Origin of the sequence: Duganella sp. 1224 (assembly GCF_013408245.1) — a bacterium.
In the GTDB taxonomy this organism is placed as follows: domain Bacteria; phylum Pseudomonadota; class Gammaproteobacteria; order Burkholderiales; family Burkholderiaceae_D; genus Rugamonas.
This window is the reverse complement of the sequence record NZ_JACBYS010000001.1, coordinates 970,206-1,025,533: the sequence shown is the minus strand read 5'-3', so window position 1 is coordinate 1,025,533 and position 55,328 is coordinate 970,206. Positions and strand designations below refer to the sequence as shown.

General features: G+C 66.8%; 58 protein-coding genes (2 of these 58 cut by a window edge). 40 read left to right on the top strand and 18 right to left on the bottom strand.

The features are described 5' to 3' along the window. From FHW58_RS04690 to FHW58_RS04670, 5 genes are all read left to right on the top strand, one after another. Positions 1-430, top strand: partial view of an electron transfer flavoprotein-ubiquinone oxidoreductase gene (locus FHW58_RS04690; RefSeq protein WP_179671882.1) — the 3' end only. It extends 1,247 nt beyond the left edge of the window; 430 of the gene's 1,677 nt are visible here — the last part of the coding sequence; its start codon lies beyond the left edge, outside the window; it ends in the stop codon at positions 428-430. A gap of 246 nt (positions 431-676) precedes the next feature. After that, on the top strand, positions 677-1,573 hold the full coding sequence (locus tag FHW58_RS04685) for a flagellin (protein WP_179671881.1): 897 nt from the start codon (positions 677-679) through the stop codon (positions 1,571-1,573). Between the two features lie 165 nt (positions 1,574-1,738). Continuing rightward, the gene (locus tag FHW58_RS04680) at positions 1,739-2,632 is read left to right on the top strand and encodes a hypothetical protein (protein ID WP_373996627.1); all 894 of its coding nucleotides are present in this window, start codon (positions 1,739-1,741) and stop codon (positions 2,630-2,632) included. 89 nt (positions 2,633-2,721) lie between these two features. After that, positions 2,722-4,941 (top strand): tetratricopeptide repeat protein, encoded by a 2,220-nt coding sequence (locus FHW58_RS04675; protein WP_179671879.1) that lies wholly within the window; start codon positions 2,722-2,724, stop codon positions 4,939-4,941. A gap of 32 nt (positions 4,942-4,973) precedes the next feature. Then, entirely contained in the window at positions 4,974-5,765 is a 792-nt protein-coding gene (locus FHW58_RS04670) for a class I SAM-dependent methyltransferase (RefSeq protein WP_179671878.1), read from the top strand. On the opposite strand, the gene FHW58_RS04665 is transcribed toward FHW58_RS04670, so the two are convergent. The 7 genes from FHW58_RS04665 to FHW58_RS04635 are packed head-to-tail and all read right to left on the bottom strand — an operon-like array spanning position 5,762 to position 12,116. Beyond that, entirely contained in the window at positions 5,762-7,849 is a 2,088-nt protein-coding gene (locus FHW58_RS04665; protein ID WP_179671877.1) for a flagellar biosynthesis protein FlhA, read from the bottom strand. The two genes, FHW58_RS04670 and FHW58_RS04665, sit on opposite strands and share 4 nt — an antisense overlap. Before the next feature lie 2 nt (positions 7,850-7,851). After that, positions 7,852-8,982 (bottom strand): flagellar biosynthesis protein FlhB, encoded by a 1,131-nt coding sequence (locus FHW58_RS04660; protein WP_179671876.1) that lies wholly within the window; start codon positions 8,980-8,982, stop codon positions 7,852-7,854. Further along, complete coding sequence (locus FHW58_RS04655) at positions 8,975-9,769, bottom strand: flagellar biosynthetic protein FliR (RefSeq protein ID WP_179671875.1); 795 nt, start codon at positions 9,767-9,769, stop codon at positions 8,975-8,977. The genes FHW58_RS04660 and FHW58_RS04655 overlap by 8 nt, the downstream gene beginning before the upstream one ends. 9 nt (positions 9,770-9,778) lie before the next feature. Then, a complete protein-coding gene (fliQ, locus tag FHW58_RS04650; RefSeq protein ID WP_110849563.1) occupies positions 9,779-10,051 on the bottom strand; it encodes a flagellar biosynthesis protein FliQ in 273 nt (90 codons plus the stop codon). Between the two features lie 18 nt (positions 10,052-10,069). Then, entirely contained in the window at positions 10,070-10,843 is a 774-nt protein-coding gene (gene fliP / locus FHW58_RS04645; RefSeq protein ID WP_179671874.1) for a flagellar type III secretion system pore protein FliP, read from the bottom strand. Beyond that, complete coding sequence (locus FHW58_RS04640) at positions 10,840-11,211, bottom strand: FliM/FliN family flagellar motor switch protein (RefSeq protein ID WP_179671873.1); 372 nt, start codon at positions 11,209-11,211, stop codon at positions 10,840-10,842. Before FHW58_RS04640 ends, fliP begins: the two co-directional genes overlap by 4 nt. 2 nt (positions 11,212-11,213) lie before the next feature. Next, complete coding sequence (locus tag FHW58_RS04635) at positions 11,214-12,116, bottom strand: FliM/FliN family flagellar motor switch protein (RefSeq protein ID WP_179671872.1); 903 nt, start codon at positions 12,114-12,116, stop codon at positions 11,214-11,216. Between the two features lie 595 nt (positions 12,117-12,711). Here FHW58_RS04635 and FHW58_RS04630 point away from each other — a divergent pair. From FHW58_RS04630 to FHW58_RS04550, 17 genes are all read left to right on the top strand, one after another. Further along, positions 12,712-13,059 carry a flagellar hook-basal body complex protein FliE gene (locus FHW58_RS04630; protein ID WP_179671871.1) on the top strand — a complete coding sequence of 116 codons (348 nt, stop codon included), beginning with the start codon at positions 12,712-12,714 and terminating at the stop codon, positions 13,057-13,059. 21 nt (positions 13,060-13,080) lie between these two features. Continuing rightward, positions 13,081-14,859 (top strand): flagellar basal-body MS-ring/collar protein FliF, encoded by a 1,779-nt coding sequence (gene fliF, locus FHW58_RS04625; RefSeq protein ID WP_179671870.1) that lies wholly within the window; start codon positions 13,081-13,083, stop codon positions 14,857-14,859. Continuing rightward, a complete protein-coding gene (locus FHW58_RS04620; RefSeq protein WP_179671869.1) occupies positions 14,843-15,883 on the top strand; it encodes a flagellar motor switch protein FliG in 1,041 nt (346 codons plus the stop codon). Before fliF ends, FHW58_RS04620 begins: the two co-directional genes overlap by 17 nt. Then, positions 15,880-16,596, top strand: coding sequence for a flagellar assembly protein FliH (gene fliH, locus FHW58_RS04615; protein WP_179671868.1), 717 nt, complete (start codon positions 15,880-15,882; stop codon positions 16,594-16,596). The genes FHW58_RS04620 and fliH overlap by 4 nt, the downstream gene beginning before the upstream one ends. After that, positions 16,593-17,906, top strand: a complete 1,314-nt coding sequence (gene fliI, locus FHW58_RS04610; RefSeq protein ID WP_179671867.1) for a flagellar protein export ATPase FliI — start codon at positions 16,593-16,595, stop codon at positions 17,904-17,906. Before fliH ends, fliI begins: the two co-directional genes overlap by 4 nt. Further along, on the top strand, positions 17,903-18,334 hold the full coding sequence (locus FHW58_RS04605) for a flagellar export protein FliJ (protein ID WP_179671866.1): 432 nt from the start codon (positions 17,903-17,905) through the stop codon (positions 18,332-18,334). The genes fliI and FHW58_RS04605 overlap by 4 nt, the downstream gene beginning before the upstream one ends. Before the next feature lie 100 nt (positions 18,335-18,434). Continuing rightward, the gene (gene fliD, locus FHW58_RS04600; protein ID WP_179671865.1) at positions 18,435-19,859 is read left to right on the top strand and encodes a flagellar filament capping protein FliD; all 1,425 of its coding nucleotides are present in this window, start codon (positions 18,435-18,437) and stop codon (positions 19,857-19,859) included. Positions 19,860-19,896: 37 nt separating this feature from the next. Further along, positions 19,897-20,295 (top strand): flagellar export chaperone FliS, encoded by a 399-nt coding sequence (fliS, locus tag FHW58_RS04595; RefSeq protein ID WP_179671864.1) that lies wholly within the window; start codon positions 19,897-19,899, stop codon positions 20,293-20,295. After that, a complete protein-coding gene (locus FHW58_RS04590) occupies positions 20,288-20,605 on the top strand; it encodes a hypothetical protein (protein ID WP_179671863.1) in 318 nt (105 codons plus the stop codon). Before fliS ends, FHW58_RS04590 begins: the two co-directional genes overlap by 8 nt. Further along, positions 20,602-22,125: a flagellar hook-length control protein FliK gene (locus FHW58_RS04585; protein WP_179671862.1), complete on the top strand. Its 1,524-nt coding sequence runs from the start codon at positions 20,602-20,604 to the stop codon at positions 22,123-22,125. Before FHW58_RS04590 ends, FHW58_RS04585 begins: the two co-directional genes overlap by 4 nt. An 8-nt stretch (positions 22,126-22,133) precedes the next feature. Continuing rightward, the gene (locus FHW58_RS04580) at positions 22,134-22,616 is read left to right on the top strand and encodes a flagellar basal body-associated FliL family protein (RefSeq protein WP_179671861.1); all 483 of its coding nucleotides are present in this window, start codon (positions 22,134-22,136) and stop codon (positions 22,614-22,616) included. 31 nt (positions 22,617-22,647) lie between these two features. Continuing rightward, on the top strand, positions 22,648-23,382 hold the full coding sequence (locus FHW58_RS04575; protein ID WP_179671860.1) for a FliA/WhiG family RNA polymerase sigma factor: 735 nt from the start codon (positions 22,648-22,650) through the stop codon (positions 23,380-23,382). A gap of 58 nt (positions 23,383-23,440) precedes the next feature. Next, positions 23,441-24,355 (top strand): flagellar motor stator protein MotA, encoded by a 915-nt coding sequence (motA, locus tag FHW58_RS04570; protein WP_179671859.1) that lies wholly within the window; start codon positions 23,441-23,443, stop codon positions 24,353-24,355. Further along, a complete protein-coding gene (locus FHW58_RS04565) occupies positions 24,339-25,349 on the top strand; it encodes a flagellar motor protein MotB (RefSeq protein ID WP_179671858.1) in 1,011 nt (336 codons plus the stop codon). Before motA ends, FHW58_RS04565 begins: the two co-directional genes overlap by 17 nt. A 39-nt stretch (positions 25,350-25,388) precedes the next feature. Next, positions 25,389-25,664, top strand: coding sequence for a flagellar biosynthesis anti-sigma factor FlgM (locus FHW58_RS04560; RefSeq protein WP_179671857.1), 276 nt, complete (start codon positions 25,389-25,391; stop codon positions 25,662-25,664). After that, a complete protein-coding gene (flgN, locus tag FHW58_RS04555; protein ID WP_373996626.1) occupies positions 25,661-26,095 on the top strand; it encodes a flagellar export chaperone FlgN in 435 nt (144 codons plus the stop codon). Before FHW58_RS04560 ends, flgN begins: the two co-directional genes overlap by 4 nt. Then, on the top strand, positions 26,082-26,852 hold the full coding sequence (locus FHW58_RS04550) for a glycoside hydrolase family 73 protein (protein WP_179671856.1): 771 nt from the start codon (positions 26,082-26,084) through the stop codon (positions 26,850-26,852). Before flgN ends, FHW58_RS04550 begins: the two co-directional genes overlap by 14 nt. Here the strand turns inward: FHW58_RS04550 and flgA are convergent. Further along, complete coding sequence (flgA, locus tag FHW58_RS04545) at positions 26,833-27,519, bottom strand: flagellar basal body P-ring formation chaperone FlgA (RefSeq protein ID WP_229265050.1); 687 nt, start codon at positions 27,517-27,519, stop codon at positions 26,833-26,835. The genes FHW58_RS04550 and flgA overlap by 20 nt on opposite strands. A 191-nt stretch (positions 27,520-27,710) precedes the next feature. Between flgA and flgB the strand changes: the two genes are divergently transcribed. The 12 genes from flgB (at position 27,711) to FHW58_RS04485 (ending at position 37,827) form a co-directional block, all read left to right on the top strand. Further along, positions 27,711-28,073 carry a flagellar basal body rod protein FlgB gene (gene flgB / locus FHW58_RS04540; RefSeq protein ID WP_179671854.1) on the top strand — a complete coding sequence of 121 codons (363 nt, stop codon included), beginning with the start codon at positions 27,711-27,713 and terminating at the stop codon, positions 28,071-28,073. A 30-nt stretch (positions 28,074-28,103) separates the two neighbouring features. Then, positions 28,104-28,526: a flagellar basal body rod protein FlgC gene (gene flgC / locus FHW58_RS04535; RefSeq protein WP_179671853.1), complete on the top strand. Its 423-nt coding sequence runs from the start codon at positions 28,104-28,106 to the stop codon at positions 28,524-28,526. 3 nt (positions 28,527-28,529) lie between these two features. Continuing rightward, positions 28,530-29,222: a flagellar hook capping FlgD N-terminal domain-containing protein gene (locus FHW58_RS04530; RefSeq protein WP_179671852.1), complete on the top strand. Its 693-nt coding sequence runs from the start codon at positions 28,530-28,532 to the stop codon at positions 29,220-29,222. An 11-nt stretch (positions 29,223-29,233) separates the two neighbouring features. Continuing rightward, positions 29,234-30,523: a flagellar hook protein FlgE gene (locus FHW58_RS04525; RefSeq protein ID WP_179671851.1), complete on the top strand. Its 1,290-nt coding sequence runs from the start codon at positions 29,234-29,236 to the stop codon at positions 30,521-30,523. A gap of 19 nt (positions 30,524-30,542) precedes the next feature. Then, complete coding sequence (locus tag FHW58_RS04520; protein ID WP_179671850.1) at positions 30,543-31,274, top strand: flagellar basal body rod protein FlgF; 732 nt, start codon at positions 30,543-30,545, stop codon at positions 31,272-31,274. A gap of 39 nt (positions 31,275-31,313) precedes the next feature. Continuing rightward, positions 31,314-32,105: a flagellar basal-body rod protein FlgG gene (gene flgG / locus FHW58_RS04515; protein WP_179671849.1), complete on the top strand. Its 792-nt coding sequence runs from the start codon at positions 31,314-31,316 to the stop codon at positions 32,103-32,105. Continuing rightward, entirely contained in the window at positions 32,105-32,785 is a 681-nt protein-coding gene (gene flgH / locus FHW58_RS04510) for a flagellar basal body L-ring protein FlgH (protein ID WP_179671848.1), read from the top strand. The genes flgG and flgH overlap by 1 nt, the downstream gene beginning before the upstream one ends. Positions 32,786-32,796: 11 nt before the next feature. After that, a complete protein-coding gene (locus FHW58_RS04505; RefSeq protein ID WP_179671847.1) occupies positions 32,797-33,909 on the top strand; it encodes a flagellar basal body P-ring protein FlgI in 1,113 nt (370 codons plus the stop codon). A 9-nt stretch (positions 33,910-33,918) separates the two neighbouring features. Next, positions 33,919-34,350 carry a rod-binding protein gene (locus tag FHW58_RS04500; protein ID WP_179671846.1) on the top strand — a complete coding sequence of 144 codons (432 nt, stop codon included), beginning with the start codon at positions 33,919-33,921 and terminating at the stop codon, positions 34,348-34,350. 68 nt (positions 34,351-34,418) lie between these two features. Then, entirely contained in the window at positions 34,419-35,834 is a 1,416-nt protein-coding gene (gene flgK, locus FHW58_RS04495; protein ID WP_179671845.1) for a flagellar hook-associated protein FlgK, read from the top strand. Positions 35,835-35,846: 12 nt separating this feature from the next. After that, on the top strand, positions 35,847-36,758 hold the full coding sequence (flgL, locus tag FHW58_RS04490) for a flagellar hook-associated protein FlgL (protein ID WP_179671844.1): 912 nt from the start codon (positions 35,847-35,849) through the stop codon (positions 36,756-36,758). Between the two features lie 19 nt (positions 36,759-36,777). After that, complete coding sequence (locus FHW58_RS04485; protein WP_179671843.1) at positions 36,778-37,827, top strand: hypothetical protein; 1,050 nt, start codon at positions 36,778-36,780, stop codon at positions 37,825-37,827. Between the two features lie 13 nt (positions 37,828-37,840). On the opposite strand, the gene FHW58_RS04480 is transcribed toward FHW58_RS04485, so the two are convergent. The 4 genes from FHW58_RS04480 to FHW58_RS04465 form a co-directional block, all read right to left on the bottom strand. After that, positions 37,841-39,967, bottom strand: a complete 2,127-nt coding sequence (locus FHW58_RS04480; protein WP_179671842.1) for a bifunctional diguanylate cyclase/phosphodiesterase — start codon at positions 39,965-39,967, stop codon at positions 37,841-37,843. 61 nt (positions 39,968-40,028) lie between these two features. Next, positions 40,029-40,691: an amino acid ABC transporter permease gene (locus FHW58_RS04475; protein WP_179671841.1), complete on the bottom strand. Its 663-nt coding sequence runs from the start codon at positions 40,689-40,691 to the stop codon at positions 40,029-40,031. A 3-nt stretch (positions 40,692-40,694) separates the two neighbouring features. Further along, positions 40,695-41,471: a transporter substrate-binding domain-containing protein gene (locus tag FHW58_RS04470; RefSeq protein WP_179671840.1), complete on the bottom strand. Its 777-nt coding sequence runs from the start codon at positions 41,469-41,471 to the stop codon at positions 40,695-40,697. 23 nt (positions 41,472-41,494) lie between these two features. Further along, positions 41,495-41,905, bottom strand: coding sequence for a hypothetical protein (locus FHW58_RS04465; RefSeq protein WP_179671839.1), 411 nt, complete (start codon positions 41,903-41,905; stop codon positions 41,495-41,497). A gap of 53 nt (positions 41,906-41,958) precedes the next feature. Between FHW58_RS04465 and FHW58_RS04460 the strand changes: the two genes are divergently transcribed. Continuing rightward, positions 41,959-42,108, top strand: a complete 150-nt coding sequence (locus tag FHW58_RS04460) for a DUF3460 family protein (protein WP_179671838.1) — start codon at positions 41,959-41,961, stop codon at positions 42,106-42,108. A gap of 35 nt (positions 42,109-42,143) precedes the next feature. Here FHW58_RS04460 and FHW58_RS04455 read toward each other — a convergent pair whose 3' ends face one another. Next, positions 42,144-42,896, bottom strand: coding sequence for a YcbK family protein (locus FHW58_RS04455; protein ID WP_373996625.1), 753 nt, complete (start codon positions 42,894-42,896; stop codon positions 42,144-42,146). A gap of 256 nt (positions 42,897-43,152) precedes the next feature. Here FHW58_RS04455 and FHW58_RS04450 point away from each other — a divergent pair, with 256 nt between their 5' ends. Then, entirely contained in the window at positions 43,153-43,494 is a 342-nt protein-coding gene (locus tag FHW58_RS04450; RefSeq protein WP_179671837.1) for an energy transducer TonB, read from the top strand. Positions 43,495-43,501: 7 nt separating this feature from the next. Here the strand turns inward: FHW58_RS04450 and FHW58_RS04445 are convergent, their stop codons facing one another. Beyond that, positions 43,502-44,323, bottom strand: a complete 822-nt coding sequence (locus FHW58_RS04445; protein ID WP_179671836.1) for an EAL domain-containing protein — start codon at positions 44,321-44,323, stop codon at positions 43,502-43,504. A gap of 155 nt (positions 44,324-44,478) precedes the next feature. On the opposite strand from FHW58_RS04445, the gene FHW58_RS04440 reads away from it, so the two are divergent. Next, the gene (locus FHW58_RS04440) at positions 44,479-45,285 is read left to right on the top strand and encodes a class II glutamine amidotransferase (RefSeq protein ID WP_179671835.1); all 807 of its coding nucleotides are present in this window, start codon (positions 44,479-44,481) and stop codon (positions 45,283-45,285) included. Positions 45,286-45,298: 13 nt separating this feature from the next. Here FHW58_RS04440 and FHW58_RS04435 read toward each other — a convergent pair whose 3' ends face one another. Next, a complete protein-coding gene (locus tag FHW58_RS04435; RefSeq protein WP_229265049.1) occupies positions 45,299-45,772 on the bottom strand; it encodes a GNAT family N-acetyltransferase in 474 nt (157 codons plus the stop codon). 281 nt (positions 45,773-46,053) lie between these two features. Between FHW58_RS04435 and FHW58_RS04430 the strand changes: the two genes are divergently transcribed. From FHW58_RS04430 to FHW58_RS04420, 3 genes are all read left to right on the top strand, one after another. After that, entirely contained in the window at positions 46,054-47,070 is a 1,017-nt protein-coding gene (locus tag FHW58_RS04430; RefSeq protein ID WP_373996662.1) for a sulfate ABC transporter substrate-binding protein, read from the top strand. Between the two features lie 84 nt (positions 47,071-47,154). Continuing rightward, positions 47,155-47,376: a molybdopterin-binding protein gene (locus tag FHW58_RS04425; protein WP_090178885.1), complete on the top strand. Its 222-nt coding sequence runs from the start codon at positions 47,155-47,157 to the stop codon at positions 47,374-47,376. Positions 47,377-47,633: 257 nt separating this feature from the next. Next, the gene (locus tag FHW58_RS04420; protein ID WP_179671832.1) at positions 47,634-48,509 is read left to right on the top strand and encodes a serine hydrolase; all 876 of its coding nucleotides are present in this window, start codon (positions 47,634-47,636) and stop codon (positions 48,507-48,509) included. A gap of 133 nt (positions 48,510-48,642) precedes the next feature. Here FHW58_RS04420 and recD read toward each other — a convergent pair whose 3' ends face one another. The 3 genes in view from recD to recC are tightly spaced (each overlapping or abutting the next) and all read right to left on the bottom strand, a layout consistent with a single transcriptional unit that may run on beyond the window. Continuing rightward, the gene (recD, locus tag FHW58_RS04415) at positions 48,643-50,586 is read right to left on the bottom strand and encodes an exodeoxyribonuclease V subunit alpha (RefSeq protein WP_179671831.1); all 1,944 of its coding nucleotides are present in this window, start codon (positions 50,584-50,586) and stop codon (positions 48,643-48,645) included. Further along, positions 50,579-54,280, bottom strand: coding sequence for an exodeoxyribonuclease V subunit beta (gene recB, locus FHW58_RS04410; RefSeq protein WP_179671830.1), 3,702 nt, complete (start codon positions 54,278-54,280; stop codon positions 50,579-50,581). The genes recD and recB overlap by 8 nt, the downstream gene beginning before the upstream one ends. After that, on the bottom strand, positions 54,277-55,328 hold the 3' portion of the coding sequence (gene recC / locus FHW58_RS04405; protein ID WP_179671829.1) for an exodeoxyribonuclease V subunit gamma. It continues 2,371 nt past the right edge of the window; the window shows 1,052 of its 3,423 coding nt (coding positions 2,372-3,423); the start codon falls outside the window, past its right edge — the gene reads right to left on this strand; it ends in the stop codon at positions 54,277-54,279. Before recC ends, recB begins: the two co-directional genes overlap by 4 nt.

Genomic DNA, 55,328 nt, shown 5'->3' with positions numbered 1-55,328 from the left:
CCAGATCGTGTTCCGCGGCAAGGCGCCGTGGACGCTGCGCCACGCGCACGCCGACCATGAGTGCCTGAAGCCGGCCTCGCAGTTCACGCCGATCAATTATCCCAAGCCGGATGGCAAGCTGACCTTCGACCGCCTGTCGTCGGTGTTCATTTCCAACACCAACCACGCCGAGGACCAGCCGATCCACCTGACGCTGAAGAACCCGAGCGTGCCGGTGGACGTCAACCTGGCCCAGTACGCCGGGCCGGAACAGCGCTACTGCCCGGCCGGCGTGTACGAATTCGTCAAGAATGACGACGGCAGCGACCGCCTGCAGATCAACGCCCAGAACTGCGTCCACTGCAAGACCTGCGACATCAAGGATCCGACCCAGAACATCGTCTGGGTGACGCCGGAGGGCGGCGGCGGACCCAACTATCCGAATATGTAAAAAAGCAACAACCAGAAAACAGCGCGGCCGGCCAGCCGCGCTGTTTTTATTTGATTCCAGCCAGCAATCGGCCCATAATCGGCCGGTGGGAACGACGGTAAACCGCGGCTTCCAGCCCGGTTACAAATTATTTTCAATAAATTTCCGCGAAGCATTTAATGTCCTTCCAGCTACGGTCGTCTTGTACTTGGGAGAGCGCAAAAGATTCGTTGCTCCGAACTGAATCCACCTACCAGGAGTTATTTCATGCTGAGCCTTCACACCAATTCCGCGGCCCTTTCCGCACAGAACTCGATCTCGCGCACCCAGTCGGCGCTGTCGACTTCGCAGACCCGCCTGAGCACCGGCTTCCGTGTCAATTCGGCAATGGACGACGCTGCAGGCCTGCAAATCGCTACCCGTCTGAAATACCAGACCAGCGGCATGACCGTTGCAATGCGTAACACCCAGAACTCGATCTCGCTGATGCAGACCGCCGAAGGCGCGCTGGACGAGACCACCAACATCCTGGTGCGCATGAAGGATCTGGCCACCCAGGCTGCCGACGGCTCGTCGAACGACGCCGACCGCACCTCGATGCAGGCTGAATTCGACGCCCTGACCAACGAACTGACCAACATCGTTGGCAACACCACCTTCGGCGGCCAGAAGCTGTTCAACACCGACACCACCGCCGGCACCTCGACCTTCCAGAACGCCAGCCTGACCTTCCAGATCGGCGCCTCGACCGGCGAAACCCTGAAGTTCGACCTGACCACCCAGGTCAGCGCCATGCAAAGCGCCATCGGTGCCGCCGCCACCAACTTCACCACCACCGGCGTGGCTGGCACCACCCCAGGCAGCGAACTGTCGACCTCGGCAGCTTCGGCCAACTCCTTCATCGACCTGCTGGCCAGCGCGATCGACTCCGTGTCGGTGGTGCGCTCCAACCTGGGTGCGACCTCGAACCGTCTGGACCACGTGTACAACAACCTGGCCAACGTCTCGACCAACACCAAGGCCGCCGAAGGCCGCATCATGGACACCGACTTCGCCGCCGAATCGTCGAACATGACCTCGCAGCAGATGCTGCTGCAGGCCGGCACCGCGATGCTGAAGCAGTCGAACAGCACCTCGTCGCTGGTTATGTCCCTGCTGCAGTAATAATCGTAGTAGTATCCGGATACGCAAGTATCCGGATGACCAAGGGCCAACCGCGTACTTTCCGGTTGGCTTTTTTTATACCCGCAAGACTGGACACCCCGCCTGATGGCCTTAGACCGCATCGGACCAACGCTGCGCCCGCTTGGCGTTCCGGACCGGCAACCCGTGCAGCCGGCAAGCCCGGTCGCGCCCGCGCCCGGCGCGCAGCCGGTCGATCTCGACTTCCCGATCGGCCCGCTGCTGCCCGGCACCGCGGGCCCGGCCGGCGCCGCCCCGGTGGACGCCATACCGGACGGCCACGACAGCCGCGCGCTGCCGCCCGGCGGCCTGGAGGCGCTGGCCGATGCGCTGGCCGACGTGCCCAAGGCCAGCGACCCGGCCGCCATGCGCCCCAACCAGGTCTTCCTGTCGCGCCAGCTGGTCTGGCAGCCGCCCGACATCGCCATGATGGCCGCCTCGTGGCAGGTCATGGTACGCACCTACAGCGAGCAGCGCGCCGCCTGGCTGGAACAGACCACCGGCCGCCACCTGCCCGCCAGCCTGTTCATGAGCGACCAGATTCCGGCCGGCAGCCGCGATGGCCGCCCCGGCCTGCCGCTGCTGACCGAGATGGAGCCGTGGCGCTTTGCCGTCTACGCCTGGGGCGACCGCCGGCTGGTGCTGCGGGTGGTGGTGATTGACGAAGACGAATACGAACGCAACCGCCGCAAGCGCGCGCGCGCCGCGCTGCGGCTGGAGCTGGTGCTGCCGGAAGTGGGCCGCGTGGTGATCCAGCTGGAACCGGCCAGCGGCGCCGGCGTGGTGATGGAGGTCGGCGCCGCCCAGACCGCCGCCATGCAGCACATGCGCGAGATCCTGCCGCAGCTGGCCGCCACCGTCAGCCGCCTCGGCCTGACCATCCTGCGCTGCCGCCTGCGGCGCGAGCTGCCGCCGTCCAGCGGCGAGCATCCCTACCCCAGCCGCATGCAGACGGCCGGCCTGAGCGCGCAGCTGTTCCACGCGATGGCGGCGGTCGCCACGCTGCTGTCGCAACCGGCCGTGCCCGACGACATGCAATGAGGCCGGTTTTCGCGCCGCGCCCTAGCCAGACAGAAGGCCGCTCAGTTATGATCGGCTGAGCCAGATCCACTCTCCAATTTTATCTCTCTATGGCAAACACACCCGACGTTGAGCAGTTGTTCCAGCAAGCGATCCAGTACCATGGCGACGGCCAGCTGCCGCAGGCCTTGCAGGCCTACGAGCAGGTGCTGCGGCTGGAACCCCGGCATTTCGACGCGCTGCACCACACCGGCATCGCCGCCTTCCAGAGCGGCAATTTCGACGCCGCCGCCAGCTTCATCCGCTCGGCGCTGCAGGTCGACCCCGACCACGCCGGCGCCCACAGCAACCTCGGCAACGCGCTGCGCGAACTGCAATACATGGACGAGGCGTTGCAGCACTACGAGCGCGCGCTGGCGCTGGCCGGTGACGACGCCAACACCCTGTTCAACCGCGCCGTCACGCTGCAATCGCTGATGCGCGGCGACGAGGCGCTGGACGCCTACGAGCAGGTGCTGGCGCTGGAACCGAACGACGACCAGGCCTGGGCCAACCGCGCGCTGCTGTTGTGGCAGGCGCGCCAGTACGACCTGGCGCTGGTCAACGCCGAGCAGGCGCTGGCGCTCAACCCGCACCATCCCGAGGCGCACGCGGTGCGCGCCCACATCCTGCGCGACACCGGCCATGCCGACAGCGCCGAGGACAGTTATCGCCAGGCGCTGGCGCTGGCGCCCGACTACGCCGACGCCCACTACAACCTGGGCCGCCTGCTGCTGGCGCAAGGCCGCGCCGAGGAAGCGTTGCCGGCGCAGGAGGCGGCGCTGGCGCTGCAACCGGAGCTGGTGCTGGCGCAGCGCCAGCGCGCGCTGGCGCTGCGCGCGCTGGGCCGCGCCGACGAGGCCGAGCGCGCCGAAGCCGACGCCCAGGCCGCGCAGGCGCGCCTGATCGCCGCCTATCGCCAGCGCGCCGGCCAGCTGGGCCAGGCCACCCAGCACCAGTCGGCCGCCGCGCTGTACGCGGCAGCGCTGGAGCTGGACAGCGACAACGCCGAACTGCGCCAGCTGCACGCGGCCGCGCTCGACAACAGCAAGCTGCACGGTGCCATGCTGGACAGCCTGCGCCACGCGCTGGCGCTGAAGATGGAGCGCGTGGCGCGCCACGCGCCGGCCGAGCTGATCGCCGACACCGACCAGCAGAAAGACTTCGAAAAAGCCCGCGTGGCGCTGGAAAAGCTGATCAAGATGGCGCCGGCCAACCCGCTGGCCTACATCAACCTGGGTAGCATCCTGAACAAGCTTGGCTTCAACGACCAGGCGCTGGCCAGCTACGAACGGGCGCTGGCGCTGCAGCCCGACCTGCCGCTGGCGCACTGGAACCGCTCGCTGCTGCTGCTGGCGCGCGGCGATTACGAGCGCGGCTGGCAAGGCTACGAATACCGCTGGGTGGCCAAGGACCTGGCGCTGTCGCGCCACAAGCGCCACTTCCTCAAGCCGCAATGGAGCGGCCGCGAATCGCTCAAGGGCAAGACCATCCTGCTGCACGCCGAGCAGGGCTTCGGCGACGCCATCCAGTTCTGCCGCTTCGCCCAGCAGGTGCGGGCGCGCGGCGCGCGCGTGGTGCTGGAAGTGTGGCCGCCGCTGATCCCGCTGATGCGCACGCTGGAATGGGTCGACGAGCTGGTGGCCACCGGCAGCCCGCGGCCAGCGTTCGACTACCACATCCCGCTGCTGAGCCTGCCACTGGCGCTCAACATCCGGGTCGATACCATCCCGTCCGCGCCGTTCTACCTGCGCAGCGACCCGGCCAAGCGCGAACAATGGCAGGGTGAACTGGGCCCGACGGACAAGCTGCGCGTCGGCGTGGTGTGGAGCGGCAGCGCTTCCCACGGCAACGACCACAACCGCACGCTGCCGCTGTCGGTGCTGGCGCCGCTGTTTGGCGAGGACTGCGAATTCATCTGCCTGCAAAAGGAAATCCGCGCCGCCGACCAGCCGCTGCTGGACACGCTGCCGATGCGCCAGGTCAGCCATCTGCTGCACGACTTCGGCGACACCGCCGCGCTGTGCGACCTGATGGACGTGGTGCTCACGGTGGACACCAGCGTGGCCCACCTGGCCGGCGCGCTCGGCAAGCCGTTCTGGGTCATGCTGCCGACGCCGTTCGAGTGGCGCTGGCTGGAGCGCGGCAGCACCAGCCCGTGGTATCCGAGCGCCCGGCTGTTCCGCCAGCAGCGCATCGGCGACTGGCAGCCGGTGGTGGACGAGGTGATCGCCGCGCTGCGCGAACTGCCGCCGCCGGCCATGCCGACCCTGCTGCAGATGCACACCTGATCCCAACCGCAACCTGAACCATCCACGTGACCATGTCCAACCACCCCATCAGCGCCCCGGCGGCGCTGGCGGCCGTGCCCTGCCCGGTCTGCGCAACCCAGACCGTGCCGCACGACGTCGTCGATTTCAACAAGAACTGCGAAGAGATGCACCAGCGCTTCCTGCCGCTGGCCGGCTGGCCGATCTACTACCACCGCTGCCCCGAGTGCGGCTTCGTGCTGGCGCCGGAGTTCCAGCGCTGGTCGGAGCAGGACTTCCTGCACCACATCTATAACGAGGAGTATGCTGCGGTCGATCCGGACGGCGCCGCCAGGCGGCCGGCCAAGGACGCCGCCTTTTTGCAGCAGGTGTTCGGCAGCGCCCGCAAGCAGATCCGCCACCTCGATTACGGCGGCGGCGCCGGCGCGCTGTCGGCGGCGCTGGTCAAGCACGGCTGGGACTCGGCCAGTCACGAGCCGTTCCCGCGCGCCGGCCAGCAGCCCGCCGCGCCGGGCAAATACAATCTGATCACCGCGCTCAAGGTGTTCGAGCACGTGCCGGACGTGCAGGCGTTGCTGCGTGCGCTGACCGCGCTGATGGAGGATGAGGCGCTGCTGGTGTTCTCGGCCCTGCTCACCGACGGCAACATCAAGCCCAACACCCGCCTGACCTGGTGGCACGCGGCGCCGCGTAACGGCCATATCAGCCTGTACTCGCGCCATAGCCTGATGCGCCTGGCCGACCAGTACGGCCTGCAGTTCGGCAGCTTCAACAACGGCCTGCACTGCCTGTTCAACCAGCTGCCGGCCTGGGCCGGCCCGCTGCTCAATCCGAAAGCCGACTAGCCGACCGTGCCGATGATGCTGACCTCGCGGTTCTCCGGAATCTCGTTATAGGACAGCACGTGCAGGCCGGGCGCGAACAGGCGCGCGTAGCGCGCCAGCAGCGGCCGGATCTGCGGCAGCACCAGCAGCAGCGGCGGCGTCGCCTGCTGCTTCATCTGCTCGCGCGCCACCGGCATGTTGACCTGCAGCTGGGCCAGCAGGTGCGGGTCGATCGGGTAGTTGTCCAGCACCACCTTGCCGCTCTGGCGCGCCTGGTTCAGCGAGCCGAGCAGCATGTTCTCCAGGTCGCCACCGAGGTTGAACGCCTGCATCTCGGTCTTCTGGCCGAACAGCGCGGTGACGATCTGGCGCCGCAGCGCGCAGCGCACCTCGGCCGCCAGCAGGATCGGATCCTTGGTGGTTTCCGAGCTGTCCACCAGCGTGGTGGCGATCGGCACGATATCCTTCAGCGACACGTTTTCCGCCAGCAGCACGCGGAACACGCGCAGCATCTGCGTGTGGGTCAGCGCCTTGTCCAGCGCCGCCGCCAGCTTGGGCGACACCGCCGCCAGCCGCTCCATCATGGCCGGCACGTCCTCGTGGCGGAACAGCTCCGGCAGGAATTCGCGGATCAGCTTGGACAGGTGGGTGGCGATCGCGCTTGGCGCCTCCACCACCTGGTAGCCCAGCCCCAGCGCGTTGGCCTTCTCCGACGTCTCGATCCACGTCACCGGCATGCCGTAGGCCGGCTCGATGCCGGGGATGCCGTCGATCTGGCCGTACACGTTGGGCGACGGAATCGCCATCAGCCGGTCGGCGAACACCTCGGCCTGGGCCACCACGCTGCCCGACAGGATCACCGAATACTGGGTCGGCTTCAGGCCCAGGTCGTCGCGCACCGAGATCGGCGGCAGCAGCAGGCCCATGGCCTCGGAAATATTCTGCCGCACGCCCTTGATGCGCTTGGTCAGCACCTCGCCGTGGGCCTTGTCGATCAGGCCCACCAGCTTGTAGCCGACCGCCAGCTGCAGCGGCTGCACGGCCGGCAGCGTGCTCCAGTCCAGCTCGGGCGCGCGGTCCTCGCGCAGCGCCGCCTCAATGGCGTCGAGGTTGTTGGTCTCGGGCGGCTTGACCCGGTTCAGCAGCTTCCAGCCGACATAGCCAAGCACCAGCGCGAACAGGCCGAACATCTGCCACGGCATGCCCGGCACCAGCGCCAGCACCAGCATCATCGCGGCCGCGCTGAACATCACCTGCGGCGAGGTCAGCACCTGGCTGCCGACCTGCTGCTCGAAGTCGCCCGAGTCCGAAATGCGGGTCACCAGGATGGCGGCGGCGGCCGACAGCAGCAGCGCCGGGATCTGCGCCACCAGGCCGTCACCGATGGTCAGCAGCGCGTACTGACGGAAGGCGTCGCCGAACGACATGTCCTGCATCAGCGCGCCGATCGCCACGCCGCCGACCATGTTGATGATCAGGATCAGGATCGAGGCCACGGCGTCGCCGCGCACGAACTTGGAGGCGCCGTCCATGGCGCCGTAGAAGTCGGCCTCGGCCGCCACTTCGAGGCGCCGTTGCTGGGCTTTTTCCTGGTTGATCAGGCCGGCGTTGAGGTCGGCGTCGATGGCCATCTGCTTGCCCGGCAGCGCGTCCAGCGTGAAGCGCGCCGACACCTCGGAGATGCGTTCCGCGCCCTTGGTCACCACCATGAAGTTGATGATCATCAGGATCACGAACACCACCATGCCGACCACGTAGTTGCCGCCAACGACGACGTTGCCGAAAGCCTCGATCACGTGACCGGCGGCGGCCGTGCCCTCATGGCCGTGCAGCAGCACCACCCGGGTCGACGCCACGTTCAACGTCAGGCGCAGCATGGTGGTGGCCAGCAGCACCGTCGGGAACACCGAGAAGTCCAGCGGCCGGCGCACCGACACCGAGCCCAGGATGACGATCAGCGCCAGCACGATATTGAAGGTGAACATCACGTCCAGCAACACCGGCGGCAGCGGCAGCATGATCATCGCCAGGATGACCAGCAGGAAGACCGGGGTGGCAAACTTGTGGCGACGGATCTCCGCAATCAGCGTCTTGAAAAAATTCACTGCTAAACCTCGCTCATGGATGGGGGCACGACTACTTCTTCGGGTCGCACCGGCGCGGCGTTACGCCGGCCGGCACGGAATGCTTGCAACTGCAGCACATAGTTCAGCACCTGCGACACCGCCTGGTACAGCTGCACCGGGATCTGCTGGTTGACCTGGCTGGTGTTGTAGATGGCGCGCGCCAGCGGCGGCAGCGCCATCACTTCGATCTGGAATTCGGCGGCCAGCTGCTTGATGTACAGCGCCATCTCGTCGACGCCCTTGGCCACCACGTACGGCGCCTCGGCCTTGTTGCTGTCGTACTTGAGCGCCACCGCGTAGTGCTCCGGGTTGACGATCACCACGTCGGCGGTCGGCACCGTCTTGCGGGCGCTGCGCCGCGCCATGGCGCGCTGCAGCTGGCGGATCCGGCCCTTGACCTCGGGCCGGCCCTCGGTCGACTTGTGCTCCTCCTTCAGGTCCTGCTTGGACATGCGCTGGTTGCGGGCGAAGAACCAGGCCTGGGCCGGCACGTCGATCAGCGCGAAGATGACGAACACCGCCACCAGCGACATCAGACCGTCCAGCATCAGGTTCGAGCCCTTCAGCATCGCCTGCCCCATCGGCATCATCTGCAGGTGGGTGTAGTCGGGCACGGTCGAGCGGGCCACGTGGATCAGCACCGCGATCAGCACGCCGGCCTTGCCGACCGAGATCAGCAGTTCAAACGCGTGCTTGCCGCTGAACAGGCGGCCGATGTTGGCGATCGGGCTCATGCGCGACAGCTTGGGCTCCAGGTGCTTGCCCGACACCACCCAGCCGCCCGGCACCATGGCCCCCAGCACGATGAACAGCGGCACCACGAACAGCGGCAACAGCATCTTGATCAGCAACAGCATCGCGCTGCTGAACACGCTCGACATGGCGTTGTCGATCGCGCCCTCGCTGTCCAGCGGCGCAAAGCTCTGGTGGAAGATCTCGTTGAACTCGGCCATGTAGCCGGGCAGCAGGTAGACGAACAGCTTCAGGCTGACCAGGATGCCGATCGCGGTCGACAGGTCGCGCGAGCGCACCACCTGGCCTTCCTGGCGCGACTTCTTCAGCTTCTGCTGTGACGCCTTCTCGGTCTTATCGCCGGTGCTCTCGTCAGCCATGGCCGGCCACCCGCATCTGCTGGCGTATCATCTCCAGCACCAGATTGGTCATGCGCACATAGTGCTCGGGAATGAAGCGCACCACCTGGGCCAGCATCAGCAGGCCGAAGATGGTGATCACCGAAAAGCCCAGCGCGAACAGGTTGAGCGCCGGCGCCACGCGGTTGAGGAAACCGAAGCCGATCTGCACCACCATGGTGGCGAACACCACCGGCAGCGCCAGCAGCATGGCGGCCGAGAAGATCCAGGCCACGTTGTAGGCCACGGTCTGCATCATCAGCGGGCCGAAGCCGTGGCCCAGCGGCCAGGCGCGGAAGCTCTGGCCGATGACGTTGGCGATCACCAGGTGGCCGTCGATGGCGAAGAAGATCAGGATGGCCAGCGTCGACAGCAGCCCCGAGGTGACGTCCGACGACTGGCCGTTGAGCGGGTCGTTCATCACCGCCATCGACATGCCCATCTGCGACGAGACGATAAAGCCGAGCACGCCGATGACCGACATGGCGAAATGGAAGGCCAGCCCCAGCACGAAGCCGATCAGGCCCTGCTCCAGCGTGGCCACCACGCCGGCCAGCGAAAACGGGTTGATTGCCGCCGGGCCCCAGTCGACGCCCGCGGTCAGCGGCAGCATGATGACTGCCAGCACCAGCGCGATCAGGATGCGCACCGTGGTCGGCGTCACCGCCTCGCCCAGCACCGGGGCGCCGAGGAACATCGCCAGGATGCGGCAGAACGGCCACCACAGGGCGGTCAGCGTCGGCAGCAGCTGGGCGAACAGGGCTTCCATGGCGGGGCGTCAGCCGACCAGCGTGGCGGCGCGGGTGAAGATGGACACGCAGAAGTCCATCAGCAGGGTCGACATCCAGCGCCCGGCCAGGATCACCGCCAGCAGCGTGATCAATAGCCTGGGCAGGAAGCTCAGCGTCTGCTCGTTGATCTGGGTGGCGGCCTGGAACAGCGCCACCAGCAGGCCGGTGATCAGGCCCGGCACCACCAGCACCACCACCAGCAGCATGACGATGTGCAGCGACTCGACCACCAGGTCGACGGCAATTTCGGGTGTCAGCATCGGTCCGCCCTCTTCCTGTCAGTAAGCCTGGATGCTCGTCACGAGCGTGTTCACGGTCAGCGTCCAGCCGTCCACCAGCACGAACAGCAGCAGCTTGAACGGCAGCGAGATGACCAGCGGCGACAGCATCATCATGCCCATCGCCATCAGCACCGACGACACCACCAGGTCGATCACCAGGAACGGGATGAACAGCATGCAGCCGATCTGGAACGCGGTCTTCAGCTCGGACAGCACGAACGCCGCCAGCTTGACGGTGAAGGCGTGCTGCTCCGGCACGGTGATGGCGTCCTCGCCGGCCAGGTGGGCGATCTGCTGCAGCGCCGCCTTGCTGGTCTGCGCCAGCATGAAGCGCGACACCGGCTTCTCGGCGATCTGCAGCGCGGTTTCCAGGCCGATCTTGTCCTGGTCGTAGGGCACGAAGGCCTCGGTCCAGATCTGGTTGCCGATCGGCCGCATCACCAGCAGCGTCAGGATCAGCGCCACGCCGGTGATGACCCGGTTGGGCAGGCCCTGCTGCAGGCCCAGCGCCTGGCGCAGCAGCGACAGCACGATGACGAAGCGGGTAAAGCTGGTCATCATCATGACCATCACCGGGAGCAGGCCCAGCAAGGTCAGGATGATCAGGATCTGCATCTTGACCGTCAGCTCGGTCTTGGCCCCCGGCACCACATTGGCCAGCAGGTCGACCGCCTGCGCCGGCGCGGCCGCCACGGCCAGGCCCAGCAGGGCCGCGGCCGGCGCGGCCAGCGCCAGGCGGCGGCGCCACGGCGCGTTCACAGCCCGGGTCATGGGGCCATCATGTCCAGATTCAGGCCGTCGAGGTCGATCACTTTCAAGCCATAGTTTTCGCCCGCCACCACCACCTCGGCGCGGCCGATGGCGGTGCCGTTGACCTTGATGACCAGCGGCTCGCCGGCCAGCACGTCGAGCTCGACCACGCTGTCCGGGCCGATGTTCATCAGCTCCTCCAGCGAGATGCGGGCCGAGCCCACTTCCAGCGTCAGCGTGACCGGAATCTTGCGCATCATCGCCGGCAGATCGCGGCGCGGCGCGGCCGCCGGGAGGTCGGTCAGCTCGTTGCCGGGCTGGTCGATGATCATCTCCTCGGACAGGTCTTCCAGCAGGGCGTCGCTAGGATTGGCTACGTTCATGTTCATCATTATTCGGCGTCTTCAAAAGAGGTTAAACACAGTTTGCCTTTGTGCTCGGTGACGGCGGCCGTGAACAGGCGCGAGTCTTCAAGCAGCACGTCGGCCCTGGACAGGCTGATCGGGATGACGTCGCCGACCTGCAGGTCGTACAGGCTGCCCAGCGTGACTTCCTTGCTGGCCAGCCGGCCGACCAGGCCGACCTGCAGCCGCTGCGCCAGCGGCGCGGCGCTGCGCGCCTTCTTGCCGTTGTCGCGGTCGCGCAGCAGGCCGCGCAGCACGCAGGCCATCAGCTGCTTGTCGAGCGCGAACCAGAACTGGCCGGTGGCGCCGCTGGCGGCGTCGGCCACGGTGACGGTAATGACCCAGGTACCCTTGGGCGGCGGCGAGCCGGGCATCGGCTTGAATTCGGCGTCGGCCGCCTCGCCCTCCCCTTCGGCCGGGGCCGGCTTATCGCTGGCGGGCAGGTTGAGTTCGATGCGGCCGGCCAGGATGGCGCACAACTGTTGTCCCAGCACCACAGCCAGCCGTTCCTCGGTGGCGGTGACGCGCACCGCGCTCTCGTCCACCGCGGCGGCGTCGGCCTTGGCCTCCGCCTTGGGCTCGGCCTTGGCGGCGCCGCCGTAGCGGTAGTTCAGCACGCTCAGCAGCACCTTGCGTTCCATCGCAAAGGCGATCTGGCCGGCCGGCGCGGCAAAGCTCAGCCAGCGGCTGCGCAGGTCGTTGCCATCCAGGCGGCTGAACGCCACGTCGTCCACCCGGAAGCCGCCCCAGTAGCGGCGGTTCATGTTCAGGCGCATCGATTGCGCCAGATCGTCGCGCAACTGGGCCGCAAAAATATGCAGCAAATGCACCGGACGGCCGAGCAGGCACGGGTCCAGCACTTGATGTTGCGTCTGTTTTGTCGTTGTCATGTATGAGCCATGGCGGTTAATTCTTCCCTACTCTCAATGATCGCACTTCCAGCCAAAAACTGGTTACTTCCGGCGCAATTTTTTCTCAAGTAGGACGATCTCGGTAGCAGCATACCTGAAAATTCACATTATTGCTAATGAACAATATTTGGCCAAATAATTTCCTTGAAGACAAATTCCGCTTTACAAGAATATTGCTAGCCGGTAAGCTTACTTCAGTTTGTCGATGCTTACGCTGCTCTGCAACATACGTGAACAAATGGCGCTTAGTGAATGATTTATAACGAGATTTGCTTCAACATAACTGTTTCGGCCGCCGCCGAATTGTGCCGTAAAGAAATTTCACATTCGGCCGATAACGCCACAACACCGGGGCGGTGCCGGCGGACCACCGCAAGCGGTCCCACCCGTCCGCCGCGTCCGACTTAGTCTGACAGTCCTACACCATCTTTCTGACAACACTGTGACACGCGCAACAGATGTGTCGCACTTTGGTCTAGGTGGCGGGAATATCTCTCACATGGGCTTGCTGCTTGGCGGCAATCTCGCTAAGGTAGTCATCTGGATTTAATGCTGTAAAAACGGGGGTAGCAAGATGAGTAACGGATTCTCCAGCCTGATACAGGCCGACCTGCAGTCGCTGACCAACGCGGCGCACAACCTGGCGAACAGCAGCCCCACCATCGCTGCCGCCAACCACTACGGCGCCCAGGATGGCCAGCCCGCCTCGTTCGCCCAGTCGATGCAGGGCGCCATCGAGCGCGTCAACGCCATGGACGTCGACGCCGGCCAGAAGATGGCCGATGTCGATGCCGGCAAGAGCGACGACCTGGTCGGCGCCATGCTGTCCAGCCAGGACGCCAGCCTGTCGTTCTCCATGCTGATGCAGGTGCGCAACAAGGTGATGGGCGGCCTCGACGAACTGATCAAATTACCGCTGTAAGCCTCCGCGAAAGCCTTCACCGTGATTAACACCTTCAAGTCCGCCTTCGACCGCTGGCGCGCCAACCCGTCGGCGCCGTCGCTGCCGCCCGCCCTGCTGAAAACCCTGTACCCGCTGCTGATCCTGGCCATCGGCCTGACCGCGCTGGTGTTGATGTACATGTGGAGCAACCAGGCCAGCTACAAGCCGGTGTTCGGCGCGCGCGAAAAAGTGTCGGCGCCGGACATGATGACCGTGCTCGACACCGAACACATCCCCTACCGCATCCACCCCGAAAGCGGCCAGGTGCTGGTGCCCGACTCGCTGCTGGGCAAGGTCCGCATGCTGCTGGCCGCCAAGGGCGTGACCGCGCAGCTGCCGGCCGGCCTGGAGCTGATGGACAAGAACGACCCGCTGGGCGTGTCGCAGTTCGTCCAGGACGTGCGCTTCCGCCGCGGCCTGGAGGGCGAGCTGGCGCAGTCGATCATGACGCTGGACGCCATCTCGCACGCGCGCGTGCACCTGTCGATCGCCAAGTCGACCTCGTTCGTATCGGCCGACGGCGACAAGTCGTCGGCCTCGGTGGTGGTCGCGCTCAAACCGGGCGCGACGCTGTCGCCGGAGGCCATCGCCGCCGTGGTCAACATGGTGGCCGGCAGCGTCGCCAGCCTGTCGCCGGCGCGCGTCAGCCTGGTCGACCAGAGCGGCAACCTGCTGTCGGCCCACATCGACCTGGCCGACGGCTTTGACGCCGGCACCAGCGGCAACGACGCCAGCAAGCGCTACCAGGAAGACGTCAAGGCCAACATCAAGGGCCTGCTCGGTCCGGTGATCGGCGACGACAACTACCGCATGTCGGTGGCGGCCGCCGTCGATAACGACCGCGTCGAGGAAACCGTCGAGAAATACGGCGCCGATCCCAAGGTCACCAGCGAGGCCATGCGCGAGGAGCAGGACCGCAACCGCATGGTGATGGGCGTGCCGGGCACGCTGTCGAACCGGCCGCCGCCGGCCGCCGCCAACCCGGCCGCCGCCACCCAGCAGACCGCCGGCGGCGCCGCCGATCCCAACGCCCAGCAGCCGGACGGCAGCGCGCGCAAGAACGCCACCAGCCGCCAGTACGCTTACGACCGCAGCATCACCCAGACCAAGCGCAGCCGCGGCCGCCTGGAAAAACTCAGCGTGGCGGTGGTGCTGGCGCAAGCCGCCGCGCCGACGCCAAAGACCGGCTGGAGCGCCGCCGACATCGCCAACATCGACAAGATCCTGCGCAATGGCCTGGGCATCAACGCCGAGCGCGGCGACCAGCTGGTGGTGTCGGCCATGAACTTCCCGCCCAAGGCCGCGCCAGTGGCGTGGTGGGAGGAGCGCGACAACATCGTCGACATCAGCAAGTACGCGATCTACGCCGTGGCCGCCCTGCTCGGCTACCTGCTGCTGCTGCGCCCGATCATGCGCCTGGTCACGGTGCGCTTCACGCCGGATCCGAAGGAAGCCCAGCGCATCGCCGCCGAGCGCCGCGCCGCCGAGCAGGCCGCCGTGGCCGCCGCCAAGGAAGCCAAGGAAGCGGCCGCCAAGGAACAGGCGGTGCTGGCCGGCACGGCCGCGCCGGGCGGCGCCGGTGGCGCGCCGGCCCTGGGGGGCAGCGCCGCCCAGCCGGGCATGCCGGTGGTGCCGCTGCTGGAAAACTACGATCTGCCGCCGCCAGGATCCGCTGTCGACGTCATGGTCGACCACCTGAAAGTGCTGGCCGCGAAGGAACCGGAACGCGTGGCCGAAGTCGTCAAACAATGGATGCAGAAAAATGGCCGAACTCAATAACATGGATGATGATGGCGGCGAATACGCCATCCCGACCAAGCTGACGCCGGTGGAACAGGCGGCGATCGTGCTGCTCAGCATCGGCGAGGAACCGGCGGCCGCCGTGCTGCGCTGCCTGACGCGCGAGGAATTGCTGGAAGTGACGCAGGTGATGTCGCGCATGAGCGGCATCAAGGTGGAGTCGGTCAAGAACGCGATGCAGAAGTTCTTCGACGACTACCGCGAACAGTCGGGCGTGCATGGCGCCTCGCGCTCCTACCTGAAGCGCTCGCTGGACCTGGCGCTGGGCGGCGACCTCGCCAACACCGTGCTGAACAACATCTACGGCGACGAGCTGCGGCCGAAAATGGCGCGCCTGCAGTGGGCCTCGCCGAAGTGGCTGGCCGAGTACATCTCCAACGAGCACGTGCAGATGCAGGCGGTGTTCCTGGCCTTCCTGCCGGCCGCGCTGGCCGGCCAGATCATCGACGGCCTGCCGCAGGACACGCGCGACCTGGTGCTGCTCAACCTGGCGCGGATGGAAGAAGTCGACGCCGACCTGCTGCAGGAGCTGGACGAGCTGGTGGATCGCTGCCTGAGCTCGTTCGACTCGCAGGGCACCAGCGTCGAGGGCATCCGCCAGACCGCCGAGATCCTCAACCGCCTGCCGAGCAACCGCGCGCAGATGGTCGAGCTGCTGCGCGCGCACGACCCGGAGGTGGTGTCCAAGATCGAGCTGTCGATGTACGACTTCTTCATCCTCGGCAACCAGACCGAGCAGGCCATCACCCGCATCCTGGAAGACGTGCCGCTGGAACAGTGGGCCATCGCCCTCAAGGGCGCCGACATCTCGGTGCGCGACGCCATCCTGAAAACCATGCCGAAACGCCAGGCCCAGGCCTTCGAGGACATGATGCGGCGCGCCGGCCCGGTGCCGATGTCGCGCATCGAGCAGACCCGCCAGGAAATCATGGCCACCGTCAAGGCGCTGGCCGACGCCGGCGAGGTCGAGATCCAGCTGTTCGCCGAACAGGTGGTGGAATGAAGCAGTTCCGTGCCTACCGCTTCCCGCCGCTGGCGCAGTTCACCACCCAGCGCGCGGCGGCCGCTGCCGCGCACGGCCATGGCCACGGCCACGGCGGCGACGGCGGCGCCCAGTGGGCGGCGTCGGTCAGCGAGGGGTTCGAGCAGGGCCAGCGTGACGGTTACGAGATCGGCCTGGCGCGCGGCCAGGAAGACGGCTTCGAGGCCGGCCGCCTGGCCGGCCAGGAACAGGGCCGCGAGGAAGGCCGCCACGAGACGCTGGTGGCCTACGACCAGCTGGCGCGCCCGGTCGACGCCATGCTGAAAAGCCTGAAGAAACTGCGCTCCGACTACCGCGCCGCCCAGCGCAAGGAAGTGGTCGACCTGGTGGCCAAGGTGGCGCGCCAGGTGATCCGCGCCGAGCTGGCGCTGCAGCCGGTGCAGCTGATGGCGCTGGTCGAGGAGACGCTGGCGTCGATGCCGCCGACCCGCGATGAAATCGATGTCTACCTGAACCCGGAAGAGCTCAAGCGCATCGCCGAGCTGGACCCGAAACGCTCCAAACGCTGGAATCTGATCCCCGATGCCCGTCTTGAGGTAGGGGAATGCCGGATCAAGGCCGGCGATAATGAGGTCGATGCCGGCTGCCATCAACGGCTTGCGGCCGTCATGGAACAGGTCGATAATCAACTGCAGATCGCCGACAGCGGCGATGAACCGGAGAGCGACGAGTGATCGCAGATGCCTTACGCAATCTCGAACTGGGTTCGGTACCCATGGCGACCCCGACGGGCCGCCTGGTGGGCGCGTCCGGTTTGTTGCTTGAGGCCGTAGGTTGCCCGCTGCACACCGGCCAGCGTTGCCAGATTGAGACAGTCGGCGGCGACTGGCTGGACGCGCAGGTGGTCGGTTTCCGCGAAAAAGTCTCCTACCTGATGCCGTTCAAGAAGGCGGTCGGCCTGACCACCGGCGCCCGCGTGCTGCCCTCGCCCGACAAGGTCAGCCTGCAGATCGGCTCCGGCTGGCTGGGCCGCATGGTCAACGGCCTGGGCGAGCCGATCGACGGTCTGGGCAAGCTGGGCGGCGATTTCCCGCTCGAGTCGCAACCGCCGCGCGTCCATCCGCTGCGCAAGAAACCGGTCACCGAGCCGCTCGACGTTGGCGTGCGCGCCATCAATGCCATGCTGACCCTGGGCAAGGGCCAGCGCGTCGGCCTGATGGCCGGCTCCGGCGTCGGCAAGTCCGTGCTGCTGGGCCTGATGACGCGGCAGACCGTGGCCGACGTGGTGGTGGTCGGCCTGATCGGCGAGCGTTCGCGCGAGGTGCGCGAGTTTGTCGACATGTCGCTGGGCAAGGAAGGCTTGCAGAAAGCCGTGCTGGTGATCGCGCCGGCCGACGAAAGCCCGCTGATGCGCGTCATGGCCACCGAGCTGTGCCACTCGATCGCGGCCCATTACCGCGACCAGGGCAAGAACGTGCTGCTGCTGGTCGACTCGCTGACCCGCTACGCCATGGCGCTGCGCGAGGTGGCGCTGGCGCTGGGCGAGCCGCCAGCCACCAAGGGCTATCCGCCGTCGGTGTTCTCCAACCTGCCGCAGCTGGTGGAATCGGCCGGCAACGGCGAAAACCCGGCCGGCAGCATGAGCGCCATCTACACCGTGCTGGCCGAGGGCGACGACCAGCAGGATCCGGTGGTTGACACCGCCCGCGCGATTCTCGACGGCCACATCGTGCTGACCCGCGAACTGGCCGAGCGCGGCCACTACCCGGCGATCGACATTGCCGCCTCGATTAGCCGTTGCATGATGCAAGTGATCGACCACAAACACCAGATGGCGGCGCGCGCGCTGAAGGCCAGCATGGCGCGCCACGACCGGGTGCGCGACCTGATCCCGCTGGGCGCCTACGTGCCCGGCGCCGATCCGGTCACCGACAAGGCGGTGCAACTGCATCCCAAGGTCGAGGATTTTCTGTGCCAGGGCACCAAGGAAGCGGCGCCGATCGCCGACTGTATCGCGCAACTTGAAAAGCTGATGACACCATGAGCCAACAAAAAATCCGTAACCTGACCACGCTGGTGGCGCTGCGCAACACCGAAGTGGAGCGCCTGCAGACCGAGATGGCGGAAAAAGCCAGCGTGCGCGAGCGCTACCAGAAAAACCTGGAGCGCCTGACCAGCCTGTACACCAACAGCGGCGCCAGCGGCAATCTGCACCCTGCCCTGGCCGGCAACTGCGGCGACTACAAGCAGGCGGTGATGGCCATGGCCGACAGCCACCGGCTCGACCTCCACATGCACGAGGCCGACATGGCGGTGTCGCAGCAGGCGCTCAACGCCGCCTGGGCGCGGCGCGAGGTGATGGGCAAGGTGTTGAGCAAGGAACAAAAGATCATGTCCCAGCAGCAAAATGCCAAGGAACGCAAGCAACATGATGATTTGGCAACGCAATTGTGGCTGCGCGGCCAAAAATAAGCGCGGTTACAAAAAAATGTCTGGAATATTTTCATAGGGAAACGATTAAGGTCGCCCTATCTCGGGGTACACTTTAATTTCCTTCCCAAGGAGCACGATCATGTCAGTCATCACTTCGCCCACCTTCGACCCCAAGACCTATGCCCAGGGCTTGGCCAACGACTACGTCGGCCCGACCAAGGCCAGCCTGGACAAGCAGACCGCGCAGGCCACGGCGGTGAGCACCGCGCTGACCACGCTGAACTCGGCGCTGGGCGCATTCCAGACCGCGCTGCAGGGATTGGCCAGCTCTACCACCTCGGTTACCGCCACCAAGGCAACCTTCAGCAACAGCGCCATCGCCACCGCCACCGCCAAGTCGAGCGCCACCGCCGGCACCTATGCGTTCTACGTCGAACAGTTGGCCACGGCCGGCCAGGTGACCTATAACGTCGCCGACAGCGCCGCCGCCGGCGCCGGCAGCATGAATGTGATGCTGGCCGACGGCAGCTCGTTCCAGGTCGACCTGGCCAGCGCCGACAGCGACAAGGACGGGGTGCTGAGCGCCAAGGAAGTGGCGGCGTCGATCAACGCCGCCGCCAACAACAATTCGCGCGTCACCGCTTCGACCATGACCATCAATGGCAGCACCCAACTGGTGCTGAGCTCCAACAACACCGGCGCCAGCAACGCGGTGGCGTCGATCGACACCTCCGGGCTGGGCTCGGCCAGCCTGGCGACCGCGCTCGGCAACCAGACCACGCTGACCACCGCCAAGGACGCCGTGATCTGGGCCGGCGGCAAGAATGGCACGCGCATCCAGCAGGCGTCGAACACCTTCTCGGTGGTCGACGGCGTGTCGTTCACCATCACCCAGGCACAGAGCGCCACCGATCCGGCCGTCACCCTGACCGTCGGCGCCGACACCAGCGGCACCGCCAGCAATGTGCAAAAGTTTGTGGATGCCTACAACACCCTGATGGGTGTGATTCAGACGCTGACCGCGGCCGGCGACCATTCGCTGGCGCCCAGCACCGATCCGACCGCCACGCCGGCGCCGACCAGCCAGGATGCCGCCCTCCACGGCGACGCCGGACTGGCCTCGCTGAAGGACCGCCTGAACGCGCTACTGCGCGGCGTCAGCGGCGGCCAGTCGCTGATCAGCTACGGCATCAGCGCCACCAAGGACGGCACGCTGACCATCGATTCGGGCCGGCTGACCAAGGCGCTGGCGGCCAATCCGGATGGCCTGGACAATCTGTTTGGTCGCGCCGGCATCGGCGTCGACAGCGGCGTGCTGGGCGCCATGAACAAGCTGACCAATGCCTGGACCACCAGCGCCGGCGGCTTCATCATGCAACGCACCACCCAGAACGATCAACTGCAGAGTGACCTCAGCGATCGCATGGCGGCGCTGCAGAGCCGCTTCCAAAGCGCCTACAACCGCTACCTGGCGCAGTTCACCGCGCTGCAGACGCTGCAGGCCTCGATGACCAACACCTCGAACATGTTCACGGCGATGTTCTCGCCGGACAGCAGCAGCTAAGCCACAACAGTTATTTTTACGCAGTACGGGGAAGACCATGATGAACCAGGAAGCCTACAGCAGTTACCACTCCACCAATCTGAACGCCCAGGTCGCCCGGGCGTCGCCGATTGAGCTGGTGCTGGTGCTCACCGATGGCTTGCTCGAAGAGCTGGCGCGTGCGCGCGGCCATATCGTCGGCAAACGCTACGAGCTCAAGGCCAACAGCCTGAACAAATGCACCGACATCATCAACGGTTTGTCGAGCTCGCTGGACTTCGACAATGGCGGCGAGGTGGTGCAAAACCTCGGCCGCCTGTACGAATACTGTGCCGGCCGCCTGTACACGGCCGGCGTCAGCCTCGACCCGGCCATCATCGACGAAGTAGTCACGCTGCTGACGACCATCAAGAAGGGCTGGCTGGGCGTCCAGGAAATCCAGGCCCAGCATGGATAGACAGCGCACCCTGCTGCAACTGACGCAGAAAATGAGCGCCGCCATCGCCGCCGAGGACTGGACGGCGCTGGCGGCGATCAACACCATGCTGGCCACCGCGCTGCCGCAGATGGCGGCCCAGGGCCAGTGGAACAGCGCCGAATGGGCCGCCCTGGCGGCGGCGCGCCAGATGCACAATGAAGCCTTCAAGCGCTGCAACCAGGCCACCGAGGAACTCGGCCGCAAGTTGCAGCAAATGGGGGCAAACCAGGAGGGCTGGCTGGCTTACGCCCTCGAAAGTGAACAAGCAGAAACCGGAATCCAAGCATGACCATGACCCTCTCCAGCGCCGCGGCAGCCGCCCAAGCCGCACGTGCCGAACTCACCGCCCCGGTGGCCGGCAACGCCTCGCCGGCGGCCGCCGCCGGCGGCAAGAGCACGGCCACCGCCGCCAAACCGGCCAACGGCAGCAACGGCAGCAACGGTGCCGCCAACGCCAGCGCCAGCGCCGGCGGCAAGTCGGGCGCGGCCCCGGCCCAGCCGCCAGCCACCCGCCCGGCGCCGCAGACGGCATCCGCCGCGCAGCAATCGGAGCGCGCCAGCGACAATGCCCAGGCCACCCAGGCTGCCCAGGCCGCCGCGGCCCAGAACGCCGCGCCGGCCGCGCCGCTGTTTTCCCAGCTGCTGAATCTGACCGACGTGGCCGCCAGCGCCCAGGCCGAGCAGCATGACGCCGGCGACGGCGCCGCGCCGGCCGCCGACGAGGCCACCGGTTCTGGCAGCGCCGCCGCCGCCAACGTGCTGCCGGCCATGCTGACCTCGATGCTGGCCAGCGCGCCCGCCCCGGCCCCGCTGCCGACCCAGGCCGCGCCGCTGGCCGCCGACGGCGACGCCGCCCGCACCGAAGCCATCAGCGCAAGCGCGACGCTGAACGCCAGCGCCACCCGCCTCAACCTGGCGGCCGCCAGCGTGGCGGTGACGCCGGCCGCGCCAGCCGCCGATGAAGCCGCGCACGCCGCCGCCGCCGCGTCCGCCGCCAAGCTGGCCGCCAGCGCGACCGCCACCGCCAGCGCCGCCCAGCAGAGCGCCGCCAACACGGCGGCAGCGACCGCCGCCGCGCGCCAGACCGATAAAGACACCCCTGCCCCGGCGCCGGTGGACGCCGCCGCCCAACTGGCCGACAGCGGCGCCGACCTGGCGCCGCAGCCGCTGGCCGCCGCACGTCCGCAGCCGGCGTGGAACGCCATGCCGGCCGCGCCGCGCGCCGCCGACAGCGGCGTCGCCAGCTATGCCGCCACCGCCGCGCGCGTGGCCAGCGCCGGCAACGGCGCCGACGATGGCAACAGCGCGCTGAACAGCAGCGTCACCTCGGTCAACAGCCTCAGCGTCAGCCAGAGCGCCGTCCCGGCCGCCGGCCAGGCCAGCGCCACCGTCAAGCTGGCCGGCAACCCGGACCAGTGGCAGCAGCCGCTGCGCGAGGCGCTCGGCGACCGACTGCAGTTGCAGCTGCAGCGCAATAACGACCACGCCGTGATCCGCCTCGAACCGCCCAACATGGGCAGCATCGAAATCTCGATCCGCCATAGCGCCGGCGCGCTGCAGGTCAACCTGTCGGCCAACAACAGCGAGGTGGTGCGCCAGCTCAACACCATCGGCGACAGCGTGCGCCAGGACCTGTCGAACAAGCAGTTCACCGAGGTCGCCGTCACCGTGTCGTCGGCGCGCGCCCAGGCGCAGGCCGACCAGGGCGGCCGCAACGGCCAGCAGCGCGAGCAGCAGGACGGCCGCACGCCGGGCCGCGCCCTGTCCGACGATGACAGCACCGCCACCTTTGCCATGACCGGGGAGTAATCTGCACAATGAAGAACATGAAAGTCATCATCGCCATCGTCCTGGCTGTCGTGGTCGGCGGCGCGGTCGCCGGCGGCGCGGTCTGGTACATGTCCAAGGGCGGCGACGAGCAGACGGCGGACGCCAAGGACAGCAAGAAAAAGCCGAAGAAGGAAGAAAAGAAGTCCGAGGAGCCGCCCAAGTATCTGACCGTCGACAAGGTGGTGGTGATGCTCAAGCACCAGCCGGATGAAACCGTGACCCACTATCTGTCGGCCGACCTGGTGGTTTCCACCAGCGCCAAGCGCGAGAAGGAAGCCAAGGAAACCCTGCCGATGCTGCGCAGCGTGGCGGTGCGCACGCTGTCCGACCTGCCGATGTCGAGCGCGCGCGTGATGACCATCGACCAGTTCGCGGCCGCCCTGAACAAGGCCTTCGACCACGAGTTCGAGGAAGAAGGCCGCGAGAAGCCGTTTGACGAAGTCATGATTGGCAAGCTCATCGTCGAGTAAGCCGCGCAGCATGAACACCAGTGGAGCGGGCATGGGATACGTAGAAGAATTTGCAGAGTCTTATGCCGAGAGTTACGGCGAGCACGGCGCCGCGCCGCTGCACAGCGTGGCCGACGAGCAAAAGCATCTGCTGGCGTATGCGCCGCTGGTCAAGCGCATCGTGCGCCAGCTCAACTCGCAGATCGCCGGCGCCATCGACCGCGACGACATGGAGCAGATCGGCCTGATGGGGCTGCTGGAGGCGCTGCGCCGCTACGGCGAGCCGGACGCCGCCTTCGGCAGCTATGCCAGCCTGCGGGTGCGCGGCGCCATCCTCGACGAGCTGCGCCGCCAGGACTGGCGCCCGCGCGCGGTGCGCCAGCAGAGCCACAAGCTGCGCGACGCCGTGCGCGCGCTGACCCGCAAGCTGGGCCGCGAGCCCAGCGAGCAGGAAATCATGAGCGGCCTGGCGCTGACGCCCGAGGCCTACCAGGCTTACCTGCTGGACGAGAACGCCGAGCTGATCGCCAGCTTCGACGACGTCCTGCAGGAAAGCCTGAGCAGCGACAGCGCGCCCAGCCCGGAGGAGCAGCTGGTGGTGCGGCGCAGCCTGGAGCAGGCGCTGCGCGGCCTCGACGAGCGCGAGCAGCGGGTGGTGCAGATGTATTACGAGTTCGAGCTGAGCTACAAGGAAATCGCCGCCGTGCTGGACCTGACCGACGCCCGCGTCTGTCAGCTGAACAAGGCGGCGCTGAACAAAATGAAAGCAGTACTGCAAGGCGCCTGAGCCACAGCGGGCGCCAAGCGGCAGGGATTAGAAAAATGACGCGGAAAGGCGAATCATCATGCAGCAAATAGTCGGCATTCTCATCGTATTGGGCAGCGTCTTCGGCGGCTTCTTCCTGATGGGCGGGGCGTTCCATCAGATCTGGCAACCGATCGAGCTGATCGTGATTGCCGGCTCGGGCATCGGCGCGCTGGTCATCGGCAACCCCAGCCACGTGCTGAAGGAGCTGATGACCCAGATCAAGAAGATCATGAAGAAGAAGTACGACTCGGAATTCCAGCGCCAGTTGCTGCTGCTGATGTACGAGCTGCTGCAGCTGGCCGCCGGCGGCCTGAAGGCGCTCGACGCCCACGTCGAGGCGCCCAAGGACAGCCCGCTGTTCCAGCGCTACCCGCGCGTGCTGGACGAGCCGAAGCTGCTGGCCTTCATCGTCGACAACTTCCGCCTGATGGCCATGGGCAAGATCAACGCCCACGAGCTCGAAGGCGTGCTGGACCAGGAACTGGAAGCCATCCACACCGAGCAGGAACAGCCGGCCAAGTCGCTCAACAAGATCGGCGAGGCGATGCCCGGCTTCGGCATTCTGGCGGCGGTGCTGGGCATCGTGATCACCATGAACACCGTGTCCGAGGGCGCGACCTCGGGCGAGATCGCCGAGCACGTCGGCGCGGCCATGGTCGGCACGTTTATCGGCATCTTCTTCTGCTACGGCCTGATCGACCCGCTGTGCAATATGCTCAAGCAGCTGGTCAACTCGGAGGCGGCCAACAAGGAAACCGTCAAGGTGGTGCTGGTCACCCACGTGGCCGGCAAACCGCCGCTGCTGGCGATCGACGCCGGCCGCCGCCTGGTGCAGCTGAACATCAAGCCGAGCTTTGCCCAGCTGGAACGCTGGATCAACGATCTGGAAGGCCGCGACAGCGGTTCGTCCGACAATTCTGGTCGCGGAGGACGTGGTGCTAAAGCCGCATGACAAGGCGCATGACCAGACCATCGTCAAGCGCGGTGGCGGCAAGCACAAGCACGACGACCACGGCGGCGCCTGGAAGGTGGCGTTCGCCGACTTCTGCCTGGCGCTGATGTGCTTGTTCCTGGTGCTGTGGCTGATGGCGGCGCGCAACACCGAATCGCTGCAGCAGATCCTGACCGAGGCCGACGGCGCCAAGACCGACCAGGGCAAGGGCGTCATGCCGGAGCAGGTCGGCGGCCCGCGCGGCAGCCTGATCGACCGTTTCCCGATGCCGCACTTCGGCACCACCGAAACCGAGGGCAAGCAAAAGGCCCAGGCCGAGCAGACCGACACCCCGGCCGAGCCCTCGTCCAAGGTGCGCTACGACAGCCCGGACGACCTGGCCGCGCTGTCCAAGGCGCTGACCAAGATGAGCGCCGACTACGGCCTGACCTCCAACCTGGAGGCGGTGATCACGCCCTACGGCCTGCGCGTGATGATGCACGACACCGACCGCCAGGGCATGTTCGTGCGCGGCAGCGCGGTGCCGACCGACAAGTTCCGCGCGCTGCTGCGCAAGATGGGCCCGCTGTTCAAGCAGATGGAAAACCAGATGCTGATCGTCGGCCACACCGATTCGCTGCAGTACGCCGACACCAGCTACGCGGCGTTTTCCAACTGGACCTTGTCGGCCAACCGCGCCATGTCGGCCCGGGCCCAGCTGCTGGCCGGCGGCATGAACGCCGAATCGGTGCTGCAGGTGGTCGGCATGGCCGACCGCGCGCCGCTCGACACCAAGCGCGTCGACGCCGGCGTCAACCGCCGCATCGAGCTGCTGATCCTGACCACCGCCCAGGCCAAGACCATCGCCGCCATGTTCGGCATGCCGGAAAACAGCAGCGCCCTGATCCATGATGTGGACACCGCATTGCCGGACGCGACCGTGTTGCAGAAGCTGCGCAACCAGCTCAACGGCCAGGGCGACAGCCCGTTGCGTGATCCGCGCCGCAACAAATAAGACAGACGTATGGAAACCAAGCCAACACGAGGCACCCGCATGAGAATCCCGACATCGACTCCGGACGGCCTGGCCGTCCAGCGCGTGGCCGACAGCGCCCCGGCCGACGCCGCCGAAGCGCTGGCGCCGCCGCCGGCCCCCGCCCCGCTGCAATCGTCGGTGCTGCAGCCGGCGCTGCAGGCGATGCGCGAGCTGCCGGAAATCGACCAGGAAAAAATCGACATGCTGCGCGACGCCCTGGCCAAGGGCGAGCTGCCGTTCGACCCGGCCAAGCTGGCCGGCCTGATCCAGCGCTTCCACGGGAGCGAGCGGTGACCACGGCACAACTCAGCCGCCCGGACGCGATGCGCGCCCTGCTGGCCGGCGTCACTGCCGATCTGCAAGCTTACCCGCAGCTGGAAGCCCAGCTGCACGCGCAATTCCGCGCCGCGCTGCGCCACAAGTCGGTGGAACTGGCCGCCGCCGCCGAGGCCATCGGCACGCTGGTGGACGCCATGCTGGCGCGCCGCGCCGAGCGCGTGGCGCTGGTACAACGCCTGGTGGGGGACAACGGCACCATGGCGCAGGCGTTCGCCTTGCTGAAATCGCCGCTCCGCGAGACAATGGAGGGTAACTGGACAGCGCTGGAACAGGCGGTGATCGAGTGCAAGCGACTCAGCAAGCGCAACGGCGACTTGCTGGCCGAGCAATACACCATCATGCAGCGCGTGCTGCATGGCGAGGAGCAGATTTATGCGCCAGCTTAGCGGCATGCAGGCCACCGCCCCCACTGCCGCCACCGTCTCCAACATGAGCGCCAGCCGCCCCACCGCGGCCACCGGCGGCAGTGCGCCCGCCGGCGCCTTCGGCGCCACCTTCGACCAGGTCCAGGCCGACGTCGCCAACTACATCGCGCGCGGCGACGGCGGCTTGCGCGCCGACGCCGCGCCCTCTTCCCAGGCCATGAGCCTGCAGGCGATGGCGCTGCGCAACCGCGCCGCCGGCGCCATCGACGACGACAGCGGCGGCGTCGATGGCGACAGCCGGCAGCAGTTCCTGGCCGCCATCGCGCCGTGGGCCAAGGAAACCGCCGACAAGCTGGGCGTGGCGCCCGAGCTGGTGGCCGCCCACGCCGCGCTGGAATCGGGCTGGGGCAAACAACCGCTGAAGAACGGCCCGGCCAACGCCAACAACCTGTTCGGCGTCAAGGCCGGCAGCGGCTGGCAGGGCGAGGTGGCGCTGGCCAGCACCACCGAATTCGAGCACGGCGCCCTGCTGAAGAAGACCGAGCGCTTCCGCAGCTACCCGGACACCGCCAGCGCCTTCCGCGACTACGCCGATCTGCTGACCAGCAATCCGCGCTACGCGGCCGCCCTCAACACCGGCAGCGACGCCCGCGCCTTCGCCAGCGGCCTGGCCAAGGCCGGCTATGCCACCGATCCCCACTACGCAGACAAACTGAGCAAGGTGGCAGCGCAATTGCAGCGCGCCGGCCAGCCCGGCCCTACTCCGACGGAGAACTAGCCGTGACGGGCATCGAGACGGGTTCCACCGTGGCCGCGCCCGTCACCCGGGCGCGCAGCACGGTGCCGCTGGCGTTGCGCACCCGCACCGTGTCGCCGCGGGCGCCGGCGTCCAGCGCCTCGCCGCCCATGCTGACCTCGATGTCCTCGCGCCGTGCGACGATGCGCACCGGATCGCCGCGCTTGACCAGCGTCGGCGCCATCAACAACGGCTTGCGCAACACCTCGCCGGCGCGCAGCGCGCGCTTGCCGCTCATGCCGACGATGTCGCGCGGATCGCTGATGACGTCGCTCAGTCCGGAGATATCGTGGCGCTCCAGCAACACATCTTCATCTGCCAGTACTTTCCCTATGGCCAGGTCATTTGCCATCACGGCAATGCGCGCGCTGACCTGGGCGCGCACGATGAACTCGTACCGCCAGCCGCCGGCGCCGCCGCACACGGCGATGAAACGCATGCGCTGCGGCAGCCGCGTATCGGCCGCCTGCACCGTCACGCCTTGGGCGCAGGCGGCCAGCGGCCGTGTGCCGGGCACCACGGTGACGCTGAATTGCGGTTCGCTCAGGCCGCTCGATTCGGTCCAGCGCGTCATGTGCTCGCGCGCCGCGCGCTCGACCAGCGCCGGCACCTGCTCGGCCGGCACCGCGCACAAGGCGACCGGCGTCAAAAAAAATGAAATGCAAACCGGCAATAAACGGGCCGAAACAGTTACAATAGATTTGTTGAACATGAGCAATACCTCAACTATGATGCCGGAAGCGGTCGCCCCTCGGGGCCACGGCCGTCATTCTACATGGCAAGCTGGGGTTGTCGCGCATGGCGACGCGTTTTACTGCAACGTCCAGACAGGGGAACAACATGGGCATTAATTTCAAAGACGCGGCCGGCGTCCACGCCGACGCGCTGGCACTGCGCGCCGAGCGCACCCGCATCCTGGCGGCCAACATCGCCAACGAGAACACGCCGGGCTTCCAGGCGCGCGACATGGACTTCGCCGCCACCCTGGCCAACGTCCAGGCCGAGGGCAACGGCGACATCGGCGACGGCGGCGACAGCGCCATGCTGTACCGCGTGCCCTACCACCCGACGCGCGACGGCAACACCGTCGAGATCGGCGTCGAGCAGGCCGCCTTCTCGCAGAACGCCACCGATTTCCAGACCAGCCTGACCTTTGCCAACATGCGGTTCAAGGGTCTGGCCAAGGCCATCAGCGGCCAGTAAGCCGCGCCCCGCGTTTCACAGGAGTAGCGCATGTCGTTCAAGAATATTTCCGAGATCGCCGGCTCGGCCATGGCGGCCCAGTCCGTGCGGCTGAATACCATCGCCAGCAACCTGGCCAACGCCGATTCGGTGGCCGGCACCGAGGCCGACACCTACCGCGCCCGCAAGCCGGTGTTTGCCGCCGTCATGAGCGACGCGCCGGACGGCATGAGCAGCGCCGGCGGCAAGGTGCAGGTGCTGGACGTGGTGGAGTCGGCCGAGCCGCTGCGCCAGGTCTACGAGCCGGGCAACCCGCTGGCCAACGCCGACGGCATGGTGTTCTACCCCAACGTCAACCAGGTGGCCGAGATGACCGACATGATGTCGGCCTCGCGCGCCTTCGAGACCAATGTCGAAGTTCTCGGCCGCATCCGCACGATGCAGCAATCCCTCCTCAAACTCGGTGAAGGCTAAGCCATGACTGTCAGTCTCCTCAACAACAACACCAGCAACAACGCCGGCACCAGCGGTACCAGCATCACCGGCAACAGCGCCAGTGAGGCGTCCGACATGTTCACCAAGCTGCTGGTGGCGCAGATCCGCAACCAGGACCCGCTGTCGCCGACCGATCCGGCGCAGTTCGTCCAGCAGCTGACCCAGCTGTCGCAGACCGAAACGCTGCAGAACCTGTCGAACCTGACCAGCGCCAACTCCAGCATCCTGCAAAGCATGCAGGTGCTGTCGCTGGGCGCGCAGGTGGGCAGCAATGTGATGGCCGAGACCACCACCGTCAAGCTCGATGGCAGCACCAAGGTCAGCGGCCAGACCACGCTGGACGCCGCCAGCAGCGCCACCAGCCTGGTGCTGACCGGCAGCGACGGCGTCGACCACACCATCAACCTCGGCGTGCAGGCGCCGGGCACGGTGCCGTTCACCATCGATCCGGCCCAGCTCGGCCTGGGCGAAGGCACGTACACGATGAAGGTGGTCACCAGCACCGGCAGCAAGCCGACCATCGACATCCAGGGCCGCCTGAACAGCGTGCGCCTGGGCGCCACCGGCAGCGTGGTGCTGAACGTCGCCAACATCGGCGAGACCAGCACCACCGCCATCACCGCTTTCAACGGTCCCGCGACCGCCGCCGCATCCGCCACTCAATCTGCTTTCTAAGGAAAACCACCATGAGCTTCGATATCGCATTGTCTGGCATCCAGGCCATCAACGAGTCGCTGGACGTGACCAGCCACAACATCGCCAACGCGGGCACCTATGGCTACAAGGCCAACCGCGCCAACTTCGCCACGCTGGTGGCCGGCAGCCAGCTGAACGGCGTGACGGTGGGCTCGACCACGCAGAACATCGGCCTGTCGGGCGGCATCCTGAACACCGGGCGCGCGATGGACGCGTCGATCAGCGGCCGCGGCTTCTTCGTCACCCGCGCCGCCGACAATTCGCTGCAATACACCCGCGTCGGCATCTTCGACACCTCGCTGGACGGCTACCTGGTGGACGCCTCGGGCCGCCGCGTGCAGGGCCGCACCATCACCCCGCCGGCCACCGAGCCGGGCGCCGAGGGCGACCTGAAAATCCCGGTCGGCGCGATTCCGGCGCAGATCACCACCAAGGCCACCTACATCGGCAACATGTCGGCCGACTGGGCCGTCAAGACCGCGCCTGACATGACCGCGGTCACGCCCAGCACGCCGCCGGATCCGACCACCTACAACACCTTCAAGACCACCAATCTGTACGACAGCCTCGGCACCCAGCACGTGCTGACCCAGTACTTCACCATGACCGGTTCGGCCAGCGGCACCGCCACCGTGCACGTCAGCTATGCACTGGACGGCAATGGTCTGGTGGGCGCCGACAAGGACCTGACCTTCAATACCACCACCGGCCAGCTGAATCCCGACGCCACCCCGGTGGTGCCGGGCACCACGGTCAACCAGATCGACTTGAGCGCGCTGGACACCACCACCACGCCAGCCAACTGGCCGAAGTTCGCCAACGGCGCCAACATGAACGCCACGGTGACGATCGACTACACCGGCACCACCTTCTTCTCGGGCGAGACCTCGGTGGCGTCCAACACCCCGGACGACGGCTATTCGGCCGGTAACTTCTCCGGCGTGTCGCTGGGTACCGATGGCTCGGTGATCGCCAAGTACACCAACGGCCAGACCCAGACCGTCGGCAAGGTGGTGCTGGCCTCGTTCGCCAACGAGGGCGGCCTGACTCAGGTCAGCGACACCAGCTGGGAAGCGTCGGCTGCCTCGGGCGTCGCCAACACCGACCTGGTTGGCGTCGGCGTCAACGGCCAGCTCAACGTCGCCACGCTGGAACAGTCCAACGTCGACATCACCTCCGAGCTGGTCGGTCTGATGACCTCGCAGCGCAACTACCAGGCCAACTCGAAGGTCATCCAGACCGAGTCGACCATGCTGCAATCGCTGATGCAGGCGATCTGAGGATTAAGGGCGAGAACGCATGGACGCGCTGATCTACACCGCCATGAGCGGGGCCGAGCGGGCCCTGCGCGGGCAACAGGTGCACGCCAACAACCTGGCCAACCTCGACACCGGCGGCTTCCGCGCCAATATGGAGCTGACCGCCGCCCAGGCGGTCAACGGCTACGGCTACGATGACCGCCACATGGCGCAACTGCAGGCCAACAGCGTGTCGGTCAAGCCGGGCACGATGAAGAGCACCGGCCGCGACCTCGACGTCGCCATCGCCGGCGCCGGTTTCCTGACCGTGCAGACCGCCGCCGGCGGCGAGGCCTACACCCGCGCCGGCAACATGACGCTGGACGAGAACGGCACGCTGCGCATCAACGGCGATGTCGTGCTGGGCGAAGGCGGCCCGATCACGCTGCCGGAATACACCCGCATCGACATCGGCAACGACGGCACCATCTCGATCCAGGCGCCGGGCACCACCATCATGCAGACCATCGACAAGCTGCGCCTGGTCAAGGCCGAGGGCGCGGAGCTGACCAAGAACGAGGCCGGCCTGCTGGTGGCGCGCGACGGCGCGCCGCTGGCCACCGACCCCACCGTGGTGGTGCGTCCCGGCCACCTGGAGGGCAGCAACGTCTCGGCGGTCGAGGAAATGGTGTCGGTGATGAGCCTGAACCGCACGTTTGAAATCCAGATGAAATTGTTCACATCGACCGATTCGATGGCCGAGGCCGGCAATCGCCTGATCAGCGGCAGCTGATCGCGTCCGCGGCCCACCTAACACCACCAGGGAGAAATCATGAATCCAGCAATGTGGATCAGCAAGACCGGCGTGCAGGCGCAGGACATGAAACTGCAAACCATCGCCAACAATCTGGCCAACGCCAACACCGTCGGCTTCAAGCGCGACCGCGCGGTGTTCGAGGACCTGTTCTACTCGGTCGAGGCGCAGCCGGGCGCGCAGCGCGCCGACAACAACACGCTGGCGCCGTCCGGCGTCCAGCTGGGCAACGGCGTGCACGTGGTCGGCACGCAGAAGGTGTTCACCCAGGGCATCCTGCAAACCACCCAGCGCGACCTCGACATCTCGGTGATGGGCAACGGTTTCCTGTCGGTGCGCCAGCCCAACGGCGACACCGCCTACACCCGCGCCGGCCAGCTGCAGGTCGACGCCAACGGCATCCTGGTCAACGCCAGCGGCCTGCCGCTGATCCCGCAGATCACCGTGCCGGCCAACGCCACCGCGCTCAGCATCGGCGAGGATGGCACCGTCTCGGCCAAGATCGCCGACAACGTCGCGCCGCAGGTGCTGGGCCAGCTGACGCTGACCTCCTTCATCAACCCGACCGGCCTGCTGGCGCTGGGCGAGAACCTGTTCGCCGAAACGCCGTCGTCGGGCACGCCGACCGAGGGCCAGCCCGGCACCGCCCAGTGGGGCAAGATCAAGCAGGGCACGCTGGAGGGCTCGAACGTCCAGGTGGTCGAGGAGATGGTCGACATGATCGCTGCCCAGCGCACCTACGAGATGAACACCAAGGTGCTGTCGGCCGCCGACAACATGCTGCAGTACCTGTCGCAGGCGGCGCGCTGATGAACACCGCCGTGCGCGCCCCGTCCGTCGCGCTGCTGCTGGCGTCGCTGGCCCTGGCCGGCTGCGCCCAGCTGCAGCCGCCGGCCGTGCGGCCCGGCCCGTCCGACGAGCCGCCGCCGGCGGCCCGCAACAGCGGTCCGCGCGGCGTCTCGGGTGGCGTGTTCAGCCCCGACCTGGGCCTGTCGCTGACCTCGGACAGCCGCGCCTTCCGGGTCGGCGACGTGGTCACCGTCAACCTGCAGGAAACCACCCAGGCCAGCAAGAAGGCCGGCACCAGCTACTCCAAGAACTCGGCCGACAACATCAACGCCCCGAATCTGCTGGGCAAGACCTTCGGCAAGGCCGCGGTCGGCCTGGGCGCCTCCAACACCTTTGCCGGCGACGCCACCAGCACCCAGCAGAACGCGCTGACCGGCGCCATCACCGTGATCGTGCAGGAAGTGCTCCCCAACGGCCTGCTGCGCGTGTCCGGCGAAAAAACCCTGACCCTGAACAACGGCGAGGAATTCGTCCGCCTGCGCGGCTACCTGCGCGCGGCCGACATCGACGCCGACAACCAGGTGTCGTCGCAACGCATCGCCAACGCCCGCATCGCTTATTCGGCGCAGGGTACGCTGGCCGATACCCAGCAGCCGGGTTGGCTGTCGCGCTTCTTCAACGGCCCGCTGATGCCGTTCTAACCGGTGCTCCCATGACATTCCGCAAGCTACTCGCCGTCTCCGCCGCGCTCTGCCTCACGCTCGGCGCCGCCCTGCCCGCCCAGGCGGCGCAGGCCCTGCGCAACCTGGTCGCCATCGAGGGCGTGCGCGACAACCCGCTGGTCGGCTACGGCCTGGTGGTCGGCCTCAACGGCAGCGGCGACTCGACCCAGGTCAAGTTCTCCAGCCAGTCGGTGATCAACATGCTCAAGCAGTTCGGCGTCAAGGTGCCGGACGGCACCGACGCCAAGTCCAAGAACGTCGCCACCGTGATGGTGTCGGCGGTGTTCCCGCCCGGCTACCGCAAGGGCCAGTCGATCGACGTCGTGGTGTCGTCGATGGGCGACGCCAAGAGCCTGCGCGGCGGCGCCCTGCTGCTGACGCCGCTGCGCGCGGCCGACGGCGAGGTGTACGCGCTGGCCCAGGGCAACGTGGTGGTGGGCGGCTTCAGCGCCCAGGGCAAGTCGGGTTCGTCGATCACCGTCAACACGCCGACCTCGGGCCGCATTCCGAGCGGCGCCAACATCGAGCGCGAGATTCCGAGCGACTTCAACACCAAGCCGACCGTGCGCCTGTCGCTGCGCCATCCGCACTTTGAAACCGCGATCAACATCGTCAACTCGATCAACAAGCGCTTCGGCGACATCGCCACCGCCAGCGACGCCACCAGCGTCGACGTGGTGGCGCCGGCCAACCCGACCCAGCGCGTGGCCTTCATGGCCAAGCTGGAGGCGATGAACGTCGACGTCGGCGAGGACGCGCCCAAGGTGGTGTTCAACTCGCGCACCGGCACCGTGGTGATCGCCGAGGGCCTGCGCGTGCGCGCGGCCGCCGTCACCCACGGCTCGCTGAAGGTGGTGATTTCCGAATCGACCAAGGTCAGCCAGCCGAACGCGCTGGCCGGCGGCCAGACCGTGGCCTCGCCGCAGTCGCAGGTGACGGCCGACCAGGGCCCGGCGCAGATGTTCAAGTGGCCGGCCGGCGCCAAGCTGCAGTCCATCATCGACGTCGTCAACAGCCTGGGCGCGACCCCGGACGACATCATGGCGATCCTGCAGGCGCTGGACCAGGCCGGCGCCATCGAAGGCGAACTGGTGGTCATTTAAGGAGCGCGCATGAGTTTTCAGACCCCGATCGAACGCGGCCTGGCGGCCGGCGTGGCCGGCCAGCTGAGCGGCACGGCGGTGGCGCCGCAGCCGGCCCAGCCGGGCGACAGCGTCGACCCGGCCTACCGCGCCAAGGCCACCGAGGCGGCCATCAAGTTCGAGAGCTTCTTCATCGGCCACATGCTGCACCAGATGCGCGACGGCGTGCGCGCCATCGCCGCCGACGACAGCCCGACCAAGGACCGCATCAACCAGGACATGCTGGACATGGCCGACAACCTGGTGGCCGACCAGATGGCCGGCCAGCGCGCCTTCGGCATCGCCGACGCCATCCTGCGCCAGCTGCTGCCGCCGGCGGCGCCGCCAGCGCCGGCCACGGCGGCGGCTGAAAAAGTTTCCGATTCGCAAAATTTAAGCGCGCCACTTAATCAGCAGCAATAAATGGTCGCCCAGTATCGGTATCGGGCCGGCGCCGGCCCTTCGGACTTCACCAGGAAAAGACCCGCTTCATGACCATCACCTACAACGCACTGTCCGGCGCCCTGGCCGCCCAAGCCGCGCTGAACACCGTCAGCCAGAACCTCGCCAACCAGCAAACCAAGGGCTACACCCGCCAGGGCGTGCTGCTGCAGGCGACCGCGTCCGATCCGGGCACGCTGTCGGCCGGCAATGGCGTGCAGGTCGGCGCGCTGCTGCGCTTCAGCGACTCCTACCAGCTGCAGCAGATGTGGCGCGCCAACTCGGCGGTGGGCGTGCGCTCGCAGGTGCAGCCCTACCTGACCTCGCTGGAATCGGTGATGAGCGATGACAAGTCCAGCATCAGTTATGGCATGGACAACTTTTTCAAGGCGCTCAACGCCGCCAGCGTCGATCCGACCTCGACCCCGCTGCGCCAGCAGGTGATCACCACCGCCGACTCGATGTCGCAGCAGATCAACTCGATTTACAACTTGACCACCAACCAGGCCATCTCGGTGCAGCAGCAGCAGGCCTCGATCCTGCCGTCGCTGAACGAGGCGCTGGCCGGCATCGCCGCGCTCAACAAGCAGATCGTCTCGGTCACCGGCGCCGGCACCAACACCTCGGCGCTGATGGACAAGCGCGATCAGCTGATCGACAGCGTGGCGCAGCAGGTCGGCGTCGAGGTGGTGTACGGCGCCAACGGCAGCGCCAACCTGTCGCTCAAGAGCGGCGAGCCGCTGGTGGTCAACGACACCGCCTCGACGCTGTCCTATGTCAACGCCGGCAGCAGCGCCCCGGCCAGCCTGACGCTGAGCTACTCCAACCTGCAGTTCACGCTGGACGACACCAAGGTCGGCGGCCAGCTGGGCGGCCTGGGCGACTTCCGCCAGAACACCCTGGCGCCGCTGCAGACCGCGATCAAGCAGATCGCCGAGCAGATGGCTGACAAGATCAACACCGCGCTGACGGGCGGCTTCAAGGGCAACGCCAATCCGGCCATCCCCGGCGACCAGGGCGACCCCGGCATTCCGCTGCTGGACTACAACCCGGCCAGCGCCACCGGCCTGCTGCAGATCGCCGTCGGCTTCAAGACCACCGACCTGGCGTTTTCCAGCAACGGCCAGCCGGGCGACAGCGGCAACCTGCAGAACCTGGTGGCGATCAAGGGCCAGACCATCCAGCTGACCTCGCTGAGCGGCGTGACCAGCGACGTCCAGCTGGGCGACGCCGACACCCAGATCGTCGGCCAGCTCGGCATCATCAGCCAGCAAAACCAGGCGCAGCTGGCGACCGCCACCACCATCCGCTCGCAGGCCGAGGACGACTGGAAGTCGACCAGCGCGGTCAACTCGGATGAAGAAGGCATCAACCTGGTGGAATTCCAGAAAATGTATCAGGCGAACATGAAGGTGATTGCGGTCGCCAACACCCTGTTCGACTCGACGTTGCAAATGTTCGGTTAAGGAGAGCCTGCCATGCGTATCGCCACCAGCCAGTTCCAGGCCACCATGAACCGCGCCCTGCAGGATAATCAGAGCGCCATCGCGTCGCTGACCGCGCAGATCGCCAGCCAGAAAAAGATCCAGGTGCCGTCCGACGATCCCGTGACCTCGGTGCGCCTGTCGCGCCTGGAGCGCGAGGAAGCCATCGTCGGCCAGTACCGCGACAACATCTCGTCGATCAAGATCCGCCTGTCGTCCAACGAGACCTATTTGCAAAGCATGGTCAACGACATCAACCAGGTGCACGACCTGCTGGTGTGGGCGTCCGACGGCAGCAACACCGGCGACGACCTGAAGGCCATGGTCAACAGCATGACCTCGCTGCGCGACAGCCTGGTGTACAGCGCCAACCAGAAGGACCAGGAAGGCAACTACCTGTTCTCCGGCACCGCCACCGGCACCCCGGCCATCGCCTTCGACAGCGCCGGCACGCCCGGTTCGCGCTACAGCTTCAGCGGCAATACCGACCAGCAGCAGTCGGTGGTCGGCAACGGCATCAACCAGACCATCAACGTCGACGTCAAGGGCCTGGAGGACTTGCTGAACCAGATGGACGCCACCATCGCCGCGCTGTCGCAGCCCAACGTCTCGCCCGGCGACCCGACGGTCAAGGCGGCGCTGAGCGCCAATATGGACGGCGCCACCTCGGCGCTGTCGCTGGTGTCGGGCAAGATCGCCAGTTTCGGCGGCGCCCAGAACGTCATGGACACGCTGGACGGCAACCACGCCAACGTCAGCCTGTCCAACCAGACCGCGCTGCTGGACCTGGGTTCGCTCGACATGGGCGAGGCCACGATCGAGATGAACGGCTACAATCTGGCGCTGCAGGCCTCGTACAAGGCTTATTCGAAGATCAGCAACCTGTCGCTGTTCAACATCCTGTAATCTTTAAGCGCGTTCCCGTATGCAGATTTCCTCCACCGCCAGCCCCCAGGTCATTGTCCCCGGCGCCAATGCCGGCAGCAATGCCAGCGCGGTGGACGGCACCGCGCTGGGCCTGAACGGCGAAAACGCCGCCACCGCCACGCCGGTGACGCCGACACCGAATGCGGCGGCGCCGCTGCGTCGCGGGCTGAGCAACTGGGACCAGCCGCTGCAGGGCGACATCTCGGGCGCCCAGCAGGCGCTTGATTTCCTCGAACAAAGCGCGGCGCAACTGCGCAACCTGAAGGCCGACCTGAGCGCGCGCCTGGCCACGCGCCAGCGTGCCGACGGCACGCTGGAGGCGCGCGTGCGCCAGTTCAGCAACACCTGGCGCAACCGCAGCAGCGCCTCCGGCGGCACGCTGGACAGCCAGCTGAATTTCAGCACCAAGGGCAGCAGCACCACCTTCACCGTGCGCGGCCTGAACCTGGGCAACCTGCGCGGCGGCGCCCGCGAGGTGCTGGCGATCTCGGTCGGCGGCGGCCAGAACGTGCGCTCGGTGGTGCTGGAGCCGGGCCTGAGCGACGAGCAGATCGCCCAGCGCTTCAACGAGGCGCTGACGCCGGCCGGCGTGCGCGCCCAGATCAGCGACGACGGCCAGCTGACCTTTACCACCGCCGAGTCGCAATGGGCCAACGTGCGCGACACCATCTCGCTGCAGGGCGGCGGCATCCGCTTCGCCGGCGGCCAGCTGACCCGCGTCAAGGCCGAGGCGCAGACGCCGCAGGTCGAGCCGGACACCTGGCAGGTCAGCGACCTGGAATCGATCCGCACCACGCTGGCGCAGGTGGTGCAGTCGCTGTCCAAGGTCGAGCAGTCGATCGCCTCGGTGCGCCAGGCGCTGGCCCAGGTGGCGGCGCGGGTGCAGAGCGCCGATCCGGCCAGCGCCAGGGGCGGCATGGACCAGGTGGCGCAGAACTTCGTCACCACCGCGCGCCAGCCCGGCTACAAGGGCCTGTTGTCGATCACCTCGGCGCTGGCCGGCATCAGCCGCGAGCGCGTGGTGTCGCTGCTGCGCCTGCGCCAGTAAGCCCGCACAGCCCTCAGTGCAGTAAGGCGACGCCGCGCCGCGCCAGCGCGGCCAGTTCCGGCGCCGGCAAGGCGCCGGCAAACGCATAGCCCTGCGCGTAATCGCAGCCGGCCATGGCCAGCAGGCCGCCCTGCGCGGCCGTCTCCACGCCCTCCGCCACCACCCGCAGCCCCAGCTTGTGGGCCATGACGATCAGCGCCTCGCACATCGCCAGGTCGCCGCTGTCGTGCGCCAGGTGCTGGATGAAGCTGCGGTCCAGCTTGAGCAGGTCGATGCCGACATGCTTGAGGTGCGACAGCGACGAGTAGCCGGTGCCGAAATTGTCCAGCGCCACCTGCAAGCCCATCTCGCGCAAGTCGCGCAGGCGTTCGGCGGCGCGGGTGGCGTCCATCAGCACGCCCTCGGTGATCTCCAGCACGATGCTGCGCGGCGCCAGCCCCAGCCGCGCCGCGTGCTGCAGCCAGTCGACGTACAGCGCGGTGTCGCCGCGCAGCTGCGCCGGCGACTGGTTGACGCTGACCTGGAAACCCTTGCCCAGCTCGTCCTGCCAGTGGCGCGCCTGCCGCGCCGCCTGGCGGAACACCCAGTCGCCGATCTCCAGCATCAGGCCGCCGGATTCGGCGAACGACAGGAATTCGTCCGGCCCCAGCAGCCCGCGCTGCGGGTGGCGCCAGCGCAGCAGCGCCTCGGCGCGCTCGATCTTGCCATTGCGCAGATCGACAATGGGCTGGTAATGCAATTCCAGCTGCTCGCGCGCCAGCGCCGCGCGCAGGTCCAGCGTGACCTGCTGGCGCGCCTGCGCCGCCAGCTGCAGGTCGCGGGTGAAATAGTGGTAGCGGTTGCGCCCGTTCTGCTTGGCGGCGTACATGGCCTGGTCGGCGGCGCGCAGCAGCTCGTCCGGCGCGCTGGCGTCCGACGGGTACAGCGCGACGCCGATGCTGGCCGACACCGACGGCTGCGCCGCGCCCAGCGCGAACGGCCGGCCCAGCAGCGTCAGCATGCTCTGCGCGATGCGGTCGACGCCGTTGACCTGCTCCAGCCCGGACAGGATGACGGTGAACTCGTCGCCGCCCAGCCGCGCCACCGTGTCCGAATTGCGCACGCAGCGGCCGATGCGGCGCGCCGCCTCCTGCAGCAGGGCATCGCCCTGGGCATGGCCGAGCGTGTCGTTGACCGCCTTGAAGCCGTCGAGGTCGATGAACAGCAGCGCCAGCAGCAGCCCCTCGCGGCGCGCCTTCTTCAGTTCCTGGTTGAGGCGGTCCTGGAACATGTGGCGGTTGGGCAGCGCGGTCAGCGCGTCGAAATTGGCTTGCTGCCAGATCAGCTCGGCGGAGGCGCGGCGGTCGGTGATGTCGCTGACCAGCGCCAGCGCGCCGCGGTAGGCGCCGTCGGCGTCGAAGATCGGGTTGGTGGCCAGCGTGGCCCACAGCTCGCTGCCGTCCTTGCGGATGAACTTGAACTCGTGGCGTTCGGCCTGGCCCTGCTGGCGGCGCGCGATATTGCGTTCAAGCAGGACGCGGCCCTCCTCGTCCATGAACGCCACCAGCGGCTGCTCCAGCATCTCCTCGATGCTATAGCCCAGCATCTGCGCCATCTTCGGATTGACGAAGCTGGTGCGGGCGGCGGCGTCGATTTCCCAGATGCCCTCCTCGGCGTTGTGGACGATGCGGCGGAAGCGCTCCTCGCTGCGCTCCAGCGCCGGCAGCTTGCCCTCGGCCGGCTCGACCACCACGCGCACGCCCTGGCCGCTGCTGTCGGCGCTGGCGCGCAGCGACACCGGCAACCCCTGGCGGTCGCGGCTACGCAGCATCTGCAGGTTGCACAGCTCGGGCTGGCTGCTGTTGACGGCGCGCCGCAGGAAGTGGTCGAAGTCCTCGTGGAAGCGCGGCGCCACGAACTGGCGCAGCGTGGCGCGCTCGGGGTTGGCGCGCGGAATGCCCAGCAGGTCGGCGCCCACCACGTTCATCTGCAGGATGGTGGTGTCGAAGGCCAGCACGAAGTAGCCGACCGGCGCCAGCAGGTAGATGTCGTTGAACCACGCCGGCTCGGCGGCCGCCTGCCGGCTCGCGTACGGCGCCATCGCGGCGGCGTCGGCCAACGCCGACAGGCCGGGGATCTCCGTGTGCACAGTCTTATCCATACACCCCCTTCACAGATGTTTTCAGACTAACATCTCGGCACGGGGATGTCGAGCGCGGGCCTTATCTGGCGCGGTGCGCGCGGTTCAAGCGTTGTTCGGCGCGCCGCTGCAGCGCCTCGAACAGCAGGCTGAGTAGCCAATAGATAGCGGCGGCGGCCAGGTACAGCGGCAGCGGCTGGAAGGTGGTGGAAATCACCTCCTTGGTCGCCAGCATCAGCTCGGTCAGCGTGATGACCGACACCAGCGAGGTGTCCTTGATCAGGCTGATCAGCGTGTTGCTCATGGCCGGCACCGCCACCCGCAGCGCCTGCGGCAGCACCACGTAATACAGCGTCGACCAGTAGCCCAGTCCGAGGCTGTAGCTGGCCGCCCACTGCCCCTTGCTGACCGCGCCGATGGCGCCGCGCAGGCTTTCGGACAGGAAGGCGCCCGCGTTCAGGCTCAGCGCCAGGATGCCGGCCGTCACCGGTGCAAACTCGATGCCGACGCTGGGCAGGCCGTAGTAGAGGATGAACATCTGCACCAGCAGCGGCGTGCCGCGCATCAGGCTGACATAGATGCCGGCCGGCCAGGCCAGCAGGCGATACGGCAGCATGCGCAGCACCGCCACCGGGAAGCCGATCAGCAGGCCGCCGACCATGGCCGCCAGCGCGAACAGCACCGTGTAGCCGGCGCCGCGCAGCATCACCGGCGCGGCCTCGCGCAGCAGATCCAGCCACTCCATCGCTTACGGCGCCTTGCTGACGTCGGTGCCGAACCACTTCAGCGAAATGGCCTTGAGGCTGCCATCGGCCGCGGCGTCGGCCAGCGCCTTGTTCAGCGCCTGCTTGAACTCGGGGTTGCCCTTCTTGAACGGGATGCCCATGCGCTCGACCGCGCCGACCTGGGCCCCGGCCTTGATCGGCAGCTTGGAGATCTTCAGCAGGTAGGCCGACATCAGGCTGTCGTTGAGGGCGGCGTCGATGCGGCCCGCGGCCAGGTCGGCCATCGTGTCCGGCGCCGCCGCGTAGCTGCGCACCTCGATGCCGGGCGCGGCCTTGGCCTGCTGTTCATACACGCTGCCCTGCCCCACGCCCAGCTTCTTGCCCTTGAGGTCGGCCAGCGACTTGTAGCCGGCGCGCTCGTTGGCGCGCACGATCAGCTGCGGCATCGAATAGATGTAGGGCGTGGAAAAGTCGAACGCCTGCTCGCGCTTGGGGTTGATGCCGACCTGGGCGACGATGACGTCGTACTTGCCGGCCGCCAGCCCGGCCAGGATGCTGGCCCACTCGCTGGTGACGAACTCCACCTTCAGGCCCAGCTTGGCGGCGAGCAGGCGGGCGACGTCGACGTCGTAGCCGGCCAGTTCGCCGTTCTTCTCGCGGTAGTTGAACGGCGGATAGGTGCCCTCGGTGGCCACCCTGAGGGTGCCACGCGCCTTGACGGTGGCCAGCAGGTCGGCCGCCGAGGCCGGAACAGCGACGCTGAGCGCGAGCAGCGCCAGCAGGAAACGACGTTTGAGCATGGAAATCCTTTCAGGGCGGGCGCTTACCACGCGCCCATGCGACGACGCAGGCCAAAGTCATGGCCTACGACCAGGATGGAACTCGCGATCAGGCCACTGAGTCCTATCATTAACTGCACCAGCTTATCGTCAGGCAGTACCCACAGGCGGCCGGCCGGCGGCTCGGCCACGCGCGCGGCCGCCATGATCAAGGGCGCCACCCATGCGGCTTCCTCGGTAACATCCAAGACCAGATGGCCGTCCTGGGTGGTCTGCAGATAGATCTCGCCGCCCTCGGCCAGGGTGAAGCACACACCATAGCCGGTTTCATGCTTGCCGATGTGCTGCTGCAGGGCCTGGTTGTGCTCTTCTATCCAGAGCTCGGCGTCGGCGGGGCTTTCCAGCCCGCTCCACGGCACCGGACGGAAGCGCGGCGGTTGATTCTGGTCTTGCATAACAATCCTGTTAACTGGCTAAGCCGCCAGTGTAATCGAACGGAGCACAAACCATGAAGCACAACGCATCTATCCCGGAATTTGAGCAGTGCATGAACGGCTACCTGCGGCAGCATCCGGAAGTGGAGCGCGACAAGCAGCCGGGCTGGCGCATCTGGTGGGAACGGCCGCCGGTATCGCCGGCCGAGATGGCGCGCGGGTAGGCCGCGCAGCAGCCGCGCGCGCCCTACTACTACGACTAGCCTTTCCAGGTACGCTGCAGGCCGGTGTCGGCGTGGATCCAGCCGCCGCGCGGACCGGCGCGGTAGTAGAAGCCGACCCCGCCCTGGCGGAAGCTCTTGACCAGCCCGCCGAGCACCTCGGCGTTGAGGTTGGCGATGCGGATGTCGGCCGCGCGCCCCACCATGTGCAGCGACTGGCGCGCGGCCGGCACGCCGGCTTCGCGCAGCTTCTGGTTGGACGCCGGCGTGCGGTAGCCGGACAAAATCTCCAGCGGCGCGTCAATGCCGTAGCGCTGCACGAAGGCCTGGGTGCCCCACAGCGTCTCGAACAGCTTGGGATCGATGGCGCGCGTCTCGTTGCCGCCGTTGACGTCGCGCAGCAGGTGGCACAGGTCCTGGTAGGCCGACTCGATGATCTCGCCATCCTTCCAGTACAGCAGCTTGGCGCGCTCCTTGCTGGCCGGGCGCACCACCTCGATGGTGCGCGGCCGCAGCCAGAATTCCAGGTCCAGCGCCTGCGCGTCGAAAATATCGGGCGGCGGTTCCATGCCGCTCATGCCGCTGCCGGACGGCGCCAGTTGGTCGGCCGCGCGCGGCATCTCGCCGGCGCCAGAGGCGAGTGTGACGGGCTTGTTGGCCGGCTTGGTGGAAGCCGTCATGCTGCTGTGCCGCACCGGCGCGCTGGAGGCACAACCGATCAGCGGCACAGACAAAAAACTCGCAGCGGTCAGCCCCAACCCCTGCTGGATGAAATCTCTGCGCGATGCCATAGTCTATCCGTGAAAAGCAATGTTGTTACTATAGCCTATGCAGAGGGAAACACAAACGCTCCTAACTTACGCTTAAGAAATGATACAGCTGCGCGAATGATACAAATATTGCGTATCAGAAAGTAGTTTTACCTTGCAGTTATACCGCTTACTAATGGCTGGCATTCCAACAATAAAGTATTCATATATTGTGCGACGCAGTATAGTTCACCCATCGAACTTAGTTTTCCCGTCGAACCAACTACTGGAGCCTACCATGATCATCCGTTCTATCGCCGCCGTATCCCTGATCGCCCTGTCGACCCTGTCCAACCAGGCCAGCGCCGCCACCACCGAGCCACGCCTGTCGAACGCCGAATGCGAAGCGCCAGCCTACCGCAACTCGTGGCAGGACGACGAACTGCAAGGCAACGTCAAACTGGCCGTGCTGGTGGACGCCAAGGGTAATGTGCAGGACAGCAAGGTCATCTCGTCGAGCGGCCACGTGGCACTGGACAAGGCCTCGCTGCGCGCCAGCGCCGCCTGCAAATTCCAGCCAGCCACCAACGGCGCCGCGCCGGTCTGGGCACAAGTGCAATACAAGTGGGTGCTGAACTAATTGATGTTCACGCTGCGCGCCGCGCCGGTTCCTCCAGCAACACCGAGCGCGGCTCATCCAGCACGTAGCCCTGCACCAGCAACGACACACCTGCGGCCGCGCCGAGTTCGCGCACGGCCGCCAGGTGCTGCGGCGTTTCCAGCCGCCTGAACACCACCGCCACCCGCGCCGCCGCGCTGCGCCGCAACAGCGCCAGCAATCCCTCCCTGTCCTGCAGTTCGCGCACGTCGAGCTTGAACACGTCCGGCCGCAGCCGGTCCAGCACCGCCAGTCCGTCGCGCGCGCTGTGCAGATTGACCGCGAAGCGGAAACCGTTGCGGCGATAGTTATCCGACACATAATTCAACAGCCAGCCCTGCTGCGGCGTCGCCGCCGGCAGTTGCAGCACCACCCGCGCCAGCGGCAGTTCCAGCGCGTCGAGGATGCGGCGGAAGGCGTGACCGTGATTACTGCTGACCGCGCTCAACAGGCGGTCGTGCACGTTCAGGTACAGGTCGGCCTGCGCCGCGCCGGCCTGGCGGAAGAAATTCATCGCATGCAGCATGCGGCACAGCCGGTCCAGCGCGACCGATTCATCGTCGCTGGCCGCGTGGTCCAGCAGCTTCCACAGCGACAGCCCCTGGTCCTGCGCCGACACGCTGCGCGCCAGCCCCTCGTAGGCCCGCACCGCGCCGCTGTCCAGGTCGCGGATCGGCTGGAACGCGCTGCTCATGGTGCAATTGAAAAACCGTCCCTGCGCCTTGCCCTCGTGATCGAGCCAGATGCTGGACGCCGCGCCGTGGGCGTCGGATAGACGCGCCAGGTACTTTTGCAGGATGGGGAATGACATGGAACTCCTCTACGGGTACTGAGAATGTCGACAGCGTAGGCCCGCGCGCGGGAAAGCAGAACGAATGCTTTCGCCTATGGATATGCCAAAACATTCGTTCCGCCGCGACGGCGCGCCCGTTATCGTGAGGCCATCGATCACCATGCCATCACACCATGTGCCAACTCCTCGCGATGAGCAGCCATAAGCCCGCTGCGGTAGACTTTTCCTTTGCCGGTTTTGCCGAGCGCGGCGGCCGCACCGGCGAACACAAGGATGGCTGGGGCATTGCCCTGCACACGCCCGACGGCTGCCGCCTGTACACCGACTACCTGCCGTCGATTCACTCGCCGCTGGCGGCGCAGTTCAAGCGCAGCCCGATCAAGGCGCGCAGCGTGGTGGCCCATATCCGCAAGGCCACGCAGGGCCGGGTGGCACTGGAAAACGCCCATCCGTTCACGCGCGAGCTGTGGGGCCAGACCTGGTCGTTCGCCCACAACGGCGACCTCAAGCTGTTCGAGCCGAATCCCAGCCTGTACGCGCCGTGGGGCGACACCGACAGCGAGCGCGCCTTCTGCCACCTGCTGTCCGGCCTGGCGCTGCGTTTTGAACGCCAGCCGCCGCGCCACCAGCTGTTTGCCGCGCTGGAGACGCTGGCCGGCGAAATCGCCGCCCACGGCAGCTTCAACTTCATCCTGTCGAACGGCGAATTGCTGTTCGCCCACTGCAGCACCGAGCTGCACGTGGTGCTGCGCGAGTACCCGTTCTCGGTCGCGCACCTGATCGACTGCGACCTCAGCATCGACTTCCGCCGCCACAACCACCTGGACGACCGCATCGCCGTGATCGCCACGCAGCCGCTGACCTCCAACGAACAGTGGACGCGCTTCAGCCCGGGCGAACTGAAATTGTTCGCCGGCGGTGTGGAGGTGGGAGCGGCGCCGGAGCGGCGGCAGGCATGGCGGCTGGAAGTGGCTTACTGACGGCGGTATGCCATCAGGCGGTATTGCAGTTGCAGAAGCGCTTGCGCTTGGGGGCGTTCGGGCAGGTGGCGTCCTCGTCCAGCTGCTTCCAGAAGAACACCGTTTCCACGCCATACGGCGAACGCACCTTGCCGGCGTCGGTGTAGCCGCGCTGGGCGAAGAACTCGCGCCCGGTGGCCGTGCTGTGCAGCTGCAGTGCCTTGACGCCCCACTCGCACGCCTGCTCTTCCATGCGCTTGAGCAGCGCCTTGCCGGCACCCTTGCCGCGCGCCTCCGGCAGCAGATAGCACAGCGCCAGCTTGCCGGCGCCGGTCAGCAGGGCGACGCCGACGACGACGCCTTCGCTGACAGCCACCAGCGAAAAATTGGTTGGCGAGCTGAACCAGTTCGCCACCATTTGCGGAGTTTTATTGCCTAGCCACGCATCAAGGATGGCCGGATCGTTCTTGTGATCCAGCTCGCAGCATTCCCTGATGGAGCGGCGCAACACCGTGCACGCTGCCTCCGCATCCGTTGAAGCAGCAATACGAATTTCAAGACTCATGTACGCTCACAAAACAATACTTTAGTGCTGGTGACGACTATACACCAAGCTGAGTAAGGCCGTCGGATGCTGCCAGACTAGAGCGTGTCACCGCCCTTGCCCACGAATGTTTTCAATCATCCATATACGTTTTATGGCTGACTTCTAAGCATATAACGAAAAATTCGTATCTTTTCGGAGCGAAATTTTACACTATGGGCGGGTACTTATAACGAAAGCTCATGATGACCACTAAAAATACCACCCGCCGCTTCGTCCTCAGCTCCTTCCTGGCCGCCTCGGCCACGCTGTTCGGCCTGCCGCAGGCGCAGGCGGCCGACACCGTGCTGCTGAACGCCGCCTATGACGTCACGCGCGAACTGTTCAAGGACATCAATCCCGCCTTCAGCGCCGAGTGGAAGAAAACCACTGGCGAGACCGTCACCGTCAACCAGTCGCACGGCGGCTCGTCCAAGCAGGCCCGCTCGGTGGCGGACGGCATGGAAGCCTCGGTGGTGACCATGAACCAGGCCAACGACATCGACATCCTGGTCGAGCGCGGCGTGGTCAGCGCCGACTGGGCCAAGAAATTCCCCAACAACGCGTCGCCGTTCTACTCGACCATGGTGTACCTGGTGCGCAAGGGCAATCCCAAGCAGATCAAGGACTGGGCCGACCTGGCCAAGCCCGGCGTCAAGGTCATCATTCCGCACCCCAAGACCTCCGGCAACGGCCGCTATACCTACCTGGCCGCGTGGGGCTCGGTGATCAAGAAAGGCGGCAACGAGGCGCAGGCGCGCGACCTGGTGGGCAAGATCTTCCACAACGTGCCGGTGCTGGACGCCGGCGGGCGCGGCGCCACCACCACCTTCACCCAGCGTGAAATCGGCGACGTGCTGGTGACGTTTGAAAACGAGGTGAACCTGGTGCGCGCCGAATTCGGCGACAAGTTCGACGTGGTCTACCCATCGATCTCGATCCTGGCCGAGTCGCCGGTGGCGGTGGTGGACAAGGTGGTCGACAAGCGCAACCTGCGCAAGCAGGCCACCGGCTACATCAACTTCCTGTACAGCGAGCAGGGCCAGGAAATCATCGCCAGGCACTCGTTGCGGCCACGCTCGGAAAAGGCCTTCAAGAAGTACAACGCCAGCTTCCGCCAGATCAACCTGTTCACCATCGACGAGGTGTTCGGCGGCTGGGACGCGGCGCAGAAGAAGCACTTTGCCGATGGCGGCGAGTTCGACAAGATCTATAACAAATAACAATATACGCAGACATTCGTTTGCAAACGGCCGGCGTGCCCGTAATCTGGCAGCGTAGTTCATCAACCAGACAAAGGAAGCACGATGGCCATTTCTGAAATTAATGTACGCAATCAATTCCGGGGCAAGATCAAGGAAATCATCTTCGGCCCGGTGGTTTCGGAAGTCGATGTGGAAACCCAGCACGGCATCGTTACCTCGGTCATCACCTCGCGCTCGATCCAGGACCTGGATCTGAAGGTCGGCAGCGAAGTTATTGCCTTGGTGAAATCGACCGAAGTCTCGATCGCCAAGATCGGCAACTAGTCATCCCCCCGTCCCGGCCGCCGCCGCGGTCGCTCTACGGAAAAAAAGCCCTGAGTCCTCCCGTCTCAGGGCTTTTTTGCTTAATGCTGGCTTAACGTCTAATAAATTTATAAGAATCCGGTACTTAGACACAATAGACGAGAAGCCACTTTAATGATATTGTCTATCCTTAGAGAATATTGCCGTATAGCTAGAACTTTTACGCGCGCCGCGTCGCCCAGACGCGTCCGATAGACTCCCTATTCCCCGAATACCCTATGCTGAAGAAAATTGTTGCTGTATTGCTGAGTTCGTTTACCGCGGTGACCTTCGCCGCCGTGCCGCTCGGTTCGCAGTCGGCGCTGGTCGTTGAAGACGGCACCGGCAAAGTGTTGTTGGAAAAAAACGCCAACGCCCAAGTCCCGATCGCTTCGCTGACCAAGCTGATGACCGCCATGGTCGTGCTGGATGCCAAGCAGGACATGGATGAAACCATTGAAATCGACCGCGCCGACGTGGATATGCTGAAACACAGCGCTTCGCGCGTGCCGGTCGGCGCCGAGTTGTCGCGCGGCGATGTGCTGCAACTGGCGCTGATGTCGTCGGACAACCGCGCGGCCGCCTCGCTGGGCCGGACCTATCCGGGCGGCCTGCCGGCGTTCCGCATGGCGGTGCGCGCCAAGATCAAGGCGCTGGGACTGACCCAGACGGTGATCGAGGAGCCGACCGGCTTGTCGCCGCATAATATGTCGACCGCCAGCGACCTGGTGAAGATCGCCACGGCGGCATCGGCCTATCCGGACATTCGCCGGATCACCACCGATACCAAGGACATCATCAAGATCAAGGGCCGCAAGGTGGAGTATCACAACACCAATCGCCTGGTTGGCGCCAAGGGCTGGGATGTGGGGCTGTCCAAGACCGGTTATACAGAGGAGGCGGGCCGTTGCCTGATCATGCGCTTCAAGTCGGGCGGCAAGAATAATACGCTGGTGCTGCTGAATGCCGGCGCGAATTCGGTGCGGAATATGGATGCCATCAAGATTCGCCGCCTGATTGCCGGGCCGGATGAGAAACCAAAGGTGATGAAGGCGTCGGTGACGACCAAGAAGAAAGCGGTCAAGCGCAGCAAGCGCACGCGTCGCGCGATGTGAGTTGGGGCGACTGCGCACGGCCTGGGCCAAACCCGCACGGCCAGGCGGGGTCTGACCCCGTACGGGGTCCGACCCCTAAGTGGTGACGCGGGCGCAGAGGCAAAAGCACATGGGGTGGGTGCCAGATTTTGGCTCACCCCGCCAACTGCAGCCGCAAGCCGCTCGCCCGCTGGGTCCGCTGCCCTATCGCTTCCAGCAGCACCTGCCCGTTCGGGGTCAGTAATGTAAAGTAGTCACGCGCCCGCGTGATGCCGGTGTAGATCAGCTCCCGCGTCAGCATCCCGCCGCCGTCTTTCGGCAGCACCATGGCCGTGTGCGCAAACTCCGATCCCTGCGATTTGTGCACCGTCATCGCAAACGCCGTCTCCACATTTCTCAGGCGCGTGGCCAGCACGCTGCGCACCGCCTCGCCTTCCGAAAAGTACACCCGCAACGCGCCCGGCCGCGCCGGATCCGGCAAGGTCAGCCCGATGTCGCCGTTGAACACGCCGGTGGCGTAATCGTTACGCGTGACCATCACCGGCCGTCCGACATACCATTCACCAGTCCGCTTCAGCAGGCCGGCCGACTGCAATCTTTGTTCAATCGCATCGTTCAGGCCCGAGACGCCCCACTCGCCCTCGCGCACCGCGCACAGGATGCGGAAGGCCTCGAAGCGCTGCAGCACGGATTTTACCCAAGCAAGTTGTGCGACTTCATCGCCTGCGGCCGGCGGATTTTTCATCAACTGCAAATACTCGCGATAACCTTGCAGCGCCAGTTGCAGCATGTCCGCCTGCTGCGCCAGGTCGGTCCAGGCCACCTTGCCGTCTTTCCCCTCGCGCAATACATCGATCGCGCCAGCGGCGTCGCCGGCATTGACCGCCAGCGCCAGCGCGCCGATCGGCCCGCCAAAGCGGCGGCTTTCGCGCAGCATCACGGTCTGCTGGGCGATCGGTCCACCGCGCCCCTCGAAGCTGTCCGGTATGCGCTGGCCGGTGGCCGCCTCCACGTACGACAGCGTTTCCGGCAGATACTCGCCCGCCTCGGCGTTGTGGCACAAGTCGCCCAGCACCGCGCCCGCTTCCACCGACGCCAGCTGGTCCTTGTCGCCGAGCAGGATCAGCGTGGCGGTATCCGGCAACGCGGCCAGCAGCGCCGACATCATTTCCAGGTGAATCATGGAGGCTTCGTCGACGATCAGCACGTCCACCTCCAGCTGGTTGCCGGCATGGTGCTGGAATGCGCGCGTATCCGGCCGCGCCCCAAGCAAACTGTGCAGCGTGCGCGCCGCGCCCATGCGGGCCGCCAGCTCGCGCAGCGGCAGCGCGTCGCCGACCTTCTCCGCCAGTTCATCCAGCGCGCTGTCGATCGACTGTTTGAGCCGTGCCGCCGCCTTGCCGGTGGGCGCGGCCATCGCCACGCGCAAACCGTCCTGCTCGGCGCCGGCCGTGGCAAACAGCAGGGCCAGCAGGCGCGCCACCGTGTAGGTCTTGCCGGTGCCGGGCCCGCCGGTGATGATGCCCAGCTTGCCGCGCATGGCCACCGCGCAGGCGATCTTCTGCCAGTCGACGCCGCCGCCACGCGCCGCGTGCGGGAACAGCGTGTCCAGCCAGCGGCGGATGTCGCTGGTGCGGGCGTCGTCGTCGGCGGCCAGCACGCCGCCCAGCGCGCGGGCGCGCACCGAGTCGGCCACGTGGCGCTCGTCCAGCCAGTAGCGGCGCAGGTACAGCCGTTCGCCATCCAGCACCAGCGGCTGGCTGGCCTGCTCCCCGCCCACCGGCCACACCTGCGGACAGCGCGCCAGCAGCACACACCAGCGAGCGGTGTCGGCCGGCCAGTCGCCCACCGCGGCGCGCAGCGCGTGCCATTCGTCGCCGCTCCAGCCCAGCAGCGCGGCCGGGTCGCCGTTCAGTTCATCCAGCATCAGGCAGCTGTGGCCGCGCCCTTCCAGTTCGGACAGCAGCACGCAGGCCGCCATCAGTTGCGGCGCGCTGTCGCCCAGCGAGGCGATGAAGCGCGCAAATGCGCCGCTCAGGCGGCGCAACTGGCCGGCCTCGGTCAGCAGGTCAACCTGCGCGAAAAATTCCTTACTCATGAGGTGCACCCAGCAGATTATCCAGTCCATCCAGCAGTTCGGGATCCGGCGCGATCCAGTAGCAGCCGCGCGTTTGCGGGTTGCCTATGCCGCGCAGGAACATGAAGATGGCGCCGCCCAGCTGCGTGGCCGGGTCGTACGCATCGCCCAGGCGGCTTTGCAGCAGCCGGTGCAGCGCCAGCATGTAGATCGCGCCCTGGATGTCGTAGCGGTGGTCGGCCATGGCATTGATCAGCGCCGGCTCGTGGTAGCTGGCGTCGCCGCCGCCCAGCGCGTTGGACTTGTAGTCGAGGATCCAGTAGCGCCCTTGGTGCTCGAACACCAGGTCGCAGAAGCCTTTCAGCATGCCGTGCAGCGCGCGCTCCGGCAGCGCGGGACGCGTGGCGCCGCCCAGCAGATGCGTGGCGCACAGCCGGTCCAGCGCGCCCGTCGCCAGGCGCTCGCTCGGGAACCAGAACTCCATCTCCGGCAGCGGCGCGACGATGGCGCTGAGCGGCGCGTTCAGGTGCGGCAGCGGCGTGGCGGCGATTTCGCGCAGCCACGCCAGCGTGTCGTCCAGCCGGTTGCCCCAGCCGGCGCGCTCCACGCGGCGCGCCAGGCGCGCCGCGAACTGCTCGTCGTCGACGATGGCAAAGCCTTCCTGTCCCATCCACTCCAGCTGCTCGTGCAGGAAGTTGCCGGGCACCGAGCCGCGCGGGAAGCGATGCCACGGCGTGTCCTCCACCCGGGTTGGCAGCGCGATGGCCGGCTGGTCGCCGTCTTCCAGCAGCTTTTCCTGCAGGGCGTCGCGTGGCACCGGACCGGCGGCGCTGATGGTGCCGGTGGGGCCGGTGCGCCGCGCCAGCGAGCTGAAACTGCCCACCGACCAGTCGCGCTCGAATTGGCCGCCGTACGGCGCCTGTTCCAGCAAGGGCTTGCGCCGCTCGACGCGGCTGAGGCGCGTGATGGACTTGTCGTCGGCCGCCAGCGTGGTGATGGCGATGTCGGCGCAGTCCTTGCACGCATGCTGCCAGCGCTCCAGCAGCAGTTCCGCCGCCAGTGGCGCGCCGCCGGTCAGCAGGTAGCCGAGCGCGGAGTCGTGCAGCGTGTTGCCGGCGCCCTTGGGCAGCGGCAGCGCGGCCACGCCCAGCCACAGGAAGTGGCGCGCGCGCGTCAGCGCCACGTACATCAGGCGCAGGTCTTCCTGCAGGCGCGCGCGTTCCACCAGGTCCAGCGCGGTGTCGGTCAGCGCCATGTCGATGTGGCGCACGCCGTCGTCGTCGCTGAATTCGAAGAAGCTGCGGTTGCGCCGCGCCGCCTTGCGCAGGCTGACGGCAAACGGCAGGTACACCAGCGGATACTCCAGGCCTTTCGACTTGTGCACGGTAACCACCTTGACCAGTTCCGCGTCGCTTTCCAGCCGCAGCACGCGCTCATCGCCGCCGCCCTCGCCGCCTTCGATCTGTTCGGCCAGCCAGCGTATCAGCGCCTGTTCGCCATCCAGCTGGCGGCTGGCCGATTGCAGCAGTTCGGCCAGGTGCAGCAGATTGGTCAGACGGCGCTCGCCGCCCACCTGTTGCAGCAGCGCCGCCGGCAGACCCAGTTCGTGGATGAAGCGGCGCAGCATGGCCAGCACGCCCTGGCGCTGCCAGACGATGTGCAGCGCCTTGAGTTGTTCGACGCGCTCTTCCCACGCCAGTTCGTCGGACGACAGGCGCGCCAGTTCGGCCAGCGGCAGGCCGGCGGTGCGGGTGGCGAAGGCGGCGCGCGCCAGCGTGCCGTCGAGCGGATTGGCGACGGCCGACAGCCAGCGCAGCACGTCGGCCGCCTCCTCGCTGTCGGTGACCGAATCCTTGTCGGACAGGTAGACGCTCGGCACGCCTCGCCGTTGCAGCGCGCGGCGGATGGCGGCGGCTTCCTTGCGATCGCGCACCAGCACCGCGATGTCAGCCGGCTGCAGCCGGTGCGGGCCGCCGTCACCGCCGACGAATTGCGCGCGCTCGTCGTTCAGGCGGGCGACGATGTCTTCCGCGCAGTGGGCGGCGAAGAATTCGCGGTAGTTGTCGCTCTTCAGATCCTGCGCGGTGCTGCAGGCGATGGTCAGCGCCGGCACGTCGCCGTTTGCATCGACCATGCGTTCCTTGCGGCCCTTGGCGCCGACCGCGTCGAACGGCAGCGGGTTCTCGCGCGTGACCGGGTCGCGGAAACGGAAAGCGCCGCGCGCAAAGCCCTCTTCCGGCGCGCGCCCCTCGGCATGCAGGAACAGGTGGTTGACCGCGTCCACCACCGGCTTGGTCGAGCGGAAGTTGGTCGTCAGCTGGTAATGGCGGCCGGCGGTGGCGCGGCGCGCCGACAGGTAGCTGTGGATGTCGGCGCCGCGGAAGCCGTAAATCGATTGCTTCGGGTCGCCGATCAGGAACAGGCCAGTGTGCGGGTCGTTGTCGGCCACGCGGTACAGCTGATTGAAAATCTGGTACTGGTTGGGCGCCGTGTCCTGGAATTCGTCGACCAGCGCCACCGGGTATTGATCGGTGATGCGCTTGCGCAGCGCGGCGCCGTTGTCGCCTTGCAGGGCGGCGTTCAGGCGGTCCAGCATGTCGGCGAAGCCGAACTGGCGATTGCGCTTTTTCAGCTCGGCCATGCGGTCGGCCACCGCCGCCGCCGCGTGGCGGTACAGCGCATGCGCCAGCGGTTCCATCTCGGCCAGCGCAAATTTCAGCGGCAGCGTGGCCTCGAAGTCATCCGGCACCACCGCGCTGAAGTTCTTCGAGAACGCGTCTTCGATGCCCTCGGTGGTGAGGCGGTTCCACGCCGTGTCCGAGATATCCGGCCGCACGCTGACGGGATCCAGCGCCCATGCGCGCAGCCCGTTGAACCAGTTGACCAGCGACTCCGCGCGCATCTTGTTGCCATTGAAGCACTTCGGGTCCACCGCGCGGTGGGCGGCGATCCACTGCTCCATGCGGTCGGCGCGTTCGTGCCAGCCGGCCTTCAGTTCCGCCAGCCTGGCTTGCTGCGCGCGCTGCACGCCGGCGATCAATACGCCCAGCGGCTCACCGCGGCCGGCGGCGTCGCCGATGATGTCGGCGCGGCGCACCAGGTCGCGGATCGATTTTTTCAGCGCGCCGACGTCCGCCCAGCAGGACAGCAGCGCTTCCAGCGCGGCCGCGTTGAGCGGATACACCTGCTGGCGCCAGTAATCGTGCGCGGCGTCCTCGAACAGCGCCTGCTCGTCGCTGACCAGTTCTTCGTCAAACAGGTTGCCGCTGTCGAAGGCGTGTTCGCGCAGCATGCGCTGGCACCAGGCGTCGATGGTGAAGATGGCCGCTTCGTCCATCGTCTCCGCCGCCAGCTGCAGGCGGTGCGCGGCCTGCTGCTGCAAGGCGTGGTCGGGATAGGATTCGAGGATCTGGTCCAGGTACTCATCGCGCTTCGCCCTCGGCTCGGGGGCGCGGAAGTAGGCGGCCGCTTCCACCAGCCGTTCGCGCACCCGGTTGGACAGCTCGCGCGTAGCGGCGCGGGTGAAGGTCATCACCAGGATATCGGCCGGCAGCAGCGGCCGCAGGTAGCCGTTGTCGCCGCCATGGCCCAGCACCAGCCGCACGTACAGCGCGGCGATGGTCCAGGTCTTGCCGGTGCCGGCGCTGGCCTCGATCAGGCGCGAGCCATGCAGCGGAAAGGTCAGCGGCGCCAGTTGGTTTGCCGTGTTGCTCATGCCGCGCCCTCGCCTTCAATCTTTTCTATCGTGATGTCGTGTGCCATCCACTCCGCCAGCGGCCCATACAGCGCGCCCGAGACGTCGTGGAAATCCGGTTCGGCGCCGAGCGCGGCGTAGTCTGGCCACATGCGCTTGAGGCACAGTTCCTGGTTTTCGCCCTGGCGCTCATGGCCGTCGCCGTCGTAGGTCATGCGCGGGTCGCCTTCCTGCACCAGCGCCAGCGCGGTTTTGCAGGCGGTGGGCAGCGGCCGGTTCATGCCGTCGCGCCACAGGCAGACCAGCTCGCGCAGCGCTTCCTGTGCCATTTCCGCGTCCAGCGGCCGCATGGTGACGATGGCGTCACGCGCCACCAGGTACCCGGTGACCTGCATGCCGGTGGCCGATATTGCCAGCTGGCGCAGCCACATCGCAATCAGTTTGTCGCCGCGCGGCTTGCCCTGCTTGTCGGCCACGCGCGAGGACATCTGCGCCAGCCACACGGTGTCGCCGCCGTGGTTGCGGCGCAGCTGGTCGATCCAGTCGTCCAGCGGCACACCGGCCAGCACCAGGTTCAGCGCCACCTTGGGCGCCGGCAGCGCGTAGTGCTGGCGCAGCGTCAGCCAGGCGACGCGCACCGGCACCAGCGCCTGCACCAGCTGGTGCTGGTACTGCTGGCCCACCAGGCCGATCGGCAGCACGCCTTCGCGCGCCAGCCGTTCGGCACGCTGCGTCAGCTTGTCGTAGACCTGGTCGATGTCCTCCGGCGTATCGGCGTCATCGAGCAGGGTGTCTTCCAGCAGATAGCGTTCCAGCGCGTTCAGCGAAAACGGTTCCTCGTCCTCGCCCACCAGCGCGGCCTCGCCAAACATTACGCCCAGGCGCTGGCGGAAGAAGAAGCGCACCGGCTGGCGCACGAAGTTGACCAGCCCGCCCAGCTTCAGGCGGAACTTGTCGTCAATGTCGAACGGCGGCAGCTCGGCCGCTTCTGTCTCGGTCACCTCGTCGCCGTGGGCCTCGCGCCACTCGCGCGCATAGGTCAGCAGGCCGCCATCCTCGAAGTAGCGGC

Excerpts from the sequence above, each read along its gene's own strand:
- FHW58_RS04685 (WP_179671881.1), top strand. The coding sequence starts at position 677 with ATGCTGAGCCTTCACACCAATTCCGCGGCCCTTTCCGCACAGAACTCG.
- FHW58_RS04675 (WP_179671879.1), top strand. The coding sequence starts at position 2,722 with ATGGCAAACACACCCGACGTTGAGCAGTTGTTCCAGCAAGCGATCCAG.
- FHW58_RS04670 (WP_179671878.1), top strand. The coding sequence starts at position 4,974 with ATGTCCAACCACCCCATCAGCGCCCCGGCGGCGCTGGCGGCCGTGCCC.
- FHW58_RS04660 (WP_179671876.1), bottom strand. The coding sequence starts at position 8,982 with ATGGCTGACGAGAGCACCGGCGATAAGACCGAGAAGGCGTCACAGCAG.
- FHW58_RS04655 (WP_179671875.1), bottom strand. The coding sequence starts at position 9,769 with ATGGAAGCCCTGTTCGCCCAGCTGCTGCCGACGCTGACCGCCCTGTGG.
- fliQ (WP_110849563.1), bottom strand. The coding sequence starts at position 10,051 with ATGCTGACACCCGAAATTGCCGTCGACCTGGTGGTCGAGTCGCTGCAC.
- fliP (WP_179671874.1), bottom strand. The coding sequence starts at position 10,843 with ATGACCCGGGCTGTGAACGCGCCGTGGCGCCGCCGCCTGGCGCTGGCC.
- FHW58_RS04640 (WP_179671873.1), bottom strand. The coding sequence starts at position 11,211 with ATGAACATGAACGTAGCCAATCCTAGCGACGCCCTGCTGGAAGACCTG.
- FHW58_RS04635 (WP_179671872.1), bottom strand. The coding sequence starts at position 12,116 with ATGACAACGACAAAACAGACGCAACATCAAGTGCTGGACCCGTGCCTG.
- FHW58_RS04630 (WP_179671871.1), top strand. The coding sequence starts at position 12,712 with ATGAGTAACGGATTCTCCAGCCTGATACAGGCCGACCTGCAGTCGCTG.
- FHW58_RS04620 (WP_179671869.1), top strand. The coding sequence starts at position 14,843 with ATGGCCGAACTCAATAACATGGATGATGATGGCGGCGAATACGCCATC.
- fliH (WP_179671868.1), top strand. The coding sequence starts at position 15,880 with ATGAAGCAGTTCCGTGCCTACCGCTTCCCGCCGCTGGCGCAGTTCACC.
- FHW58_RS04605 (WP_179671866.1), top strand. The coding sequence starts at position 17,903 with ATGAGCCAACAAAAAATCCGTAACCTGACCACGCTGGTGGCGCTGCGC.
- fliD (WP_179671865.1), top strand. The coding sequence starts at position 18,435 with ATGTCAGTCATCACTTCGCCCACCTTCGACCCCAAGACCTATGCCCAG.
- fliS (WP_179671864.1), top strand. The coding sequence starts at position 19,897 with ATGATGAACCAGGAAGCCTACAGCAGTTACCACTCCACCAATCTGAAC.
- FHW58_RS04590 (WP_179671863.1), top strand. The coding sequence starts at position 20,288 with ATGGATAGACAGCGCACCCTGCTGCAACTGACGCAGAAAATGAGCGCC.
- FHW58_RS04585 (WP_179671862.1), top strand. The coding sequence starts at position 20,602 with ATGACCATGACCCTCTCCAGCGCCGCGGCAGCCGCCCAAGCCGCACGT.
- FHW58_RS04580 (WP_179671861.1), top strand. The coding sequence starts at position 22,134 with ATGAAGAACATGAAAGTCATCATCGCCATCGTCCTGGCTGTCGTGGTC.
- FHW58_RS04575 (WP_179671860.1), top strand. The coding sequence starts at position 22,648 with ATGGGATACGTAGAAGAATTTGCAGAGTCTTATGCCGAGAGTTACGGC.
- motA (WP_179671859.1), top strand. The coding sequence starts at position 23,441 with ATGCAGCAAATAGTCGGCATTCTCATCGTATTGGGCAGCGTCTTCGGC.
- FHW58_RS04560 (WP_179671857.1), top strand. The coding sequence starts at position 25,389 with ATGAGAATCCCGACATCGACTCCGGACGGCCTGGCCGTCCAGCGCGTG.
- FHW58_RS04550 (WP_179671856.1), top strand. The coding sequence starts at position 26,082 with ATGCGCCAGCTTAGCGGCATGCAGGCCACCGCCCCCACTGCCGCCACC.
- flgB (WP_179671854.1), top strand. The coding sequence starts at position 27,711 with ATGGGCATTAATTTCAAAGACGCGGCCGGCGTCCACGCCGACGCGCTG.
- flgC (WP_179671853.1), top strand. The coding sequence starts at position 28,104 with ATGTCGTTCAAGAATATTTCCGAGATCGCCGGCTCGGCCATGGCGGCC.
- FHW58_RS04530 (WP_179671852.1), top strand. The coding sequence starts at position 28,530 with ATGACTGTCAGTCTCCTCAACAACAACACCAGCAACAACGCCGGCACC.
- FHW58_RS04525 (WP_179671851.1), top strand. The coding sequence starts at position 29,234 with ATGAGCTTCGATATCGCATTGTCTGGCATCCAGGCCATCAACGAGTCG.
- FHW58_RS04520 (WP_179671850.1), top strand. The coding sequence starts at position 30,543 with ATGGACGCGCTGATCTACACCGCCATGAGCGGGGCCGAGCGGGCCCTG.
- flgG (WP_179671849.1), top strand. The coding sequence starts at position 31,314 with ATGAATCCAGCAATGTGGATCAGCAAGACCGGCGTGCAGGCGCAGGAC.
- flgH (WP_179671848.1), top strand. The coding sequence starts at position 32,105 with ATGAACACCGCCGTGCGCGCCCCGTCCGTCGCGCTGCTGCTGGCGTCG.
- FHW58_RS04505 (WP_179671847.1), top strand. The coding sequence starts at position 32,797 with ATGACATTCCGCAAGCTACTCGCCGTCTCCGCCGCGCTCTGCCTCACG.
- FHW58_RS04500 (WP_179671846.1), top strand. The coding sequence starts at position 33,919 with ATGAGTTTTCAGACCCCGATCGAACGCGGCCTGGCGGCCGGCGTGGCC.
- flgK (WP_179671845.1), top strand. The coding sequence starts at position 34,419 with ATGACCATCACCTACAACGCACTGTCCGGCGCCCTGGCCGCCCAAGCC.
- flgL (WP_179671844.1), top strand. The coding sequence starts at position 35,847 with ATGCGTATCGCCACCAGCCAGTTCCAGGCCACCATGAACCGCGCCCTG.
- FHW58_RS04485 (WP_179671843.1), top strand. The coding sequence starts at position 36,778 with ATGCAGATTTCCTCCACCGCCAGCCCCCAGGTCATTGTCCCCGGCGCC.
- FHW58_RS04480 (WP_179671842.1), bottom strand. The coding sequence starts at position 39,967 with ATGGATAAGACTGTGCACACGGAGATCCCCGGCCTGTCGGCGTTGGCC.
- FHW58_RS04475 (WP_179671841.1), bottom strand. The coding sequence starts at position 40,691 with ATGGAGTGGCTGGATCTGCTGCGCGAGGCCGCGCCGGTGATGCTGCGC.
- FHW58_RS04470 (WP_179671840.1), bottom strand. The coding sequence starts at position 41,471 with ATGCTCAAACGTCGTTTCCTGCTGGCGCTGCTCGCGCTCAGCGTCGCT.
- FHW58_RS04465 (WP_179671839.1), bottom strand. The coding sequence starts at position 41,905 with ATGCAAGACCAGAATCAACCGCCGCGCTTCCGTCCGGTGCCGTGGAGC.
- FHW58_RS04460 (WP_179671838.1), top strand. The coding sequence starts at position 41,959 with ATGAAGCACAACGCATCTATCCCGGAATTTGAGCAGTGCATGAACGGC.
- FHW58_RS04455 (WP_373996625.1), bottom strand. The coding sequence starts at position 42,896 with ATGGCATCGCGCAGAGATTTCATCCAGCAGGGGTTGGGGCTGACCGCT.
- FHW58_RS04450 (WP_179671837.1), top strand. The coding sequence starts at position 43,153 with ATGATCATCCGTTCTATCGCCGCCGTATCCCTGATCGCCCTGTCGACC.
- FHW58_RS04445 (WP_179671836.1), bottom strand. The coding sequence starts at position 44,323 with ATGTCATTCCCCATCCTGCAAAAGTACCTGGCGCGTCTATCCGACGCC.
- FHW58_RS04440 (WP_179671835.1), top strand. The coding sequence starts at position 44,479 with ATGTGCCAACTCCTCGCGATGAGCAGCCATAAGCCCGCTGCGGTAGAC.
- FHW58_RS04430 (WP_373996662.1), top strand. The coding sequence starts at position 46,054 with ATGACCACTAAAAATACCACCCGCCGCTTCGTCCTCAGCTCCTTCCTG.
- FHW58_RS04425 (WP_090178885.1), top strand. The coding sequence starts at position 47,155 with ATGGCCATTTCTGAAATTAATGTACGCAATCAATTCCGGGGCAAGATC.
- FHW58_RS04420 (WP_179671832.1), top strand. The coding sequence starts at position 47,634 with ATGCTGAAGAAAATTGTTGCTGTATTGCTGAGTTCGTTTACCGCGGTG.
- recD (WP_179671831.1), bottom strand. The coding sequence starts at position 50,586 with ATGAGTAAGGAATTTTTCGCGCAGGTTGACCTGCTGACCGAGGCCGGC.
- recB (WP_179671830.1), bottom strand. The coding sequence starts at position 54,280 with ATGAGCAACACGGCAAACCAACTGGCGCCGCTGACCTTTCCGCTGCAT.